Origin of the sequence: Bradyrhizobium sp. (assembly GCF_035935975.1) — a bacterium.
Classification (GTDB): Bacteria; Pseudomonadota; Alphaproteobacteria; order Rhizobiales; family Xanthobacteraceae; genus Bradyrhizobium.
The window spans coordinates 1-57,045 of sequence record NZ_DASYWN010000064.1 but is presented as its reverse complement, the minus strand read 5'-3'; the positions used below and the strand labels follow the sequence as shown (position 1 = coordinate 57,045).

The 57,045-nt window shown below is 59.8% G+C and carries 52 protein-coding genes and 2 pseudogenes (1 of these 54 only partly in view); 26 read left to right on the top strand and 28 right to left on the bottom strand.

From position 1 onward, the window contains the following. The 7 genes from VGR99_RS39425 to VGR99_RS39395 all read left to right on the top strand — a co-directional run. Positions 1-120, top strand: the 3' portion of a protein-coding gene (locus tag VGR99_RS39425) for a hypothetical protein (protein WP_326905343.1). It extends 99 nt beyond the left edge of the window; the window shows 120 of its 219 coding nt (coding positions 100-219); its start codon lies beyond the left edge, outside the window; it ends in the stop codon at positions 118-120. 235 nt (positions 121-355) lie between these two features. Beyond that, complete coding sequence (locus VGR99_RS39420; protein ID WP_326905342.1) at positions 356-550, top strand: hypothetical protein; 195 nt, start codon at positions 356-358, stop codon at positions 548-550. Between the two features lie 229 nt (positions 551-779). After that, a complete protein-coding gene (locus tag VGR99_RS39415; protein WP_326905341.1) occupies positions 780-1,778 on the top strand; it encodes a fumarylacetoacetate hydrolase family protein in 999 nt (332 codons plus the stop codon). 40 nt (positions 1,779-1,818) lie between these two features. Next, positions 1,819-2,661 carry an enoyl-CoA hydratase/isomerase family protein gene (locus VGR99_RS39410; protein ID WP_326905340.1) on the top strand — a complete coding sequence of 281 codons (843 nt, stop codon included), beginning with the start codon at positions 1,819-1,821 and terminating at the stop codon, positions 2,659-2,661. 1 nt (position 2,662) lies between these two features. Further along, positions 2,663-3,889 carry a CaiB/BaiF CoA-transferase family protein gene (locus tag VGR99_RS39405; protein WP_326905339.1) on the top strand — a complete coding sequence of 409 codons (1,227 nt, stop codon included), beginning with the start codon at positions 2,663-2,665 and terminating at the stop codon, positions 3,887-3,889. 172 nt (positions 3,890-4,061) lie between these two features. Beyond that, the gene (locus tag VGR99_RS39400) at positions 4,062-5,048 is read left to right on the top strand and encodes a tripartite tricarboxylate transporter substrate binding protein (protein WP_326905338.1); all 987 of its coding nucleotides are present in this window, start codon (positions 4,062-4,064) and stop codon (positions 5,046-5,048) included. Positions 5,049-5,296: 248 nt separating this feature from the next. Continuing rightward, a complete protein-coding gene (locus tag VGR99_RS39395) occupies positions 5,297-5,845 on the top strand; it encodes a helix-turn-helix domain-containing protein (RefSeq protein WP_326905337.1) in 549 nt (182 codons plus the stop codon). Here the strand turns inward: VGR99_RS39395 and VGR99_RS39390 are convergent. Genes VGR99_RS39390 through VGR99_RS39375 form a run of 4 tightly spaced genes read right to left on the bottom strand, consistent with a single transcriptional unit; the run spans position 5,825 to position 10,283 of the window. Then, positions 5,825-6,679: a xanthine dehydrogenase family protein subunit M gene (locus VGR99_RS39390; RefSeq protein WP_326905336.1), complete on the bottom strand. Its 855-nt coding sequence runs from the start codon at positions 6,677-6,679 to the stop codon at positions 5,825-5,827. The genes VGR99_RS39395 and VGR99_RS39390 overlap by 21 nt on opposite strands. Then, positions 6,676-9,048: a xanthine dehydrogenase family protein molybdopterin-binding subunit gene (locus tag VGR99_RS39385; RefSeq protein ID WP_326905335.1), complete on the bottom strand. Its 2,373-nt coding sequence runs from the start codon at positions 9,046-9,048 to the stop codon at positions 6,676-6,678. The genes VGR99_RS39390 and VGR99_RS39385 overlap by 4 nt, the downstream gene beginning before the upstream one ends. After that, positions 9,045-9,536 (bottom strand): (2Fe-2S)-binding protein, encoded by a 492-nt coding sequence (locus tag VGR99_RS39380; RefSeq protein WP_326905334.1) that lies wholly within the window; start codon positions 9,534-9,536, stop codon positions 9,045-9,047. The genes VGR99_RS39385 and VGR99_RS39380 overlap by 4 nt, the downstream gene beginning before the upstream one ends. 9 nt (positions 9,537-9,545) lie before the next feature. After that, on the bottom strand, positions 9,546-10,283 hold the full coding sequence (locus VGR99_RS39375; RefSeq protein WP_326905333.1) for a hypothetical protein: 738 nt from the start codon (positions 10,281-10,283) through the stop codon (positions 9,546-9,548). 108 nt (positions 10,284-10,391) lie between these two features. Between VGR99_RS39375 and VGR99_RS39370 the strand changes: the two genes are divergently transcribed. Beyond that, positions 10,392-10,892 (top strand): helix-turn-helix domain-containing protein, encoded by a 501-nt coding sequence (locus tag VGR99_RS39370; protein WP_326905332.1) that lies wholly within the window; start codon positions 10,392-10,394, stop codon positions 10,890-10,892. Here the strand turns inward: VGR99_RS39370 and VGR99_RS39365 are convergent. Continuing rightward, on the bottom strand, positions 10,863-11,450 hold the full coding sequence (locus VGR99_RS39365; protein ID WP_326905331.1) for a hypothetical protein: 588 nt from the start codon (positions 11,448-11,450) through the stop codon (positions 10,863-10,865). The genes VGR99_RS39370 and VGR99_RS39365 overlap by 30 nt on opposite strands. Positions 11,451-11,928: 478 nt before the next feature. Between VGR99_RS39365 and VGR99_RS39360 the strand changes: the two genes are divergently transcribed. The 5 genes from VGR99_RS39360 (at position 11,929) to VGR99_RS39340 (ending at position 18,386) form a co-directional block, all read left to right on the top strand. Further along, entirely contained in the window at positions 11,929-12,960 is a 1,032-nt protein-coding gene (locus VGR99_RS39360; protein ID WP_326905330.1) for an alpha/beta hydrolase, read from the top strand. Between the two features lie 573 nt (positions 12,961-13,533). Next, the gene (locus VGR99_RS39355) at positions 13,534-14,661 is read left to right on the top strand and encodes a Re/Si-specific NAD(P)(+) transhydrogenase subunit alpha (RefSeq protein WP_326905329.1); all 1,128 of its coding nucleotides are present in this window, start codon (positions 13,534-13,536) and stop codon (positions 14,659-14,661) included. A gap of 11 nt (positions 14,662-14,672) precedes the next feature. Further along, positions 14,673-14,990, top strand: coding sequence for a proton-translocating transhydrogenase family protein (locus VGR99_RS39350; RefSeq protein ID WP_326905328.1), 318 nt, complete (start codon positions 14,673-14,675; stop codon positions 14,988-14,990). Between the two features lie 39 nt (positions 14,991-15,029). After that, entirely contained in the window at positions 15,030-16,430 is a 1,401-nt protein-coding gene (locus tag VGR99_RS39345) for an NAD(P)(+) transhydrogenase (Re/Si-specific) subunit beta (RefSeq protein WP_326905327.1), read from the top strand. 159 nt (positions 16,431-16,589) lie between these two features. Further along, the gene (locus tag VGR99_RS39340; RefSeq protein WP_326905326.1) at positions 16,590-18,386 is read left to right on the top strand and encodes an acyl-CoA dehydrogenase; all 1,797 of its coding nucleotides are present in this window, start codon (positions 16,590-16,592) and stop codon (positions 18,384-18,386) included. 294 nt (positions 18,387-18,680) lie between these two features. On the opposite strand, the pseudogene VGR99_RS39335 reads toward VGR99_RS39340, so the two are convergent. From VGR99_RS39335 to VGR99_RS39320, 4 genes and pseudogenes are all read right to left on the bottom strand, one after another. Further along, positions 18,681-19,082: pseudogene (locus VGR99_RS39335) on the bottom strand (ISNCY family transposase); the annotation flags it as partial. Between the two features lie 222 nt (positions 19,083-19,304). After that, positions 19,305-19,586 (bottom strand): WGR domain-containing protein, encoded by a 282-nt coding sequence (locus VGR99_RS39330; protein ID WP_326905325.1) that lies wholly within the window; start codon positions 19,584-19,586, stop codon positions 19,305-19,307. Positions 19,587-19,798: 212 nt separating this feature from the next. Then, positions 19,799-20,719 (bottom strand): nucleotidyl transferase AbiEii/AbiGii toxin family protein, encoded by a 921-nt coding sequence (locus VGR99_RS39325; RefSeq protein ID WP_326905324.1) that lies wholly within the window; start codon positions 20,717-20,719, stop codon positions 19,799-19,801. After that, positions 20,706-21,503, bottom strand: a complete 798-nt coding sequence (locus tag VGR99_RS39320) for a type IV toxin-antitoxin system AbiEi family antitoxin domain-containing protein (RefSeq protein WP_326905323.1) — start codon at positions 21,501-21,503, stop codon at positions 20,706-20,708. The genes VGR99_RS39325 and VGR99_RS39320 overlap by 14 nt, the downstream gene beginning before the upstream one ends. A gap of 282 nt (positions 21,504-21,785) precedes the next feature. Here VGR99_RS39320 and VGR99_RS39315 point away from each other — a divergent pair, with 282 nt between their 5' ends. After that, the gene (locus tag VGR99_RS39315) at positions 21,786-23,093 is read left to right on the top strand and encodes a DUF2130 domain-containing protein (protein ID WP_326905322.1); all 1,308 of its coding nucleotides are present in this window, start codon (positions 21,786-21,788) and stop codon (positions 23,091-23,093) included. 439 nt (positions 23,094-23,532) lie between these two features. Here the strand turns inward: VGR99_RS39315 and VGR99_RS39310 are convergent, their stop codons facing one another. The 3 genes from VGR99_RS39310 to VGR99_RS39300 form a co-directional block, all read right to left on the bottom strand. Continuing rightward, entirely contained in the window at positions 23,533-25,254 is a 1,722-nt protein-coding gene (locus tag VGR99_RS39310) for a hypothetical protein (protein WP_326905321.1), read from the bottom strand. Then, positions 25,251-28,796 (bottom strand): AAA domain-containing protein, encoded by a 3,546-nt coding sequence (locus VGR99_RS39305; RefSeq protein WP_326905320.1) that lies wholly within the window; start codon positions 28,794-28,796, stop codon positions 25,251-25,253. The genes VGR99_RS39310 and VGR99_RS39305 overlap by 4 nt, the downstream gene beginning before the upstream one ends. A 577-nt stretch (positions 28,797-29,373) precedes the next feature. Beyond that, entirely contained in the window at positions 29,374-30,015 is a 642-nt protein-coding gene (locus VGR99_RS39300; protein WP_326905319.1) for a DUF1353 domain-containing protein, read from the bottom strand. A gap of 128 nt (positions 30,016-30,143) precedes the next feature. Here VGR99_RS39300 and VGR99_RS39295 point away from each other — a divergent pair, with 128 nt between their 5' ends. Next, a complete protein-coding gene (locus VGR99_RS39295) occupies positions 30,144-31,358 on the top strand; it encodes a matrixin family metalloprotease (RefSeq protein ID WP_326905318.1) in 1,215 nt (404 codons plus the stop codon). Between the two features lie 218 nt (positions 31,359-31,576). Continuing rightward, the gene (locus VGR99_RS39290; protein ID WP_326905317.1) at positions 31,577-32,464 is read left to right on the top strand and encodes a hypothetical protein; all 888 of its coding nucleotides are present in this window, start codon (positions 31,577-31,579) and stop codon (positions 32,462-32,464) included. Between the two features lie 45 nt (positions 32,465-32,509). Here VGR99_RS39290 and VGR99_RS39285 read toward each other — a convergent pair whose 3' ends face one another. From VGR99_RS39285 to VGR99_RS39270, 4 genes are read right to left on the bottom strand one after another with little or no spacing between them, the layout of a single operon-like run. Beyond that, positions 32,510-34,039 (bottom strand): SAVED domain-containing protein, encoded by a 1,530-nt coding sequence (locus VGR99_RS39285; protein WP_326905316.1) that lies wholly within the window; start codon positions 34,037-34,039, stop codon positions 32,510-32,512. Between the two features lie 7 nt (positions 34,040-34,046). After that, complete coding sequence (locus tag VGR99_RS39280) at positions 34,047-34,994, bottom strand: AAA family ATPase (RefSeq protein ID WP_326905315.1); 948 nt, start codon at positions 34,992-34,994, stop codon at positions 34,047-34,049. Then, a complete protein-coding gene (locus VGR99_RS39275; protein ID WP_326905314.1) occupies positions 34,994-35,509 on the bottom strand; it encodes a hypothetical protein in 516 nt (171 codons plus the stop codon). Before VGR99_RS39275 ends, VGR99_RS39280 begins: the two co-directional genes overlap by 1 nt. Before the next feature lie 7 nt (positions 35,510-35,516). Beyond that, positions 35,517-36,482 carry a CBASS oligonucleotide cyclase gene (locus tag VGR99_RS39270; RefSeq protein ID WP_326905313.1) on the bottom strand — a complete coding sequence of 322 codons (966 nt, stop codon included), beginning with the start codon at positions 36,480-36,482 and terminating at the stop codon, positions 35,517-35,519. Between the two features lie 155 nt (positions 36,483-36,637). Here VGR99_RS39270 and VGR99_RS39265 point away from each other — a divergent pair, with 155 nt between their 5' ends. The 6 genes from VGR99_RS39265 to VGR99_RS39240 all read left to right on the top strand — a co-directional run bounded on the left by VGR99_RS39265 (position 36,638) and on the right by VGR99_RS39240 (position 41,342). After that, positions 36,638-36,850: a transcriptional regulator gene (locus tag VGR99_RS39265; RefSeq protein WP_326905312.1), complete on the top strand. Its 213-nt coding sequence runs from the start codon at positions 36,638-36,640 to the stop codon at positions 36,848-36,850. Then, positions 36,847-37,476: a GNAT family N-acetyltransferase gene (locus tag VGR99_RS39260; RefSeq protein ID WP_326905311.1), complete on the top strand. Its 630-nt coding sequence runs from the start codon at positions 36,847-36,849 to the stop codon at positions 37,474-37,476. The genes VGR99_RS39265 and VGR99_RS39260 overlap by 4 nt, the downstream gene beginning before the upstream one ends. Continuing rightward, positions 37,473-37,976, top strand: coding sequence for a helix-turn-helix transcriptional regulator (locus VGR99_RS39255; RefSeq protein WP_326905310.1), 504 nt, complete (start codon positions 37,473-37,475; stop codon positions 37,974-37,976). Before VGR99_RS39260 ends, VGR99_RS39255 begins: the two co-directional genes overlap by 4 nt. Next, positions 37,973-38,908, top strand: coding sequence for a DUF955 domain-containing protein (locus tag VGR99_RS39250; protein ID WP_326905309.1), 936 nt, complete (start codon positions 37,973-37,975; stop codon positions 38,906-38,908). Before VGR99_RS39255 ends, VGR99_RS39250 begins: the two co-directional genes overlap by 4 nt. 172 nt (positions 38,909-39,080) lie before the next feature. Beyond that, positions 39,081-39,998 (top strand): DUF4238 domain-containing protein, encoded by a 918-nt coding sequence (locus VGR99_RS39245; protein WP_326905308.1) that lies wholly within the window; start codon positions 39,081-39,083, stop codon positions 39,996-39,998. A gap of 99 nt (positions 39,999-40,097) precedes the next feature. Continuing rightward, positions 40,098-41,342: an SIR2 family protein gene (locus VGR99_RS39240; RefSeq protein WP_326905307.1), complete on the top strand. Its 1,245-nt coding sequence runs from the start codon at positions 40,098-40,100 to the stop codon at positions 41,340-41,342. 24 nt (positions 41,343-41,366) lie between these two features. Here VGR99_RS39240 and VGR99_RS39235 read toward each other — a convergent pair whose 3' ends face one another. The 8 genes from VGR99_RS39235 to VGR99_RS39200 all read right to left on the bottom strand — a co-directional run bounded on the left by VGR99_RS39235 (position 41,367) and on the right by VGR99_RS39200 (position 53,184). Next, entirely contained in the window at positions 41,367-42,347 is a 981-nt protein-coding gene (locus VGR99_RS39235; RefSeq protein ID WP_326905306.1) for a hypothetical protein, read from the bottom strand. A 453-nt stretch (positions 42,348-42,800) separates the two neighbouring features. Beyond that, positions 42,801-45,608, bottom strand: a complete 2,808-nt coding sequence (locus tag VGR99_RS39230; protein ID WP_326905305.1) for an SEC-C metal-binding domain-containing protein — start codon at positions 45,606-45,608, stop codon at positions 42,801-42,803. 93 nt (positions 45,609-45,701) lie between these two features. Further along, positions 45,702-47,111 carry a hypothetical protein gene (locus tag VGR99_RS39225; RefSeq protein WP_326905304.1) on the bottom strand — a complete coding sequence of 470 codons (1,410 nt, stop codon included), beginning with the start codon at positions 47,109-47,111 and terminating at the stop codon, positions 45,702-45,704. Then, positions 47,104-48,831 (bottom strand): ATP-binding protein, encoded by a 1,728-nt coding sequence (locus tag VGR99_RS39220; RefSeq protein ID WP_326905303.1) that lies wholly within the window; start codon positions 48,829-48,831, stop codon positions 47,104-47,106. The genes VGR99_RS39225 and VGR99_RS39220 overlap by 8 nt, the downstream gene beginning before the upstream one ends. Positions 48,832-49,439: 608 nt before the next feature. Further along, on the bottom strand, positions 49,440-50,324 hold the full coding sequence (locus VGR99_RS39215) for a relaxase/mobilization nuclease domain-containing protein (protein WP_326905302.1): 885 nt from the start codon (positions 50,322-50,324) through the stop codon (positions 49,440-49,442). Between the two features lie 185 nt (positions 50,325-50,509). Beyond that, positions 50,510-51,028: a MobC family plasmid mobilization relaxosome protein gene (locus VGR99_RS39210; RefSeq protein WP_326905301.1), complete on the bottom strand. Its 519-nt coding sequence runs from the start codon at positions 51,026-51,028 to the stop codon at positions 50,510-50,512. A gap of 424 nt (positions 51,029-51,452) precedes the next feature. Then, entirely contained in the window at positions 51,453-52,433 is a 981-nt protein-coding gene (locus VGR99_RS39205) for a ParB/RepB/Spo0J family partition protein (protein WP_326905300.1), read from the bottom strand. Continuing rightward, entirely contained in the window at positions 52,423-53,184 is a 762-nt protein-coding gene (locus VGR99_RS39200) for a ParA family protein (RefSeq protein WP_326905299.1), read from the bottom strand. Before VGR99_RS39200 ends, VGR99_RS39205 begins: the two co-directional genes overlap by 11 nt. Before the next feature lie 759 nt (positions 53,185-53,943). Between VGR99_RS39200 and VGR99_RS39195 the strand changes: the two genes are divergently transcribed. The 3 genes and pseudogenes from VGR99_RS39195 to VGR99_RS39185 all read left to right on the top strand — a co-directional run. Next, entirely contained in the window at positions 53,944-54,117 is a 174-nt protein-coding gene (locus tag VGR99_RS39195; RefSeq protein WP_326905298.1) for a hypothetical protein, read from the top strand. Positions 54,118-54,307: 190 nt separating this feature from the next. Then, complete coding sequence (locus VGR99_RS39190) at positions 54,308-54,544, top strand: WGR domain-containing protein (protein WP_326905464.1); 237 nt, start codon at positions 54,308-54,310, stop codon at positions 54,542-54,544. A 40-nt stretch (positions 54,545-54,584) separates the two neighbouring features. After that, positions 54,585-54,860 (top strand): annotated as a pseudogene (locus tag VGR99_RS39185) (HU family DNA-binding protein); the annotation flags it as partial. A 46-nt stretch (positions 54,861-54,906) separates the two neighbouring features. Here VGR99_RS39185 and VGR99_RS39180 read toward each other — a convergent pair. The 3 genes from VGR99_RS39180 to VGR99_RS39170 form a co-directional block, all read right to left on the bottom strand. Further along, positions 54,907-55,050, bottom strand: coding sequence for a hypothetical protein (locus VGR99_RS39180; protein ID WP_326905297.1), 144 nt, complete (start codon positions 55,048-55,050; stop codon positions 54,907-54,909). A 62-nt stretch (positions 55,051-55,112) separates the two neighbouring features. After that, positions 55,113-55,424 (bottom strand): DUF736 domain-containing protein, encoded by a 312-nt coding sequence (locus VGR99_RS39175; RefSeq protein WP_018273795.1) that lies wholly within the window; start codon positions 55,422-55,424, stop codon positions 55,113-55,115. Between the two features lie 707 nt (positions 55,425-56,131). After that, positions 56,132-56,314, bottom strand: coding sequence for a hypothetical protein (locus VGR99_RS39170; RefSeq protein ID WP_326905296.1), 183 nt, complete (start codon positions 56,312-56,314; stop codon positions 56,132-56,134). A 148-nt stretch (positions 56,315-56,462) separates the two neighbouring features. Between VGR99_RS39170 and VGR99_RS39165 the strand changes: the two genes are divergently transcribed. Continuing rightward, on the top strand, positions 56,463-56,663 hold the full coding sequence (locus tag VGR99_RS39165) for a hypothetical protein (RefSeq protein ID WP_326905295.1): 201 nt from the start codon (positions 56,463-56,465) through the stop codon (positions 56,661-56,663). A gap of 210 nt (positions 56,664-56,873) precedes the next feature. On the opposite strand, the gene repC is transcribed toward VGR99_RS39165, so the two are convergent. Further along, positions 56,874-57,032, bottom strand: coding sequence for a replication initiation protein RepC (repC, locus tag VGR99_RS39160; RefSeq protein ID WP_326905463.1), 159 nt, complete (start codon positions 57,030-57,032; stop codon positions 56,874-56,876). Between the last annotated feature and the right edge of the window lie 13 nt (positions 57,033-57,045).

The window sequence follows — 57,045 nt, the reverse complement described above, 5'->3', positions numbered from 1 at the left end:
GTCGACGACGACATGGCCAACCCTACCCACATTGCGGAAACCTATCTGCAACTGCACCGTCAGCATCGGCCGACCTGGGCCTTTGAAATCGTGCTGCGGCCGTTTGTCGAGAAATGGTAATCGCGTTTAGCCGGTTCTCCGAATGATTGATGCATAGAGGTCCAAAGTGGAATGGGGTGTCGTGTATTGAGATCAACCCGTATTTCGCTCATCCGGCATTCAATTGACTCGACAGTTCTATTGTAGAATTCTCTACTCCGCCATCCAATAGGCCGAAGGTGCGGACCTTCCCGGTTGAAGGGGGCCACAACGCTGCCGAGAACAAAGCGGGAGGGAGAACTTCGTTTCGAGCTCGGTGTCGTCAACCATCATCCCGGCCGGACCGGAAAAGGCCGTCGGCATAGTCGCCGCGACAATCACCGAAGATCCAAACGACAAGAAGTGGGCCGACGATCCGGGGATCGAGTGGCACCGCGACCTTTTTGCCAAGTACCTGTCGGGTGCCGATATCGGCGATAACAATTATCTGTTCGGTACCCAGCAGGGATAGCTACTTGAGCAGGTACTCAAGCAATGTGGCGACGATCTCTCGCGCGAGAATATCATCCAGCAATCTCGCAGCATCCGCGACCTGTCGCTTCCCACCGTTATCCCTGGCGTAGTGATCAACACGGGACGCACAGATAACGTACTCGCTCTCCTGCTCAGTCATGACTTGCATATTGCAAGTTACTATCTATACTCTCTCACAACTGAAATAAAAAGTTGGGAGGCGAGGGATGAGATTGGCCACCTACCGATCCGGAGATCAAGACAGGGTCGGCTTGGTACACGCAGGAGGCAGCTTGTTGTTCGACCTCACGTCCGCATCGTTGCGGGCTGGCAGGCCAAATCCGATGCTCAACTCCATGCTAGATCTTATCGATCGCGGCGATGCTGCGCTCGACGAGGCATCGAACCTGTTCGACCGCTATGGACAGGATCAGGACTTGTATTCCGCGGTAGAGGGATCGGAACTCCTTGCCCCATTGCCGGAGCCGCGCCAAATGCGGGACGGCATGTCGTTTCCGGTGCATATCGTCCAAGGACCGATAGGACATCTCAAGCAGAAGGCGCGACAGGCCGGCGATATGGCTGCACTCGCACGCCTACAAGCGGCACCGTTGCCGGCGCTCCCCGAGGTGTATCGCATGCAACCCATCTACTACATCACCAATCGGTTTAGCGTGCAGGGTCAGAACACAATCGTGAAATGGCCACGTTATAGCCAGGTTATGGACTATGAACTGGAATTTGGAGTCGTCACCAAGAATAGAGGGGCGAATATCTCCTCGAGGCAAGCGCGCAATCACATTTTCGGCTACACTATCTTCAACGATTTTTCAGCCCGCGATGCCCAGCGCATAGAGATGGAAGGTCGATTGGGGCCGGCAAAAGGCAAGAGCTTCGATGGCGGGAATGTCCTCGGGCCGTGGATCGTGACGCCGGACGAAATCGGCGACCCTTACAAGCTAAAAATGGAAGCCCGCGTCAACGGCGAGGTTCGTTCGCGGGGTACGAGCGAAGGGATGCTGTTCTCCTTCGAGGAAATCATCGCGCACGTTACCCGAGATGAGACGCTGATGCCCGGCGAGTTCATCGGCTCCGGCACAGTCGGTAATGGCTGCGGCCTCGAACTCGGCTGGTATCTCGAGCACGGAGACAGCGTCGAACTCGAAGTCGAGAACATCGGCGTCTTGAAAAATCAGGTAGAGCGCCAGGACTCTGACGTGCGTTAACTTGCAAAATGCAAGCCGTCGTGTATCTTGGTATTCAGTCATGATCGATGCGGCCGCTAGAGCCGTCGGAAAACAGGAGGAAGTCGTGTCCGAGGATGCATTGGTAACGCGCGAGCAGTGCGGCAACATCTCTGTCCTGACGATGGTTTATCGGCCGTACAACCTGCTCGGCCCGAAGCTCATCAACGCAATCGTTGAGCAGGTGGAGGCTGCGCAGCAGGCGGGCAGCCGGGCCATCGTCATCCGCAGTGGCTTACGGCATTTTTCCGCCGGGGCTGACCTTGATATCTTCGATAAGAGGGCAGAAGCGGGCAGCACGGATCAGGCCAGTGAAAATCGGCGTTTGAACGGCGTCGAATTCCTGCGCTTCATGGAGCTGTTGCCAATTCCGTTGATCGCCAGTGTTCATGGTGTTTGCCTGGGGGGCGGGCTCGAACTTGCGCTGTCCTGCGACTACATCATCGCGGCCTCCTCGGCGAAGATCGGCTCGGTCGAAGCGACGCTCGGGTTACATCCGTTGCTGGGTGGGATTCAACGGCAAGTGCAGCGGATCGGCGCGCAGCGCGCCAAGGAAATGTCCATGCTGGGGCGGCGCTACGATGCTCCGACCCTGGAAAAATGGGGATTGATCAACCTCACGGTCCCAGAGGAGTCGCTGGAGACAGCCACGATGTCAATCGCAGAAGAGTTTGCGCAGGGGCCGACCGTGGCGCACGCGGCGACCAAGCAGCTCGCGCATATCACGGTGAATGAGGGGGTTGCGGCCGCCGATGAGGCGATGGCAAGAGTTCAGGCGCCGATTTGGGCGTCGGAAGATCTGAAGTCCGGTCTGGCCTCGTTCCGCAAGAACGGACCCGGCCTGGCCAAATTCGCGGGGCGCTGACATGAGTGGCCCGTTGAGCGGAATCCGTGTGGTTGATTTTTCCCGAGTGCTCGCCGGTCCGCTGTGCGCCCGGACTTTGCAGGACCTTGGAGCCGAGGTCATCAAGATCGAACCGCCAAGTCCGGACGTCTCGCGCTTTGCATTTCCATCGACCGACGGGATGTCCGGCTACTATGCGCAGCAGAATGCCGGCAAACGCAATGTCAGCATCAATCTGAACCTCCCTGGCGCCTATGAGCTGGCATTGAAGCTCTGCGATACGGCAGACGTGATCGTGGAGAATTTCCGGGCGGGGACGTTAGGATTCTTCGGTCTGGACTACGAGACGTTGTCCAAGCGAAACCCGCGTCTAATCTATGCGTCCATCACCGGCTACGGGCAGGGCGGTCCATGGCGGAGCCGAATGGCCTATGCACCAACTGTGCAGGCCGAGGCCGGATTCACCGAAAACAGCGTGCGTCACTATGGCAGCGCACTCACTGAGCCGCGCACAGACAGCTTGTCGCACGCCGATGTCTATGCCGGCCTTCAGGCCGTCATCGCGATTCTCGCGGCGCTCAACAGCCGGCAGAACTCCGGGCATGGGCAATATATCGATGTTGCGATGGCGGCAACACTGCTCGCCGTCAACGAACGCGCCCATGTCGACCTGTCGGACGACGATATCGGGGCTGAGCCTGCGGTGCTCGGTGCCACTGACTGCTCGTTCTTCACGGGACCGCAAGGCGAGCACTTCACGGTGGCTACGAGCATCATCGGCAGCAGGACTTTCCCGTCGTGGCTACGCGCGATGCGTCGCGTCGACCTTCTGGACGATCCGCGTTTCGCCACCGCGGCAGCGCGGCATCTGCATTTCGGGGTGCTGCACCAGATCATCCAGTCCTGGATCTTGACCTTCCCGGACATGGCGACACTCGACGCCCAGTTTGATGAGGCCAAGATCGCTATGGGTGAGATCCGGTCGATCAAAGAGCTCACCGCATCGGAATGGAGCGATTACTGGGGCGCGGTACAACATGTTCCTGACCGCAGTGGCGGCGAATATCGCCTTCCGGGCCGGCCGTGGCGGTTCTCGGGAGACGAATTGACACCCATCGGAGCACCTGCATTCCAGGGCGAGCACAACAAGGCGGTGTTCGGGGAGCTCGGCATCAGCGAAGCCGAATTGAAACGCCTCAGCGATGCCGGCGTTCTCGTGTCGCACCCGCGGGCCGCACTCTCTTCGTAAGCGTCGGTCCGTCGAGCAGGATGAGCGGGCTGCGTCAGCCAATTGCAAAGTCTGCTGCAGCTTTGAGACGCCGGACGATCGTTTCGACCGATCGAGGCTTGGACTAGCAGGTTCTTGATGGACCCGAGTCCTCTGAGGTTGCGAGAGGCCAGGAAAGAAAGGTCAGATGCCAATGCGATTGCTGAACATTTCTTGCATATTGTGCCAGACATTGCTCCTGCTGTTGACGGCGGAGCCCACAATCGCACAGAGCTACCCCGCGAAGCCCCTCACCATAAAAGTGGCATTTCCAGCCGGCGGTCCAGCCGACGTGGCGGTGCGCGCTGCCAACGTGGTGCTGGAGCGATATCTCGGCAAACCGATCATCACGGAGAACGTCCCCGGGGCGAACGGTTCGATTGCAGTCACCGCCGTGCTGAAGGCCTCGTCGGACGGTTATACGCTCCTCGGTACGACAGGCTCGGATTTCATCACGGCACCTGCCACGATTCCATCGGCGAAATACGAACCCGAGAAGTTCAAGCTGATCGGAATCGTCGGCGATTCTGATTTCGTCCTGTTGTCGAGCAGAGCCCACGCGTTCAAGACGGTCGATGAGCTGATCGACTACGCGCTGAAACCGGGCAACAAGGAATTGACGCTTGCCCATTGGGGCGCCGGATCTTCGCCGCAGGTCGTCGGAGCCGACTTCCAGAGCCGAACTGGGACGAAATTCCTGGAGGTGCCGTACAAAGGCGTGGCGCCGGTGATCGCGGACATGTTGGGCGGACACATCGACCTCGCCTTTGTGCCGATTGGCGGCGGAACGCTCAGTCTCATTCAGACCGGAGAGGTCAACGCGATCGCCATCGCCAGTGCGGAGCGCAATCCGATGCTGCCGACCGTCCCGACTCTCGGCGAGAGTGCAAAAGTCGGTAGATTCGAGTACAGCATCTGGGCGGCGTTATTCGCGCCGCCGGATACTCCCGACGAGGTCGTCGCGCGCTTGAATGATGCGATGAACGTCTGGAGTGCGAGTGACGAGAACCTCGAGAGGATCAAGGCAAACGCGTCGCGAAGTGTCGCGCCCATGGACGTTTCCCGCGCAATGACATTCTTCAAGAGTGAGCGTCAGAAGTATTTGACGGTCCTTGGATCGCTTTCCGTCAAGCCACAGTAAGGGATCGACAGCCCGCTACTGGACGTCTCACCGAGCCGCCGAAGGTCCCGGAGGCGGTCCCGATGGCGGTAGCACCCAGCGGCATCCCCCTCGGGATATCGCACGTTCCAAGGACGATGGCCCGAGGCCACCGGATCCCTGCGCGAGCCGTTTTGACCTCGCACCGAGGTAAGCGCCGATAGTAACGCTGGACAAGCACGAATTCAGCCTCAATATGATAGAGGCAGGTCTCGGAGCAGAAGAGTGTTATGTCCGGTGTTAAGCAAAGTCGTCTCGCAAACAAAGAATGCTCCATGGCCCGCGCTATGGAGATCGTGGGCGATCGCTGGTCGATCCTGATCCTGCGCGAAGCGTATTATGGAGTGAAGCGCTTCGACGAATTCGAATACTACGTCGGCGTTGCTCCCAACATCTTGAGCTCTCGCCTGAAGAAATTCGTCGATGCCGGTATCATGACCCGCGTGCCGCTCCCTGAACATGCTGGACGATTCGAGTACGTCCTGACCGAGAAAGGACGTGATTTCTTCCCGGCCTATCTGGCGCTGAAGAAATGGGGGGACGCGTGGCTGGCGGAGCCCGCCGGGCCCCAGGTCGTATTCCGTGAGCGCGCTGCGGCGCGCCCGATCGATATTCCGGAACTACGGACAAGCAGCGGCAAGCCATTGCGCCTCGAGGACGTCGAGATCGTTGCAGGCTCAGGTGCAGTCGCGTTCAATCGCAAGCGATTTGGCGACGTTGCTGCGGATCGCGTGACGGCTGGGACGAAGTCTCCCGCTTCACGAAGAAAGCGCAAGTAGCGCTCGCTTAAGCTCCACTTGGATCAGATTCGCGCGATAATCCGCCGAAGCGTACCGGTCCGAGAGGCACTTCGTCGCTTGACTGAGCAGTCTTGCCGCCTGGTCTATGTTCTCCTGCGAAAGCGTCTTTCCGATCAGGAAATCGCCGGCGTCCTCGCCGGCGAATGCGTGATTCGCCGCGCCGGTGACACCGACGGTGGCGTCGGTTACCAGGTTTTGCGTTAAGCGGATGGCGATGGCAATTCCCACGACCGCAAAGCCGCTCGCCGGGTGCCGGATCTTGCGGTAGACGCAGCGCGTGCCTGACTTTGGCTGCGGGATATGGATGCCGGTGAGAATTTCGTCCGGTTCCAGCACCGTCGAAAAGATGTCTACGAAGAAGTCGCAGGCGGGTACTCTTCGGAAGCCCTTCGAACCTGCGATTTCGAACTCTGCCTGCAGCGCCAGCATTACCGCGGGCCAGTCGGCCGCGGGATCGGCATTGGCGAGCGAGCCGCCGACCGTTCCGCGGTTGCGCACCTGGGGATCGGCGATGAGGCCGGCCGCTTGGCGAAAGAGCGGCAGGTCCTTGTTCAAGGGCTCCGAAGCAAAGAGCTCGGCATGAGTCGTCAGCGCGCCGATCCTGATGCCGCCATCGCTGATTTCGATGCCCTTGAGCTCAGCGAGGCCGCCGATATCGATGAGGAGCGCGGGCGAGGCCAGTCGCAGCTTCAGCGATGGCAGCAGCGTATGACCACCGGCCAGAAGCTTCGCCCCGTCGGGATCGTCGCGCAGCAGACCGATCGCATGGGCGAGCGAAGTTGCACGGACATAATCGAAGGCTGCGGGGATCATTGATCTGCTCTCGTGCGTGCTTCTTGTAGCGCCGCCCAGATTCGAGGCGGTGTCAGCGGCATGTCGAGATGCGTGATCCCGAATGGCGACAAGGCATCCAGCACGGCATGGACCATGCAGGGTGGAGCGGCAATAGAACCGCTCTCGCCGATACCCTTGACGCCGATCGGATTGGTCGGCGAGGGCGTTTCTTGAAACAGCGAGCGGATGTTCGGCACATGCTCGGCGCGCGGAACTGCGTAGTCGAGCAGCGAGCCGGTCAGAAGCTGCCCATTGTCGGGATCGTAGCTGACCTCTTCGTAGAGCGCCTGGGCGATGCCCTGCACGACACCGCCGTGGATTTGGCCGGCTGCGAGGCGAGGGTTGATCAGCGTCCCCACGTCGTCGACGGCGACATAGTCGAGGATATCAACAATCCCGGTCTCCGGATCGACCTGAACATAGGCGAGATGGACGCCGGAAGGCGAACCCATGCCGGTCGGGTCGTAGAACACCGTTTCATCGAGTCCTGGCTCCAGCCCGGTCGGAAGCTTGTGGCCCACATAGGCCATACGGGCGACTTTCGAGAACGTCACCGGCGCAATATCCGTCCCGGGCACGTTGAATGCGCCCGCCGAATAGGAAATATCCTTTTCGTCGACTTCCAGCATGCCGGCCGCGATCTTCTTGGCCTTCGCGACGATACGCTGCGAGGATACGTGGACGCTTGATCCGCCGACCGCCATCGAGCGCGAATTGAAAGTGCCGTGGCCCGCCTGAACCTGGCGGGTGTCACCTTGCACGATGTCGATATCTTCAATCGGAATTTGCAGCACGTCTGCGGCGATCTGCGATAGCGAGGTGATGTGGCCCTGTCCCTGGCTCATCGAGCCCGAATAGATCGTGGCTCGCCCGCTGGAGTCGATGCTGACGCGCGCGCTTTCCCAGCCGCCGCGGTCAAATCCGCTCATGGCAAGCCGGCGAGATGGCGCCATTCCGCACATATGCGTATAGGCGGCGACGCCAACGCCGCGATAGATGCCGCTGCCGCGCAGGGCCTCGCATTCGCTGCGGCGCCGGTCATAGCCGAAAGCCGCGAGCGCCTTGTCGAGCAGTCCCTGGTAGTTGCCGCTGTCATACATCACGCCCACGCTGCCGTACGGCCGATAGGGAAAATCCGCCGGTTGAACGAAATTCTTCTCCCGCACTTCGACCTGATCGAGCTTGAGATGGCGCGCCACCGCATCGATCGCGCGCTCGGCGATGTAGGCGCCTTCGGGGCGGCCGTAGCCGCGATAGGCATCGACCGGAACGGTGTTGGTGACGACGACGCGGGAGATCGCTTCATAATTGTCGATCTTGTAGGTGCCGGTGCCGAAGTTGACCGTGTTCACGGTTGGACCACCGCTCGCCATGTTCGAGAGATAGGCGCCGACATTGCCCAGCGTCTCGACCTTCAGGCCCAGGATCTTGCCGTCGTTCCTCAGCGCTATCTCGATATTTTCCGTATGGGCACGCCCATGGCTGGTCGATTGATGGCTTTCGGAGCGGCTTTCCCACCATTTGACCGGTGCGCCAAGCTCGCGTGCAAGATAGGGGCAGAGCAGGTCTTCGGGATACAGATGCATCTTGGCGCCGAAGCCGCCGCCGATGTCAGGCGCGACCACCCGCAATTGATGTTCGGGAATGCCGACGGTTTCCGCGATCCAGCGCCGGTGCATATGGGGAACTTGACTGCCGATATAGACCGTCAGCGTGCCATCCGGCTCCGGCGCGGCAACAATCGCGCGCGTTTCCATGCAGGTCGGGATCAAGCGGTTGTTGACGAGGCGCAGTCCGATGACGTGATCGGCCTCGCGATGGGCCTTCTGGTAGTCGCCGCCGCGCACCTTGTAGATCGTCGTGACGTTGCCGGGTACATTGTCGTGGAGCTGCGGCGCGCCATCGCGGATGGCGACTTCTTCGTCGGTCACGGCCGGCAGCACCGCGTAATCGACATTGATCAGGCCGATGGCGTCATAGGCCTCAGCCAGCGTTTCAGCCACCACCAGAGCCACGCACTCGCCGACAAAGCGAACGCGATCGATTGCGATCACGGGACGAATTGGCACCTTGCTGCCGGGAATGATCCAGTTTGGCATGATGGGGCCGATCTTGCCGTCGAGCGCCTGGCCGGACAGAGCTAGGCGCACACCGGGTGCACTCCTGGCGGCCGACAGATCGACGCTTCCGATCTTGGCATGGGCATGGGGGGATCGCAGGACTGCCATGTGCAGCATGTCGGGCAATTTGACATCGTCGACGTAGCGCCCCTTGCCGGCGAGGAGCTTGAAATCCTCTCGCCGCCTGAGCGGTTGACCGACATGGCGGACCGCGGTCGTCTCGTTCATGACTGTTCGCCTTTCGATGCCAGGCTTTCAACGGCGCGGACGATGTTGTGATATCCGGTGCAGCGGCAGATATTGCCGGCAAGACCGTGGCGGATCTCGTGATCGCTCGGATCGGGTTGATCCTTCAGCAGCTGGCGCACGCTCATCACCATGCCCGGCGTGCAGAAACCGCATTGCAGCGCATGATGCTCGTGAAACGCCGCCTGAACCGGGTCGAGCTCGGCGCCTGGGCTGGTCAGGCCTTCGATCGTCGTGATCGACGCACCCTCTGCCGAGACGGCCAGCACGGTACAGGACTTGACCGCACGTCCATCGATCTCCACGGTGCAGGCGCCGCATTGTGAGGTATCGCAGCCGACATGCGTGCCGGTGAGGCCGAGGTCCTCCCGGATCAGATGGACGAGCAATCTTCGTGCTTCCACGGCGACCGTCTTGCGGGCCCCGTTGATTTCGAACGTCACCGTGTGGCGCTTTTCACCCGCGGACATGACACCTCCTCACGAGAACCTCATGTTGCTGATGTCGATGGCCACGACGGCTCCGTCCTGGATCGGAGTCCCATCGATGTTTCGGAGATAGGCGCGGCGTCTGGTCGGAATCATGATCCCTTCGAAGTCGCGATAGTCGGACGGATAGTGCGCGCTGGGAACGCCGCCGCTGATGTCCGCCGAATAGTCGAGCCTCGCAATCAGGCCGCGGTCATCGATGTAGAAGACCTGCTCGGGGGAATGCGTGGCGACTGACTCTGGAAACGAGACTTTCAGCCGGCGCCAGGTTTGATGCCCTTCGACCCAAGGGCCGATCTCTTCGGCTGCAAAGCCCGGTCGCGCGAAGATGAAGGGCGTGTTGAGGTAGTTCCACATCGCGTAGCCGCTGAAGTAGGCGAGGTGGAGGTCGTCCCAAGGCGTTGCCGGTTTATGGCTCGCAAATGCGCTGCGCGGATTGGTCCGCTGCTTCAGGCGCTTGCCATCCAAGGTCTCGATCGCAACCAGGTCGGGACAATAGAAGCTGCGCAGGCCCTCGGCCGTGAAGGGCTCGTAGTTGAGCTGCTGCTCCGTGATCTCGGCGGTGACGCGAACGTTCTTCAGCGCGTCGGGCCATCCCTTCCGCGCCCAAAGGGCGCCGACGATCGACATATCCGCCTCAATTTTTCGGAATCGCTTCCATCGCGCAACGCCATGAGCCTCCAGAACCAGATCGCGCAGGTCGACCACGGACGTTCCCTTCGGTTTCATATTCAGTTACTCTAATTATTGTAGTGACTAAAAGGCAAGCCCTTTTGAAGATTTGCGCGGATAATCGAATTACTCTAATAATCAGAGTGATTTGCGGGGATTGATACGATGCGGTCGAAGAGCTTTGAGGGGATGGCGTGCTCGATTGCCGGCGTGCTCGACGCCGTCGGCGACCGCTGGGCCATGTTGATTCTGCGCGACCTCTCGCTGGGCCTGAGCAAATATGAGGAGCTGAGAAAGTCCACCGGGGTCACGCATGCGACGTTGTCGGACCGGCTCGGACATCTGGAAGAAAGCGAGTTGATCGAGCGTCGGCAGTACCAGACGGGCCCTGACCGCTACGAATACGTCCTCACGCGAAAGGGATGGGACGTCGTCCTAGTGATTCAGGCGCTGGCGCAGATCGGCGACAAATGGGCCGTCGCGGGTGACGCGGGGCCGCCGCTCAAGTTCATCAACAAGAACAGCGGACGTCCGGTGAAGGTCGCGTTGGTTGACGACAAATCAGGTGAGGTGGTCCGCTTGCGAGATGTCCGGCCGCAGGCCGGCCCAGGAGCCGACCATCTCGTGCGGTGGCGACTATCCAAGTTCGGCCAGCGACGGTGTTGAGCTATCGCTGAACAGGCGCCGGCTAGCAAAAGAGTCAATTAGCCACAACATCTCACGCGCCCTTGCAGCATGGCGAGAAGGCCCAACACGGCTTTTAATCGAACTCGGCGCTGGCGCGCGAACTTGCCGCGGTCGGCCCTGCGTGCCAAGTCGAGATAGGGCACTTCTTGGGCTAATAGCAGCTCGCGCATGCGCGGCATCTAGGGTCTTCCGCATACCCGGGCGAGCGCGGCGTGGAAACCGCCATGCGCTACCGTCGAAGCCGACGAGAACCCGCCGTTGACGGCCACGATCGGTGTAGCCCCAAGCCGGCGATACGTCGCTACCACCACCGCCTACCAGGCGAGATCGCCATTGGTGATGGAGCGGCGCAGATACTTGGTCTCGCTCTCGATCCGCATGTCGGTGAGATCGCCCAGTAGCGGATACCGGCGCCACGCGAAAACCGCGCTGCAGAATCGCCGAGACCAGCCCCTCGGCCGTCAGCCGCGCTTGAGCCTCGCGGATCGCCCCGGTATTGACGGCCAAAGCCAATCCGAGCTCGCTGATCTTCAGCATCGCCCGGGGCTGATAGAGGCCGGAGCTGTTCGTAGCAACCCGCAAGGCAGACATGGGGCATCTGTTGCGGCCTTCGTCATGCTCGAAGAGCTGCCACCAGTCATCGCGCTCGTGCGCGCTCCTGCTTTTCCAGGTCCCTGACTGCCCTTAAAGCCCTGCCCGAAAGAGGAGGGCTTCTCAAATCTCCCAATCAACTTTCCATGCAAAGCCAGGCAATACTTCGAAAGTCATGAGAGCTGAGATCGAAGTTAAGCGAGCCTTGCAGAACTTCCTAGCCGTAGTTGGAAGAGCATCACCTGTAGACACCAGGCGGAATATCGCTGTTCAGGTCCGGCCCTCAGCTATTCATACATGAAGAATGCCTGATTAAACATTCGATAGTGGAGTCGCCCGTCAAAGCTTAACTTCGGCCAATTTCACGTCGTAAGAATGGCCGTTGCCTACGTCCGAAAGGCTTCAGCTGGAAAGCAGATATCCGATGACGCTTGCCGTCACAGAGAATACCTTTCGCAGTTCGTGCAACACTACTTTCTATCTGGCAAGCGGTCCCGAGGACGGCGTTCCCGTAATCTTTGTCCACGGTTGGCCAGAGCTAGCGCTAAGTTGGCGTCACCAGTTGCCTGTCCTCGGAGCGTTGGGATTCCGGGCAATCGCGCCCGACTTGAGAGGGCACGGCCGATCGGCTTTGTATGAAACGCATGATGCATTCTCCCAACGCGAGATCGTCTCAGATATGGTTGAGCTACTCGACTCGCTCGGACACGAAAAAGCTATCTGGGTCGGGCATGATTGGGGAGCCGCAACGGTTTGGAACGTTGCCAGCCACCATCCGGATCGCTGCTTCGCCGTCGCAAATCTCTGTGTACCTTACGCCACGCTGGAGTATGGGCTGGACGTACTGGCGAAGTTCGTTAATCGAGACATCTATCCAGAGGCTATTTTTCCGCTCGGAAATTGGGAGTACCAACGATTTTACGAAGAGCATTTTGGTAAAGCGACTGCTGCGATGGAGGCGAACGTCGCTGCCACCTTCAAGACGCTGTTTCGAGCAGGTAATCCTCGGGAAAACGGTAAGCCATCCGCTTTGTCGCAAGTTCGTCGCGATGGCGGTTGGTTTGGTGGGACGGGGGCCGCGCCAGATCTCCCTCGCGATGAACGCATCATAAGCGCCGCGGATCTTCACGCTTACACGTCGGCTTTCGAGAGAACAGGCTTCTTCGGCACCAATTCGCTCTACATGAATCATGCCGGAAACGCGGCTTATGCATCAGAAGCGGTCAATGGTGGCTACCTCGACCTGCCGGTCCTCTTTCTACAAGCTGAGTTCGACTACACTTGCGACTGCATCAACACACATTTGACGAGTCCGATGACGGCATTTTGCCGCGACTTGTCAATCCACAGGATTGAGTCAGGTCATTGGATGGCCCAAGAAAAGCCGCTCGAGGTGAATCGACATCTTGTGCGGTGGCTCGCGATGAAAGCTCCTCAGGCATGGCATCTCGGATGATGCCATTAAGTCAGGCTTTTGTCCCATCACGTATCGAGTTGATCTTTTGGCCATCTAGGCATGACTACGTTAGCAGACAGCTCTCATATAGATCGCATCCGCTGCGATGGGCTGGGCAGCTTGCGAGGTTGCGTTGTGAGAGCTTCTCGCGACATGAAGGATCGAAATTGGAATTCTATTGGGCAAAGACCTTTGAGCAAGATGCTCGCATCTGCTGAAGCAGCAACTAGTCGCATTCTCGAATTGTCAGCGAATTGGACTGGACCGCCGTTCAATGAGTTCGAGGCCTCGTCGGCTCAGCCACACTCGCCCTGCAAGCGTGTCCTACCTGTTTCACACTGACTTTGACGTCCGGGGGAACCGAATTTGAACCGCCGGATCCATATTTCAGAAACGGCGATATACGCGTTCGGCCCCCCGACTGTCATCCCGAACAGCGAGAAGCGGTCGGCTGGCGAATAACGTGATCGATAAAAGTGCTCAGTCGAGTCTGAAACGGACTCGCAGGATAGAGAGCCGTTCGCAACTCAAAACAGCTCGGAAATATGACTTATGATCGCAGCTGGGAGCCCCATGAAGATTGCCGTTGCCAAGGAAATCGATCCGTCGGAGCCGCGTGTCGCGGCTTCGCCCGATACGGTGAAGAAGTTCAAGGCGCTCGGCGCCGAGATCGCCGTCGAGCCCGGCGCAGGCATCAAGTCGGGCCTGCCGGATTCCGAATTCACTGCGGTGGGCGCCACCGTCAGCACTGACGCGCTGAAAGATGCCGACATCATCATCAAGGTGAAGCGTCCTGAGGCGTCCGAGCTCAGCCAATACAAGCGCGGCGCGCTTGTCATCGCGATCATGGATCCCTATGGCAACGAGGCCGCGCTCAAGGCGATGGCCGATGCCGGCGTCTCCGCCTTCGCGATGGAGCTGATGCCGCGCATCACGCGCGCGCAGGTGATGGACGTGCTGTCGTCGCAGGCGAACCTCGCCGGCTACCGTGCCGTGATCGAGGGCGCCGAAGCCTTCGGCCGCGCCTTCCCGATGATGATGACGGCGGCCGGCACCGTGCCCGCCGCCAAGGTGTTCGTGATGGGCGTCGGCGTTGCCGGCCTGCAGGCGATCGCGACCGCGCGCCGTCTCGGCGCCGTCGTCACCGCGACCGACGTGCGGCCCGCCACCAAGGAGCAGGTGGAATCGCTCGGTGCAAAGTTCCTCGCGGTCGAGGACGAGGAGTTCAAGAACGCCCAGACCGCCGGCGGTTACGCCAAGGAAATGTCGAGAGAGTATCAGGCCAAGCAGGCCGCGCTCACCGCCGAGCACATCAAGAAACAAGACATCGTCATCACCACCGCGCTGATCCCGGGCCGGCCCGCGCCGAAGCTCGTCTCCGGCGAGATGGTCAAGTCGATGAAGCCGGGGTCGGTGCTGGTCGATCTCGCGGTCGAGCGTGGCGGCAATGTCGAGGGCGCCAAGGCCGGCGAGGTCGTCGAAACAGATGGCATCAAGATCGTCGGCTACACCAATGTCGCCGGCCGCGTCGCGGCCTCGGCCTCAAGCCTCTATGCCCGCAATCTGTTCTCCTTCATCGAGACCATGGTCGACAAGAAAGAGAAGAAGCTCGCCGTTAACTGGGACGACGAACTCGTCAAGGCCACCGCGCTGACCAAGGACGGCGCCGTGATCCACCCGAACTTCCAGCCGAAGGCTTAAGGGGACCCGCCATGGAGCATGCTGCACAAATCGTCGACCCCTTCATCTTCAGGCTGTCGATTTTCGTCCTCGCCGTCTTCGTCGGTTATTTCGTGGTGTGGTCGGTGACACCGGCCCTGCACACGCCGCTGATGAGCGTGACCAACGCGATCTCCTCGGTGATCGTGATCGGCGCGCTGCTCGCCGGCGGCGTCGCCAACGTCTCGAGCGGTTCCGGCTGGGCGCGCGCCTTCGGCTTCGTCGCGCTGATCTTTGCCTGCATCAACATCTTCGGCGGCTTCCTTGTCACCCAGCGCATGCTGGCGATGTACAAGAAGAAGCAGAAGTAAGCGGCCACCTCGGGCTGATGGGATCAATGGGGACCTGAGATGAGCGCTAATCTCTCTGCATTCTTGTATCTCGTGGCGGGGGTGCTGTTCATCCTGTCGCTGCGTGGACTTTCGAGCCCGGCGTCGTCGCGCCAGGGCAATATGTTCGGCATGATCGGCATGGCGATCGCGGTCGCCACCACGCTGGCGAGCCACCCGCCGGCGGACGGCCTGGCCTGGCTGCTCGTCATCGTCGCGATCGCAATTGGCGGCGGCATCGGGGCGGTCGTCGCCCGCCGCGTGCCGATGACCTCGATGCCGGAACTGGTCGCCGCCTTCCACTCGCTGGTCGGCATGGCGGCGGTGCTGGTGGCGGCCGGCGCGTTCTACGCACCCGAGGCCTTCGACATCGGCACCCCCGGCAACATCCATCCACAAAGCCTGGTCGAGATGTCGCTCGGCGTCGCCATCGGCGCGCTGACCTTCACCGGCTCGGTGATCGCATTCCTGAAACTATCGGCCCGCATGAGCGGCGCGCCGATCATCCTGCCGTTCCGCCACATCATCAACATCGCGCTTGCGATCGCGCTCGTCGTCTTCATCGTCGGGCTGGTGATGTCCGGCAGTGCGCTCGATTTCTGGCTGATTGTCATCATCGCGCTGGCGCTCGGCGTGCTCATGATCATCCCGATCGGCGGCGCCGACATGCCGGTCGTGATCTCGATGCTGAATTCCTATTCCGGATGGGCCGCGGCCGGCATCGGCTTCACGCTGGGCAATTCGGCGCTGATCATCACCGGCGCGCTGGTCGGCTCGTCGGGCGCGATCCTGTCCTACATCATGTGCCACGCGATGAACCGGTCCTTCATTTCGGTCATCCTCGGCGGCTTCGGCGGTGACACTGCTGCTGCCGGCGGCGGAGCAGGCGGCGAGCAGAAGCCCGCCAAGCTCGGCTCGGCTGACGATGCCGCCTTCATCATGAAGAACGCCTCCAAGGTCATCATCGTGCCCGGCTACGGCATGGCGGTGGCGCAGGCCCAGCACGCGCTGCGCGAAATGGGCGACATCCTGAAGAAGGAAGGCGTCGAGGTGAAATACGCCATTCACCCGGTCGCCGGCCGCATGCCCGGCCACATGAACGTGCTGCTCGCCGAGGCCAACGTGCCCTATGACGAGGTGTTCGAGCTCGAGGACATCAACTCCGAATTCGCGCAGGCCGACATCGCCTTCGTGATCGGCGCCAACGACGTCACCAATCCGGCGGCGGAAGAGGACAAGACCTCGCCGATCTACGGCATGCCCGTGCTGCAGGTCTGGAAGGCCGGCACCGTGATGTTCATCAAGCGCTCGCTGGCCTCGGGTTACGCCGGTATCGACAATCCATTGTTCTACCGCGACAACACCATGATGCTGCTCGGCGACGCCAAGAAGGTGACCGAGAACATCGTCAAGGCGATGTGAGGGGCGGTCGGCGTCCGCCAGAGCATTTCGAGCGAGGGTGTGACCAACAGTAGGGCACGATCCTTAGCCGGGAAAGACCATCCTTCTGTGCGGGCAGTAACTCCGCGATGCAGATCGCTCGAGGGCTATGTTGTTATACATATCAACTGGGAGACCATAATGTCCGTGATCGTCGACCGCCGCAACCTTGATTTCATCCTATTTGAGCTTCTTGAAATCGAGCGGTTGCTGGGGCACCCGAGGTATGCCGCCTACGATAGGCCTGCTCTGCAAGCGATACTCGATGTTGCCCAGGGAATTGCCGAAGAGAGCTTTCTTCCGATAGCTGCCGAAGTTGATGCGAACGAGCCGCGCTTTGCCGACGGCAAAGTCGTCATGCCTGATGGAACGGCTCAGGCGCTGAGGGCGTTCGCGGAGGCCGGCTTCTTCGCCCTGCCGTTCAACGAGGATATTGGTGGTCTGCAGGCGCCATGGGTGGTCCATACCGCCGTGGGCGGGCTTTTCACCTGCGCCAATACGTCAGTGACGAATTATGCGTTCCTCACAATCGCCGCGGCGAATCTGCTTAACACTTTCGGCTCAAGTGAGCTGAAGCGACAATTCCTGCCCGCAATGCTTGCAGGGCGATGGTTTGCCACCATGTGTTTGTCCGAGCCGCAGGCGGGCTCATCACTTGCCGACATCACGACAGCGGCCATCCCTCGGGACGATGGAGCCTATCGTATTCGCGGGAACAAGATGTGGATTTCGGGTGGCGAGCAGGACATCTCTGAAAACATCGTACACATGCTGCTGGCAAAAATCCCGGGCGGGCCGAGCGGCACCAAAGGCATATCATTGTTCCTGGTGCCGAAGCGGCTTTGCCTGCCAGATGGTTCGGCAGGCCGACATAACAACATCGCTCTGGCCGGCCTCAATCACAAGATGGGGCAACGCGGAACCACCAATTGTCTCCTCAACTTCGGCGAAGACGGAGAATGCCTGGGCTATCTGATCGGCGAGCCCCATCGGGGAATCGAATACATGTTCCACATGATGAACGAGGCACGGATCGGCGTGGGGCATGCTGCGGTCATGTCCGCTCTAGGCGGCTATCTTTACTCGGCGGAATACGCAAGGACGCGCGCGCAGGGGCGACCGATCGGCCAGAAAGATAAGGCGCAGGTGCCGATCATCGAACACGCCGACATCAGGCGGATGCTGATGGCACAAAAGGCGGCGGTCGAAGGCGCCCAGGCGCTATGTCTATACTGCGCTATGCTCATCGATGCCCTGGTCACAGAGGAAGATCTTGAAGAGGCCAAAGCCCATGCGGCGTTGCTCGGGCTGTTAACACCGGTAGTGAAATCGTGGCCAGCAGAACACTGCCTGGAAGCGAATAAGTGGGCCATCCAGGTTCTCGGAGGCTACGGATATACTCGCGATTATCCGGTTGAGCGACTCTATCGGGACAATCGCCTCAATCACATTCACGAAGGAACATTCGGCATACAGGGGATAGATTTGTTGGGTCGTAAGATCGTCGGCGACAGGGGCGAGGCGCTCAACCGGCTGGATCATCTGATGCGTCGTACGGTGGCGGAGGCTCTGCGGGAGGAATGCCTACGAGAAGAAGCGGAGCGGTTAGTCGAGGGGCTTGAGGCTCTAAGCAGCGCCACGCAGGTCTTGCTCAGTTGCGGCGATCCCGATCGACGGCTGGCGAACGCAACCCTGTATCTCGATGGGTTTGGACACGTGGTCATCGGCTGGATGTGGCTGAAACAGGCAATAGTTGCATCGCGCAAGCTTGCCTTAGGCGAGGTGTCCCAACAGGATAGCAATTTCTATGACGGCAAGATCATGGCCTGTCGATATTTTGCCCGATATGAACTTCCACTGGCGCGCGCCCAGCTTGCCCTGTGCGGCTCGCTGGATACTACGTGTCTCGACGCTCCAATCAGCATTTTCGGCGGCTGAGTCTCAGATTGCGCCGGATAGATCTCTTGCGTATCCGGCGCAAAAAGGAGCGGGCGCTCGGAGCGCTGGACTGCCTGCACAGAGTTATGGAATGCAAACCATATAAGTATTGTTTTCGCAGTAAGATCTTTGTTGGAACTAATAGACAAGTCGCCGATCGCGCTCGTTAGAAATGTCACCATAGGAGCCGGCGAGGAGGGCGCACGGACGCGAAGCTGGCCGGGGTTGCGCAGCGGCCGGGCGCCCGGATGAGAGCCCCAGTGCCAGTGACGGCGACTGGTCGATGCGGGAATTTTAGCCGGCTTTGAACAGGCTCGCACCTTGGCCGCGCCGGCGCGGGGCCTTCTGGCTGCGGCTGACGTCGAGCAGCTTCTGCTGCTCGGCGATGTACGCCAGAACCGGTCCCAACCTCTTGTTCTCGACGGTCGCCGCCTGGTCGACCTGTCGGACCTTATCGAATGTCCGGTAGGGCAACGCCCGGCCACTGTGCTTGATCACAAGCCGCCCATCCGGGTAATCCAACACGGTGACGCGCTGGCGGGCGAGGGAGCTCGTGACCTCGTTCGGCTCGAGGATGAACAGCATCTTGTCGTATTGCAGCGTCAAGCTCTGCGATACCGTGCGCTCCTCCTTCCAGGCAAAGGCATCATCGGCGACGTCGAGCAATCGGACACTTGGCGTCTCGTCACGCCCATCAACTACGCCGCTCACCGTCATCACACCAAAACTCCCAAGCCATCATGGCCGGGACAGTGACATCTGTAATGAGGACAGGTGCGACCTTTCTAACGGTGGTCTACACCAAGTATTCGCATAAGATAGATTATGGAATACTTTTGCAATTCTTGAAAGGCTGCCGAAGATGCCTTCGGATTACTTTGATATACTTTCTTCGGTGCTTCGTCCATCCCGGCCATCTCACGCGGGGTCGCACGTTCGATCCATACATGACGAATGCCGCTGGACGTAACCGCGACGGGTTTTGCGTCTGAGCCAGGACTCGAGAGCCTCGACGGCCTGCACTTGACCATCGAACAGATCGAGCCGCCGTCGGCCGCGGCCACCGAGACGGCCCCATTCACGCACCAATGCCGTATCGCCAAACAGCGTCGGCTCGATCGTAAGCACATAGAACCGCGCCATGTTGCGGGCCGGATCGCGGCGCTCGAGCACGAGATATTGCACGGTGAGTTCGGACATGCGCCAGAATCGCAATTGCCGAATCGGCCGTCCAATTAAATAAATGAATCCATCAGAGCCAACGATTCAGAAATTTTATGCAGGCAACGAGACAGCCGAGGTCAGGCTCACGATAGGCGGCCGAGCTGAAGCCACAAGCTGGCGTACTCCGTGGAGATGTCGTCTGAACAGGTTGGCCCGCGCGCGCTCGACGGAGATCCCCTCCTCCGACCTCAGGCATTGCGCAAGACTTCCTCGAATCGCGCAACGAGCTTCGTCCGGTGCGCGACAGGAAGTTTGTCCAGATTGATCTGCTTCCAGCGCACCGCCGGCAGCTCCGCCGCGCCGGGGACGCCCAGCAGGCTCCAATCCGGCTCGCCGCGCTTGAACCCTATGAGGAAATCCTTGTGAACTTGCGGCATTTTTCCCGCGATTTCGGCGATCAGCGTCTCTCGGGTTTCGAGCAATTCGTCCAGGGTTACTGCATCGGCGGTCATGCCTTCGAAGCCGTGCGTGAATTCGTGCTGGATGTCCTTGCGACGAGGAACCACGACTTCGGAGATTGGCCTGTCATGACTGATGAGATAGACGATGAACGCCTTGCGGAGATCGTCCGTGATGCCTTCGTTGGCGAGCAGATCGCGGACATCGAAGAGGTCGCGCGGATGCTGTCGATCGAGCGCCGCGACGAGCTTGCCGGCATATAGATCGGCGAACGAAACGACCTTCATCTGTGCGAAGCCGAACGCGTCTTCGACGCTCGGCGACACGTCGCGCAGCTCCGGCTCGAAGACGCAGCCCCTGATCACTGGCGTGACCTCGATCTTGATTTGCGCGTCGCCTTTCTGGACGGTCAGCTTGGTGACGATTTTTTCACGAGCGTTGACGACTTCCGTCACCCGCGCGCCCGGCAATCCTTTCCTGATGGCCGCTGCCATGCGCTTCATCGCTGCATCGATCGCGGCAAGAGATTCGGGGCGCGGAGCTACCGGCAGATAGGTCAGGTCAATATCGACCGACAGGCGCGGCATGTTCCGGTGGAAGAGATTGATGGCGGTGCCGCCTTTGAGCGCAAAATGGGGCTCCGCCGCGACGAACGGAATCGTCTCGAGCAACAAGGCTACTTGATGCCGATATTTTTCAGACAGGGGCATTGAGGTCGTCTGGGATGGTTATGAGGTATTTGGTGTCGAGTTTGCCGCCCTTGACGAGCATGCGCTTTCCCGTGCCGAGATTGACTTTCGACCTGTCGATCTGTTTGAGCCAGGCGTGCTGATGTCGCTCCGCGAACCAGAAGAACAGTCGTTTGACCTTGACGCTTTTGCAGTCGTTCAGAAGCGTTTGCAGCCGCCGGGGACTCAGGCTCCTCAAGCCTTCCGCCAGTGCATCAACCTGATGGAAGCTTTCGTGGCGGGGCAATTCGTCGAGCAGTTCGAGGAACGCACGTTCGGGCGTCGATACCGTGAGAGGCCAGTCGAATGGTCCCGGTATTTCCCGCGTCGTCCCCGACTTTGATCCGGGTTTGCTCCCGTGCGTTTTGAATAGACTTTGTGTGCGGTGAACGCGGAATTTCTGTTCGAGCGGGAGTTTGCCGAGCCAGCCGGGAGCGGGCTGCGTTCCATATAGATGTACGGTCGAAGGACCCCTCTGGCTCAAGTAGTGGCCGAGGCCTTGCGCTTCGATGGCGGTACGTCCGCCGACGATGAGATCGGAGCCGAGCAGTCGCTGGAGCGAAACGACGACACCCTGCCAGGAGACTTCGCCGAGCGGGCGCTTGAAGGTTCCCCGCGCCGGCTGAACGAGCCAGCCGGCCGATACGTATTGGCTGCGCAGGCTGGTGGAGTATCCATGCCGTTCCATCCAGGCGGCATCGACGAGAAGCCCCTGCGGGAGGGTTCGTTCGAGTTTGTTTAGCTTTCTGTCGTTTTGCTCAGCCATACTAAGTAAATTAGCATGTTTTCAAACCGCACGCGAGGTTTAAGTTACGTCAATTTTCCGCAGTCGGACTAAGTAAAATCACAAAAACACAAACCCATTCGGATTCAAAATTGACGTTTGTTCCTTTTTTGTTCTAATCTGAGCCCTCCGTGCAAGGACATGTCGGTGGAAAACCCGCCGGCCAAGTCGAAATCGACGACGCGTATGTGGACATTGAGCCGAGCGACATCGCAATCGCGCACAGATCATGTTGAATCCGGTTGCAATGATGGAAGGGAATTCATGAGTTTCAAAGCAACCGGCGCTTCGCACGAGGCGACCCTGCATTGCCCCAACTGCAATCACGAGATTCGGCTGACTGAGTCGCTGGCAGCCCCCCTCCTCGCTGAAACCCGTCAGCGCTTTCAACAGCAGCTGGCCAACAAAGATGCCGAGATGGAGCGCAAGACCGAGGCGCTGCGGCTGGAACGCGAGCAGGTAGCGAAGGACCGCGAGCAAATCGAAGGCCAGGTTGCGAAACGATTGACCGCCGAACGTGCCCAGCTGGTCGCGGCCGAGAGCAAGAAGGCGCGGGAGGCGGCCGCGGCCGAGCTGCAGGCGAAGGAAACGGAAGCCGCGGAGCTGCGCACCACCCTGCTTACCAACAACGCAAAGCTTGCCGAGGCCCAAAAGCAGCAAGCCGAACTGATGCGGCAGCAGCGGGCCGTCGAAGAGGAAAAGCGCGAACTCGACCTGACAATAGAGAGGCGCGTGCAGGCCTCAATCAGTGAAATCCAGATCAAGGCCAGGCAGGAAGCCGACGAGGCTGCGCGCCTGCGCGTTGCCGAGAAAGACCAGACCATCGAGTCGATGACGCGCACGATCGAGGAACTTAAGCGAAAGGCCGAACAGGGATCACAGCAATCTCAAGGGGAAGTACTCGAGCTCGAGCTCGAAGAGCTTCTGCGCGGGCGCTTTCCAACCGATTCAATTGAGCCGGTTGGAAAAGGTGAGCTTGGGGCGGACGTTATTCAACAGGTGAATGGTGCTATTGGCCAATCTGCCGGCATCATCCTTTGGGAAACCAAACGCACCAAGGCATGGAGTGACGTGTGGCTCGCCAAATTACGTGACGACCAGCGCCGTTCCGGCGCCGACGTCGCTCTGATCATCTCACATGCGCTGCCGAAACATATCGAGCAATTTGATCTCGTCGACGGCGTATGGGTGGCTCATCCGCGTTGCGCATTGCCGGTCGCCGTGGCGCTCCGCCAGGGTCTGATCGACGTAAGCAGTTCACGCCTCGTTCAGCAGGGCCAGCAGACCAAGATGGAGCAGGTCTATCACTACCTGACAGGCACAAAGTTCCGCCAGCGCGTCGAAGCGGTGGTCGAGAAGTTCAACGACATGCGTGAGGACCTCGACAAGGAGCGCAAGTTCATGGGCCGTCAATGGGCCAAGCGAGAGACGCAGATCCTGGCCGTCGTGGAGTCGACGGTCGGCATGGTCGGCGACCTACAGGCGATCGCCGGCAAAGCCATGCCTGAGATACCGAGCCTCGAATTGCCCCTACTTGAATCCTCGGCTGAGTCCGAACGGAGAGCGAGCTAGTTGGTCGACCCCGATGGGGAACTAAGTCGCTTCCCTCCCCTTTGGAGGCAGCAGGGGGAACGCGACGATGGCGTCGCCGCGATCCTGAGGGGCCCGACCGCCAGCGCACAGGCGGCATGGATGATATCGATGTTCGCGCGGACCTGGGCGCTAACCACGTCACCGAAGCGACGGAGAAGCAAACGCGTAGTTGCTCACGATCTACTGCGTCGCCAATTTCTGTCACATCGCAAACGAGATCGCAGCCGGCGCGGCATAGCTGAACAGAGAACGGTTTGGAGGCCCACCACGAACGAGGAGCCGGCGGCAAAGGTCATCCTAGGTCCTTTGTCGACATCGCGTAACGAAAAACAACGAAGAGTAGGCGGAGCGCGTCAGTGCCTGGCCGTCAGTCTCGGAGGGCTGGCCCGGAGTTGCCCGGAAGGCCAGTGCGCGACGGCTATTTGTTCAATTGCATCTGGAACGACATGATGAGCTGATCGGCGACGCGCGGCGCATTGATGAAAAGTCCCAACTCCCGTAGGGGCGTGTTGTCGGATGGATCCGCCGACAGCCAATTCTGGCTTGTGATTGCGAGCGCGTCGTCGTCCCAAGCCAGCAGCTTGGCGTGCAGTCGCGGAATGTACACGGGATGCAACTTCACGCCGCTGGGCCCCAGGTCCATCGTTAGTTCTCCTGCCGCCTTCGCCGACAGGGTTTCGGTGCCCTTTCCGAAGTACAGATCGGCGGAAACATCGTTGGCGCGCGCCGCCGCGAGTGCCGGCAGGATGATCATCGGCCGCCCCGCGACGCCGATCCGGTGGCTCGTGACGAACAGCCTCCGCGTCGCCTTGACGCTGGCCTCTAGGGCGAGCGCCGCATGGTCGGAGGCCAGCAGAATTCTCATTGGCACCCTGCGTTCGGACGTTCGCGGCGTCATCTCGATCCGCCGGCCGAGGATGGTGATGTCCGTGGCGAGCTCGTTCCAGATCGTTTCCCGCCCCATCGACATGGTCGCCAGGTGGCGAACAATCCTGCCGCAGAACCCCGGATCTCTGACCTTAACCGAAACTTCGAAGCTTTCGAAAGGCGATCCGAGCCAGTTGCAGGAGCCAATGGCCGCAAACCATCCGCCCCGCCCGTCGTCGCTCGCCACGATCTTGGAATGTGATTCGGTGCTGAACATGTGGACGATGATCGAGTCCGATCTGCCTTTATCGCTGATTGCCGCTTTGAGCTTTTCGGCGTGCGCGCGCGATGTAGCCTGCCTCTTCCGATCTTCGTCCTGCCCCCAGAAGATGTCGATTCGCGCTCCATTTCCCGCGGCGTAAAAGAAGTCGGGCAAGAAGTTAGTGGCGTGTTCGTTCAGGAACGTCGAATGTATGATCACCCGCTCCCGCGCGTTCCTAATGGTTTTCGACAGGAAGTCGCGGTGCGCGGCGCCATCGACGATCAGATCGGTCTGCCTGAAAACGCCCTCGGTAAGCCCGGCGGCGCTCTCGACCGCGGCGGATGCGACGCTCGCAGGCGGCCGGACCCCGCCCGCGCCGCCGTTTCGCGAAGCGCCACGTATGCGCTCCAGGAGAATTTGGGGTGCCCGGGACGGCAGACCGTCAATCTTTTGCGAATCCCTTACGCTCACTACCGCGAAACGCCGGACCAGTCTATCGGGCGACGAGTGCACGCCGACAATGACCTCGTCGTCGCCCTCCAATGCGGCAAACACATCGCCCATGTCCCCCGTAGCTTGTAGATCCGACGCGCCGAGTCGTATCGCCTCCGGAGCAAGGTCGTTCTGATGGACGATCCGTAGTTCGCGTCCACGGAAAACCGTACCCGTCACCTGATCGACGTTGAAGGCGAGCCAGCGATGCTGAACAAGCGGGAACGTCGGGAGATCGTCCAACTTTGCTTGGACGCGACCGAGGGCCGTCGCCTGAAACTCGGTGCCCTGACGAGTGGTCATCATCTCGACCCAGCCAGCGCGCATCAAACGCACGAAGGCTTCGACGATTACGCGTCTCGGAAGGCACGAGGTTTTTTCAAGCGCTTCGGCAGATGCCGGCTGCTCGTTTACAGCCTGTAGAAGCAGATGCTCGACGATGCTCCAGCGGCGCCCCTTTTCGATCTTGAAACGCCTCTTGCCGCGGAGAACAGGAAACGCCACCTGGACGACGCTCATTGTTTTCCCCCGGTCTTGCCGCATTTGATAACGGCCGCGTCACCAGCGTCCTTTGCCTCGCCGAGCGATTTCAGGAAAAGCTTCAGAAATCCCACGTTAATTTTGGGTTGCGTCTCGGCGAACTCGACCACGTGCCCGTAGAAATCGAGGCAACCTACTACGATCATCATCCATTTCGCACGACTGAGCAGCACGTTCATGCGACGATCGTCCTGTAGGAAGCCGAGCGCCTTCATCGGGCTTGAGTGATGATTGTTGCGGACCAGAGAAACCATGACGACGTCTGCCTCATCCCCTTGGAAAGAATCGACTGTCCCGCAATATTCACTGTCCGGAAACGGCGCATCGAATTGCTCAAGATTCTTCAGCGATCCGTCGGCACGGGCCATCTTGTTTCTGATCAGCTTTACCTGTTCGCGATAGGGCGACAGGATTGCCAAGGTAGGCCGTCTTCCGGATTCATTAACCTGCCCTACGACCTGGAGCTTTGACAATGCGGTGATGAGCGCGTCGACCTCTTTCGGATTGTTCCACGGTGGTCGTCGATCTTCACAACCGCATCTTGGTTCATCGCGGACGTACGGCAGGTCGATGAAGGTGATCGGCTTGAATTCCTCGGTGGCCGACCATCTTCCCACGATAGGTTTTTTAGATCGATAAAGCGCTGCCTTTTTCGGGTTGTCCGTCAACTCGCGGCCATAGAAACAATCCGACACGATCTTTGCAATCGCCGGGTGCATCCTGCGCTGCTCCGTGAGTCGCCGCGCGATAGGCATGCCCTTCTTCGCATTCTTTTGGCGCTCGAATTCCTTCTCGACGAACGTTTCGAACATCGTCAACAACCGAAGCGCGTCCGCACACAGGGCGCCGAAGTCGGTGTTGGTGTCCACTTCCTCGAACAAGTCTTCGATAGCCTCGTCCCTGAGATGTCGCGAGATCGACTCCTCGATCAGGTTCAAGGCTTCCTTGACGTCCTTCACTTCGCTCAGCAGAGGAATGATCTTGTCCACCCCATAAGGAGGCAGCTGTTTGTGATCTCCGATCATCAGACGCCGATTCGACAGCAACAACGGCGATACGAGCTCTCCGCCCGTCGCCTTTCCGGCCTCCTCTATGATGCTCCAATCGAACAGCGAGCCCTCGTCAATCAGACGCTCGACGGCCGACGAGTTGGTCGTAGCGAACACCAGATTGGCCGCTCGCAGAATCATCGCATGGAATGCGCGCGTTTCGGCACTCGTGCGGGAGTTCTGCGGTGTCGTCTTTCCATCCGGGGCCACGGTCTTCGTCAATCGATCCAGACGCGTTTTCAAGGCCACCGGGGCCTTGGCCGCCAGTGGGCTCGATGCCAGCGCCTTCAGAAGCTTTTCCGCCTGCTCGTCCAGTCCGAGGCCGTCGTCCTGAGCGTCGTCGTCGGCGGCTCGTGCGCGGATCATCAAGGGTTCATTCGCGAAGACTCCCCGCACTTCGTCCATCAGATGGTCGATGGCCGAATTGCTTTGCGCGGACAGGAGCATGCGCGATGTGGAATCTTCTTCGAACCGGCGCCGGACAACGTCGCCCACTACGTATGTTTTGCCGACGCCAGGGGGCCCCTGAAGAAGGAAGATCGGAACCGTGGCGAAAATCTCTCGAAGTGCGCGCTGCTTGGATTGATCCATTTCTTGGAACTGGTCGTCCCCGTCGTCGAGATGATCTTGGCTTTCCTGCAACCGCAGCCTCCGGTCCACGATCATCCCTAGAAGTTCGGAATGGTCCCTTAGGGCTTTGAGAGCCTTCATCCGGCGCTTGAATTGCGAGGTGCGACCGGTCATTCCGGCCGGCGTCAAGTAAGCAGGGCCGCTAACCTGCTGCGGCGCGGAGCCTTCGAACCAGAACGTCTCCTGTCCGTTCTCCGAGGTGATGCGATCAAACCGCCACTCTGTCTCGTTTACGCGCTCGCCGAGAGCGCCACTGTCCGATAACGACCAGGAACCCGCCTCGCTCAGCCCTTCCGCATCGAGAAGCTCCTTGAGCCTGACCGCGGGCTGCCGAAGCCCTAGAATCTCGGAAAGCTCACCACGGCTTTTGTCGGCTCGCATTCTCACGGCCAAGAGGTAACCGTCCCCAGCGTAGACGGGACGCGGCGGCTCCGCCTCTACGGCGAATACGTCGGCCACGGCGTAGGCCATCTCGAGCACCAACAGCAATGCCAGAGCTTGATGGACCTGATCACGCGACGTGCGCTTCGCGACCGCCGGCATCGCCTTCCGGATCAGATCGTTCCAATGCGACACTCGTCCGCGCCTTCGCGCGAAGATCTTCGACGCTTCGTTCGATATCTGTGCGTCGAGCGTGGCTGCATCGAGCCGGACGCTCCCTTTGATGTATCCTCCCGGCGGCCGACTGCGGTCCGCCCGTTCGCACCACGCGAACTCCCATGTGGCCTCATCAGTGCTCCCCGCTGCGCGGAACGGCTCCAGGCGGTAGGTTAGCTCTCTGCCCAGCAGCGCATATTTGACGGAAGAAGCCTCGGATTCCTGGATTGACGCGAAGTATGGTTCCTCGGCAATGTCGTTGATCACGAAACGCATCTGCTCTTCGGAATCGTTCGCCTCGATGTCCGGCGACTTGGACCGTATCGCCTCGGCGATCGGAGAACCGCGTCCGAGACGGATGGCCAGGCAGTGCTTCGATTCCTTTTCCGCCGCTTCGGATGAAACCGAAGACACGATCTCGTCGATGCGACGGCGCAGATGATCCGGGTCTATCCGCTCAGACGATTGGAGCCCCAGCATCGTGCGCAACAACGTTGCCTCGGCTGCCAAGAAGTTCTCCGCAACATCCGACGGAGCGAAAGTCAGGTCCAGCACGCGGGATTCGGTGATGCCGAACAGACGGGTGAACAGCAGTCCGAGCTTTTGCCAGTCTCTGGCGAACGACGCGTAGCCGTTGTTGTCGGGGGGCAGCCGGAGTCTCGAGGGGGTTGATTCCTTCATCGAGCTGATGCGTATCGACCATTCGAAGCCGGTCAGCCTGAAGTCGGGCTCATCGTCAAGCGCCGTGACGACCGACCACCCGTCGATATTTCGATGCACAGTTCCTTGCGAATGCAGTAGCTCCAACGCGGTCACCAACCGTCGCGCGTTCATCCAATTTCGCCGCCGATTTCGCGCGGATCGCGGCTGGTTGAGCACGGGATGCCGATTTTTCGTCTGAAGAAACGTCTCCAGAGGGCCACCTCTGCCGGGGTCGAGAATCAGATAGAATCCTTCACCGTCCCTTCCGCTGCTCACCATCGGAATCAGCAAGTCTTCGCCACTCGGCAGCGCGGCCAGCCGTTGAAGCTGGCGTATTTCGCTCCTCCAGATTTCCAACAGGTCGGCATCGGAATCCGGGTGTTCCAAGGGCCAGAACTTCACGAGGACGTCGCGCCCTTCCGGATCGCGGGCGCGAAAGATCCCCGGCCGGCCGTTCTTCTTGTCGGGCCGCACGAGATAATTCCCGTCGTCGGTGAAGCTTGAGAGGAAGCCCGCTTTCTTCGAACTACGTCTGGAGGCCATGAATTACCTCGGAGGGGTTCTGTTCGGACGAAATCACCAGTTCGCAGGAGCCGTTCGTTGATGAATGATCTCCTGCGCGAATGCATAAAGTTGGAGTGAGTGTCGACCCTAGCGATGACGAGCATCGTGGGACCTGCTCGATCGAGATACGTTCGGCAGGTTCGGCGCATCGGAACGGATCGCTTTGGCGCGCGCGGTGCCCCCCTGATTCTCAGCCAAGAATCAGCAGAAGTGCAGGAGACTGCACGTGGAGGCGGCGGATTTCCACGTTCAAGAATCCGACCGCGCCTCTCATTGTCGGCTACAGACCGCAACCTCGCCTTGAGCGGAGCATTTGAAAGGCGCCGGGGTCGACTTCTGATCCGACGCGTCGATCGTGAAGCTCTGGAGACGCCCTCGTCCGCCCAAGGCGCGCGATAGCTTCGTCGCCTTCGCTTCCGATTTCAGACCGACGCAGCTACAGTCGCAACACCCGTACGAGCAGCAGGTGGCCTCACTGGCCGTCGCGCCGAGCAACAGGAAAGTGGCTGCGACGAGCACAGCATCTCCGAAACGCCTCATTTGTTTCTCCCTTGCGTCAGCGGATAAAAACCGGCTTCCCGATTTCCTGGGTCTTAATCTGCTCGTTGAAGGAGGCGTCGGACTCCTTGCGCGCCTCGTCGAGCGAGAGCTCTCCGCTCTCGATCCGAGCCTTCAAGGAATCGAATTCCTTCTGGTCGAACGGCGGGGTGAAGGAGTCGACGTGATAGGGCACCGTCAGGCAGTTGGGACACACGGGCCTGTAGTCGAAGTCCCAACGCGGGCCGAACCTGTAGACGGCAACGTACATGATCTTGGCCTGGATTTCGTCCACGCCGTTCGCCAACATCGCCGTGTAGAACGTCCAATGGACGGTTGCCCAAGGCACTTTCTTGGTGTCGCACAGGTAGTCGTGGATGACCGAGGCCTCGCGGTACTTGCCGGTCCAGGGACTGCCGATGATGGACCAGAGCGGCCATGGGATCGAAGCACCGTCGACTTTCCAGCCAGCCGGCGTCTCGAATTTCCTCCTGTCCGGATCGATGTAGGCGAAGGGCGCGAGCAGGATCGCGGTGCGGCCGTCATTGTTCATCCGCAGGTCCAGCGTCCCCACGAAAGAGCCGAACTTGGCTCTTGGGTCGTCGGCTTGGGCGCTCCCTGCCATGAAAATAATGCCGGCAAGTATCAATAAAATTCGCACGGCCGCTCTCTGAAAGGTAGTATTCACGATCAAATGCAATCTATTCTACGACCGAACTACGGTAGGCCGTCAAGGCTTATGTTGAACAATCGAGGGATGCGGTGCGGGACTCGTGTCTAGCGACGGCCTTGTCGCTGCTCGCCTTCGTCGTTACGGCTTCAATCGGCCGCGCGGACGTCCTGCGCGGCAGCAGCGGCGCGGCTTACGTCAGCATCCTCGCTATGGACAGGATCGCCATCCGTTATTTCGAAGGCTGTAGCGGAGCGGAGGAACGGTCAATACCCTGGAGCGAAGTCGAGAGCGTGACCTTCGAGCCTTCCTGCGGGTCGGCCATCGCCGAGGCCACGCTGGCAGCTCCGGATTGTCCGGACGGATCGCTGGACGTGTTCGTCGTCGATCTCGGCGGACAGGCGACGCCCGTCGTCGCCGAGAGCGTGGCGATAACCGCCGACCGCACCGTCCATCTCGACACATTCCACCCTTGGGAGCAGGCTCATGGACCGGTCTCCACGGTCAGAAGCATCGCGAGACGAAAGATCTGTCGAAACCGGATTCCGGAGAGCTACGAGTTGCCGAGCTCCTTCTGCCACGAAGGTCGGCAGGTCGCCGTCGCGTTCGACTATAGGGCACCGCTGAGCAACAAGATCCTGACGAATGGCTTCTCGTTCATTTTGCAACCCGTTGGGCCAATTCCCGACGGCTTCGATGTCGACGCTTTCGGGGCAGAGGTACGCAACGCCTTCCAATCCGGCATTTCATTGTGGATGTCTTCGGTGAAGGACATGGAAGCGCGGCTGAGTCCGGACCTTCGCAAGTTCCTGGACGGAAGGACCAGCCGCAGCCCCAACGGCTACCAGCTATTCATTCCGCCACAGGTCATCCGCCTCGCCTGTCCGCAGAGCGCCACGTTCGTCGTCGAGCTCGGCTTCGACGATCTGGAGCTCTTTCCAAAATTCCCGCTCGTGCTGGCCAGAGCCAAGATCGAAGGTCGGACAATCGCGCTCAACATGCGGGCGTTCAAATGCTTTAGGTCGCAACTGAAGTTCGGTCCTGACAAGCGGCTCAGCTTCGAGCTCGACGATGGCTGCATCAATCTCGTCCCGATCATGGCTCACGAACTGGGGCACGCGTTCGGGCTCAACCATGTCGACAACGAGACGACGCACGCGTTGATGGACAGCCAGTTCTCCCGCGACGCGCTGGTGCCTACCGAGCGCGACACTCTCGCGCTTGCTACGATCCTCGAGGAATCGATCGTCGGCGCGGCGCCTGGAGTTCTGAAGTTCGTGTCCAGCTCGGGCGTGAGACCGCCCGCCGATTGGAAGGATAGCCCACCGAACTGACGTTTCCGACTAGCGAGACGGCAAGACTACCCAAAGTCGGATTTAGGTTCGTCGTCTTTCCGCGCCGGGATCGAGTAATCGAGCGCGACCAACCGGTTTTCGAGCCATCCCCAGTCGGATGCCCTTGGTTGGAAGGGACACAAGCGGCCGCGAATCGTGCATCATCCGCGGTTGGACCGGCGCGGGATGTCCGGCGTCGGCCTCTGGGGGCCGAGGTTATGACCGGTGAAGTGTGCTCTGGCCCGGACGGGATGGTCGAGCGTATCAGTAAAATTGCGGTCGAGGGACTTTGTCATCCAGACGCCGGCAGCCTGCTGCACGCCTATATCGCCTGCCTCTCCATACCGGACCTCTGCCTGGCGATCACAAAAACACTCGCCGCTCCCTCGAAGCTCCGCCTGGCGCTGCGGCGCAGGCTGCTGCGTCTGCTGGGTGACGGCAACCTCCAACACCACGATCGCCAGCACTTGCACGACTTGATCGAGCGAAGCCGGGCGGCCGGCCAAGACAACCCGGCCGTGCGGCCCGTCGTCGAGGCGCTTCTTTCGGCAGCTTTCGAATTCCTTCCGCCACCCCAGCAGCAATCGATCATCGAGGCCTGGATCGATCGTGGTACACGCGGGGCCGCAGCGCGCTGGCTGAAGGCCGTGACGCAGGTCCCCGCCTTGTTCGACGAAAAGGTGGTCATGGCCTACTTTAGGTCTACCGACGACGAACGGGCGGCGAAGCGGCTGGCGAGCCAAGCCAGCTCCGCCTTCCTAACGGAAATCCTCTCCGAACTCGCCGATCGCTGTGAGGAGGGCTGGATCGTCAGTCGGGCAGCGATGCGCGCGGATGCCGTCGCCGAAGCCGTCTGGCCGATCATACGCTCCAAACACCCGGCGACCTATCTCTATCTTTGTGCGCGGCTCCGCCGCCGCATCTCTGAGGCGGACGCGCTGGAGCTCGTCATGACCTGCCCGAATTCCATCATGAACCAGACGAGAGGTCTAGCGATCTGGGCCGTCGGCCAGATGGGAATGATCCGCGTGCTCGACGAAGTCGTCGCAAGGGGCGAGGAGCTTCATCGACGTGACGTCGAGGAATTTCAGCGCTTCCCTGGTTGACCCGCTGCAATCGTCCCTTCTGTTCTGTTTCGTCGCAGACTCGTCTCAAGCGCGCGCCTTGTCCAGGGGCAACGTTAATGCGGCAGTGTAGGATCGACCGCGACCTCCGTCGAAATCGAACTCGTAGAGTCGGATCTTACCGAGCGCGCTCTGACGCTGGCCGAGAAAGAAGGTGAAGGCGTTCGGCGCCGCGACGAACAGATGCGTGAGGTCGCCCCCGTCCGTCTTGGTGGTGCGGATCGCGTCGGTCGCCACGTCGGCGAGCTCGAAAGCATGACGGCCACACGTGACCGATTGCGCGCCCGAACCGCAACCCGGCTTCAGGATCAGGATTTTCCCGACGTCCGGAAGAGCCGCTTCGCAATATTTGCGCACGTCCGCCGATACGTCGTGCGTCAGGCCGATCGCGACCGCGAGCTCCGTCCGATCGGATCGAAGCTCGACGGTCTCGGCCACGAGGACGGGCCAAGTCGGATCGGAGATCACGTCGTCGGCGGACCAGAGCCGCCGGCCCGTGCTTCGCTGTTCGAGCTCCACTTGGCGCCCGGACTTGATGTTGACGACGGAGCCAGCCGCGAAGGCGAGCGTGACGTGGGCGTCGAGCGCAAGCCGTAACCGCGGCTGATCTTTTGCGGCCGCGAGGAGAAAGCCCCGCAGCGCGGGATAGAGCTTGGATTCCCAATCCGCGTCGCTGCGGATGTAGCGTTCGTCGAAGGACGGGATCAGGTCGAGGACCGCGTGACACCGCTCCTCTAGCCGATCGAAGGCGTGTTCGAAGGACTTCACGCCGTAGACCCTAGGCCCGCCCTGGGCTGCCCCGAGCAGATCCTCCCGCGCGCATACGGCGCGGAAACCGGCGCGATCGAACTCGAGGCGTCCCTGCGCCATCCATTGGAAGACGACGTCGTCGTAGGGAAAGGCATTCCGATTGGCCGGAATGCGGCACAGGCCGACGTAGGCGAAGAGCAGGTCGAGCTGATCGCGAAGCCCGTCGAGTGTATCGGTCGCCTCGCCGAAGGCGAGCGTGCGCGCCAGCAGCCGGAGTTCGGCCTCGTCGATCCCGAGGTGCTCCCGCCAGGCCTTGCGGACGGCGCCCGCTTTGCTGTTGTCGGTCACGGAACCATAGAGCCGTTCGAGCCGCATCGCGCCGGAGCGGGTGCCGACCATCTCGCGCAGCGGATCGTTGCGGTCGAGGCGCCAGTTCGTCACCAGCTTGAACCGCACGCCGTTGCCTTGCGGTGCATGAGCGACTTGGGCCTCGCGCGCCCGCTGCAGCAGCGAGCGGGCATTGGCGTTGATGAACTTCGGATCGACGAGATGAGAATAGCCGTAGCTGTCGGGCGTGACATGCCATTTGCACTGCATGTGCTCGCGCCGCAGCGGATCGCCGTACTGATCGACCGCGCTGCGCGCCGGATCGTATTCGACCCAGATGTCGTCGAAGCTCTTCGGACCGGTCTCGAAGCCCACGCGGACGACGGGGCTTTCGGGATCGAGCAGACGAGCCGCGTGATACCAGAACAGGCGCGCCTGGAAGGTGTCTCCGTCCCGCCGGACCGTTACCGCCTGGGTCATGGCATCCTCACCTAGGCATCTCATCATCCCGGAAGGGAGGCGTGGGAATCATCGACTTGGCGATCTCGACTGCGCGCGCGCCGTCTACCGCCCGGGTCGGATAGGCGTCGAGGACGATGGTCGGCAGCAGCCGCTGCGTCAGGTCCGAGAAGGTGAAGCCGTGCTCGCGGCCGCCGCGCTGGGGCCCCGTCGCCGAGACTAGTGCATCGATGTGATGGCGACCGAAGCCGATGGGCTCGAGCCGGCTGGACAACACGAAGCGTCGCTGTTCGTCCCCGGGGCGCGCGAAAGTAAGCACGTCCGCTGCGCGGCGTCGCACGGCCGGATCGAGCGCGTTGAGGCGGTTGGTGCACATCAGGACGGCCGCCGGCAGTTTCGCGTTGGCTATCCGGTCGATGCCGCGGATGAAGGCGTTCACGCCCGCGCGGTCCTCGTGATGCATCTGCGCCGCCTCGCGCGATTGCGCCAAGGCGTCCGCCTCGTCGACCAGAAGAATCACGGCCCCGCGCGCGCGTCCCGACGCAGACTTGAGTTTGGTCGCCTCCGCCACAGTGTAGTCGAACGCCGCCGACAGCAGTTGCGTCATCTCGCCGACGCGCCCCTGACCGCGCGTCGACAGACTGAGCGGGAAGACCGTGATGTCGATCTTCTCCTGTCGCGCGACCGCGTCGCCGATCGTCTCGGCGAGCTCGGTCTTTCCAGAGCCGACGTCGCCGGCGAGGACCACCAACGGAGGCCGCCGCAGCACCGTATCCACCAAGGCTTGGGCGCCCGGGTGGTGCTTCTTCGCCCAGTCGGCGAGGCCGCCTGGATTGATGAGCAGGCCGAGGATCTTGGCGAGGCGGTTCTTCTGCTCGTCGAGACCGACGAGCCGGGCGAGCCGCGCCTGCGGATCGATGTCGGGATAGGTTATGCGGCGCTCGAAGAGCTCGTCGAGGGTCGGCTTGGTGTTCATCAGAAGCTCCTGACGGTGGCCCGGTCGAGGGCCCTGCCCCCGGACGAATAGGTGCGATCTTTGGATAGGTAACCCGAGACCCCCGGCTCGGCGGCGCCGTTGCGCGTGAACGGCAAGGTGGCCTTGAAGGTGTCGCGCTCGGCCTGGCTGAGTCGGTTCCACGCCGGCGTGTAGGACATGTAGCTGTAGAAGGAAGCGCCGCTGATGTCGGCGCCTGGACGGATTCTGCCGGGGTCGTCATCATTGGCCGACGCGCCGGCGAGGTCGCGGGCGGTGTAGCGCAGGGTCGGCTCGATCCACTTGCCGTCCCTCTTGAAGCCGTAGGTGACGGTGTCGAGATAGCCCGCGCGGAGCATCTCGGTCGCCTCGGTCTCGTAGTCGACTATGCTCTCGTCGGACGGCATGCCATAGAACCGCTGCATGCGCTTCAGGTCGGTCGCGACCTTGGCAGCCATGTGGCGGGCGTTCGTGACCGTGAACGCCCTGCTTTCGGTGTAGCTGTAGCTGTCGGACATGGTGACCTCACGCCTGGAAGGAGGAGCCGAAGACCTTCTGCCAGTAGGCAACGGTCAGTTGCTTGTTGGGAGCGGCCAGCGCCGCGTCGATCGCGTCGCCGGCGTCGAGCGCGGCGTCGACGATCGCCTCGGCGTTCGCTTTCGTATAGAGCCGCGCGACGTTGTTGACGGCGTTCACCGGGTCGATGATCTGCACCGCGTCGGTGAAGGCGCCGACCGACGACGCCGGATAGTAGTCGCCGAACACGATCTTCGACCGCATTCCGCTGCGCGCGACGTAGGTGAAGAAGTGCTGGAGCGCCTCCGGGTAGTCCGAGAAATCCAGCCCGTCGTCGCACAGCTTGGCGAGGATCATCTCGATCATGAACGACTTGAAGCGAAAGCCATCCCGCTCCTGCTTCATGCGCCGCGCCCAGTACTTCACCAGCCGGACGACCTGCGCGAAGTTCTTCTCCTGCGCGCGCTTGCGCTTGGCGGCGAACTCCAGATGCAGCGGAATGCTCGTCTTGAGGAACGAGCCGTCGTCCTGGCTGACGAGATTGCCGTACCACTTGGGGTCGCCGTCGTAGAGGATCGGGACGACGTCGACGTCGAGCCCGGTGCCGCGGAAAGAGACGGTGACAGAATAGGTCTGCGGCTTGACCTGGTCGGGGTTGAAGTTGGGGAAGGCCTTGCGTAGCCGCTCGGCCAGATAGTCGAGCAGCGCCCGCACATCCTTCGGCGCATCGGCGCCGCCGATGTAGCAGGCGACATCGATGTCGTTGAGGGAGCGAAGTGCCGTACCTTTCGCCAGGCTCCCCGAGAGCAACATCTTCTTCAGCGTGAAGTCCGGATGCTCCGACAGATACCCTTCTAGCTTCTCGCGAAGCCGCCGGGCCTGCGCCCGATACTCATCCGCCGTGTCCTTGGGCAGGTTCACCTTATCCTGCGCAAAGGCGGCGATCTCGTCATGGCCGACGTGCTGCCGTCCCATATCCTGCTCCTGTTGGCCGGCCGCCCCGGGGGCGACGGCGTTGAGATCAGGATATAATAGCTAAATTTTAGCTATTCAAGATAGTAATAACAGCTATTTTATGTTGACAAATTACATTGCGCCTCTATATGTTGGCCACAACGACGGAGGATGAGATGACGGCGAAGCGAACCATGACGCTGAACCTCACCGACGCCGAGATGCGGGTTCTGGACGAACTGTCGACCCGGAAGGACATCACCAAGACTGCCGTGCTCCGGCAGGCCTTGCGCCTCTATCAGACGATCGATGCTCGGGTCGAAAAGGGCGAAAAGCTCTTGTTCGAGAACGACGCGACGAAGGAGAAGGCGGAGTTGATGCTTCTATGACTGTCGACGTTTCGAAAATCTATCTTCTCGATGTCGCGGCGGGTGCAAGCGTCGAAGCCGAGCTGCGCGATGCGATCGAGCAGTCGCAGCTCGACGACTGGCAAACGAAGTGGCGGCCAGCCCTACTGGCCGTACTTCAGGAGCTCGCGCGGAAAGGCGTCCCAATAGACCAATGGCCGCAAAGCTGGCACTGGGATTGGGCACAGAAGACGACCCGCGTGCAAGGGCTCTTGGCCTTCCGCGGGTTCAGCGTTGTCGCTCTCGGCGAGACGCAAGGCCTGGCTCAAGTCGATCTGACCAAGACCTGCCGGGAAGCAAACCAGCGCGGCAAGCCGCTCGTGTACCTCGACTACCTCGAGGTTGCGCCATGGAACCGGCCGGAGCTCGGTGCCGCTCCGCGCCTCCGCGGGGTTGGATCGGCCCTAATCACGGCGGCAATCGCGCTCAGCGAAGATGAAGGCTTCAAAGGGCGGATGGGACTTCATTCCCTGCCTCAAGCCGATGATTTCTATCGCAAGATCGGAATGACCGATCTGGGCCAGGATGCGGCGTACCAGAATTTAAGATACTTCGAGATGACCAGCGAGCAGGCTCGCGCGTTCTTCGGACAGGAGGGAGAACGATGAAAATTGAACGGAGTAAGGAATGGTGGATGGCCCGAGCACGTCGTGAAGGCGACGCCGCTGTCGGCGCCGGCTTGCTGGCGTTCGATCCGGCACCGGACGAGCGTCCGGCCACAATTGCGCAGACCGCTGCGGCTGAGGAAACCCGAATCGCTTTCGGCAAGTTCGTGAATCTGATGCGGCGCCGTCGCGGTCTCTCCATGGAGAGACTGGCCGAGGTCGCCGAGCTCGACGCGAGCGAGTTGCTCGTGATCGAGAACGAAGTCCATTATGTTCCGGAGCCGCGAACGATCTTCAAACTGGCGCAGACGTTTGAGGTATCTCAACGGCGCTTGATGCAGCTTGCCGGACTGGCCGCCGCGAACGACGCTGGATTGCGGCAGGAGGCCGTCCGATTCGCCGCCCGCTCCGAGGCCATGCATAAGCTGACGCCAGAAGAAAACTCGGCTCTCGAGGCGTTCGTCGCCGTCTTGAGCGAACAGGATCCCAAGCGAGCCAAGTGAAGAACGTCAGCCTCGGACATCGCACGATCGCCGATATCGACGGACAGGTCGACAAGGTCCTTCGGGGCCTTGGCAACCCGGAGCCGCCCATCGATCTGCGTGTCGTCCGGGACCTGCTAAAGCTCGACCGCGGCTACTACTCGACCACCGACGACGGCCTCTTGCGCGAGACTTTCTCGCGCCTAAAGGTCGCCGGCCTTCAAGTTCTGCTTCGTCCGACGATTCTGCGTGACGCGGTCCAGAGCCTCAGCCTAAAGGCACTATATCTACCCGACCAGAAGCGGATCCTGCTCGATCAGGATCTGCCCGTCCTCAAGCACCGATGGAACGAGGCCCACGAGATTGGCCACGACATAATCCCCTGGCACACCGGAATGATGTTGGGCGATACGGATCAGACACTCACGCCCACCTGTCACCAGATCATGGAAGCCGAAGCGAACTACGCCGCCGGCCAGATTCTTTTTCTCGCCGATCGCTTCGTGTCGGAAGCGATCTCCTCGAGCCCGAGCCTTACGTTCGTCAAAAGCCTGAGCAAGGGATTCGGTAACACGATGACTTCCACGCTCTGGCGCTTCGTCGAGCAAGGCCATGGTGGCCGACCGATCGTCGCTATGGTCACGGGCCATCCACATCCGGCGCGGCGCAAGACCGATTTCGATCCTGCTAACCCGTGCCGCTATTGCGTGGAATCTCCTCCGTTCCGCCAACGTTTTGGCTCGCTACCCGAGACCGATCTGTTCACGAAGATCGTCGGCTATTGCGGCGCTCAAAGAGGCGGCAGCCTCGGTCGAAGCGAGGTGCTCTTGGCAGACCTTAATGGTGACCGGCACGTCTTCGATTTCGAAACGTTCTTTAATCGCCACGAGGCTTTGACGCTCGGTCATTGGCTGCGCTTGCATAGCGCGCAGGTCCCCGTGCAGGCCCTCTGAAAACGGTTCGCGAGGAGAGAGCTAGCTTTGGTCCTGCGCTCGGCTCCAGGATCGTGAGCGGCGAGCCCTTTGCGTGAGTGCCTCCGGCGAGCGACACCGGATAGAACGTGCAGCCTCGCTGCGCCAATGGCATAATTTCCGGCCCGAATCAGCCTCGCACCGCAGACCGATCGTGACCAAGCAGCAAAAGAAAAAGCGAAATCATTGGGTGCCGCAGTCGTACCTTCGCCATTTCGCGGCCGATGACGATCGACGCAAGATCTGGATGTTGAAACGGGACAGCGACGACGAACCGGAACTGAAGCCAATCAAGAAGGTCGCGACCGAATTCTATCTTTACGCGCCAAGTGGCCCGAACGGACGTGATTATTCATTCGAAGACAAAATGGCATCGCTTGAGCAAATGTTCGGCGAACCCTTCTGGCATTCTCTGGCCACCGATTATGTCGACCTTTGCGACAACTCGGTGCGCAAAGGACTATCGTTACTTGTTGCCGTAATGCACCTGCGGAATCCCCAGCAGCTTCAGCAGACGCACGTGCTTTATAGGCAAATGGTCGAATTCTATTCGCAGCTTCCGGAACTGCCGGATGCTGTTGAGATCGGCGGCAAGACTTACGAATTGAACAAGGATAGCTGGCCCTCTTATCGCGATGCCAGCGACGATGATATCAAGCGCATGTGGTTGAACAATGTGGGATCGGCAGTGTGGTTAGCCAAGATGCTCATGGACATGCGCTGGGCCATCCTTCTTTCGGAAGAGCCGGTGTTTATCACGACCGATAATCCCGTCATCACGGTCCATCCATCGCTTGCGTTTAAGGGAATCAAGAATTCTGAGACGAGTGTAATGTTCCCGCTCAGCCCTACGCGGTTGCTACACATCGACAACCGGATGGCCGAACCGGATGGGCAGTATTATCCGCTCAAGGCTAATCCCGGCGCCATGAACGGGCTGCTTTGGCGATATGCTATCAATGCAATGTATTCGTCGCGTCATCCCGATCATGTCTGCGCGGAGATATGCGCCGATGCCGAAGAACAAGGATTCGTCTCTGCAGACGAAGAGTCTTGCGGCTCGCCAAGCTAAAGCACAGCGTCGGCGTGACTCGCGGCCTAGGAGGCAGTTCATCGATACTGAGCTAATGCGCTACTTCTATTTGAAACGCACACATCAGGACGCTACGCCTTGAAAAGACTTCTCATTATTCTTGGCGCAGGCAGCAGCATTCCAGTTGGGATGCCGTCCGTTTCAGATCTCGACAGGAAGATGTTCGAATGGAGCGATGACTGGTCTCCAGCTCCAGGGCTGGAGAACTATTACCGCGCCGTCTGGAAGGGAGTGGAGCAGTATTATTTCGCAAGCCCAGACAGCATCAAGCCATCGCCTAACTTCGAGAAGGTCTTGGGGGAAATGGTGGGGCTTGCACATTGGATGACGCCTCCGCCATTCGGAAATGCGCTGCGGCAACTGATCTCTCCAACCGGCGCGCCAATCGGAATGGCCTTCCACGAAGGACGCTATGCCGCGACCGTTGGTATAAACGATCAGCTCACGCATCAACTTGTGAAGCTGGCACAGCACATGCGCGAGCTGTGCAAGGGCGGACCCGTCACACGGCATTGTCGGTTTAGCGAATACGAGGCTCTGTTTAGCGGGCTGCGAAAGCGTTTTGAACTTGGTGTATTTAACCTGAACTACGACAATGCTGCGCTAACCGCACTGCCCGGCGCATTCGCAGGCTTTGATTCCAATGGCCGGTTTTCTGCCGCCGAGGTGCATGAAAGAACAACATGGGATTTTGTGTATCATCTGCACGGCAGCGTACATCATAAGCTGGAGCAGCCCTTTGGGAATCGGATCGACTGGTTTGCCGAGCTCAACGGGACGTTTTTCGATGGTCACGTCGGCAACAGCACGGACACTCGGTCTGACAACAGAGCTTTTCCAAAAACCAGCCTCATCGCTGGTGGGTTCAAGCTCGACCAGCTTTTGGCCGAACCGTTTCTGTCATTCTACGCAGCGCTAATCCGCCGGGTTTATGAAGCGGATGCGATCTTGATTGGCGGCTACGGATTTGGCGACATGCACGTGAACCGTGCGCTGCAAAATCGGCTTGAAGCCAAAGAGTCCCGTCCTCCAGTCGCGGTGCTTACATGGTCTCCCGGCGCAGACCCCATGGAATTCCGGTCCGATGAATGGGGACGGAAGCTAGCTGTTACCCTCCATGCTCCAACACCCTATCGGGAGCCAGGCCATACCTCCCCGCCGCACATTGCAGATTTGATAAGCAGGGGTGGCTTTGAAGTATGTTCGCCCCATCGCGTAGCGATCTGGCATGCTGGGTTTTTGGAGGCAACTCGTCGGCTGGACGCTATCGCAGATTGGCTCGATGGCGCCGCCCAAGATGCCGTTTTGGCGGGTACGTCCTGACTTCAGGTCACCCTCATAATAAGTTCAGCTAGCAGCAACCGGCGACCGTTCCGGGCCGGAGGTTCCAGCGAAAAGCTTCTCCAGAGAACGAATATCCGTTGAGATCGCGGTATTATATTTCTTTCCCAACCTTGCTTGCATAGCAAGGTTCGAAAACTGGTTCTCGGCGACAACGTAGTCGGCGTAGGGCATGACTGCCCCAAACGCCTGCATATCCCGGAAATCATTTTCATCAATCGGGCGGTTCTGGCTTTCGAGCCGCAGCGTTATCTCTCGCTCAACATAATAGGCGGGAACGTCAACAATCATACGGCGCGCAAGCGAACTACCCATGTCCGAGATAGAACGCCACGGAGCCCCAGCCGCCAGCCCGCATGACAGGATGAAATCCATATCGTCGACCATCATGATCGCGCTATAAATCCGTCGGCGCATGGCGAGGCTCTCATTCCCGTCTCGCGCGCGACGAGCTTCAATTCGCTGCCTCAGACGCTCTGCGCCCTCCGAAAACTGAACGACAGCATAGCGCCGGACATCCTCAGGAGTATTCATGAGATAGTCGTAGAGCAGTGCGGCAGGACGGCGCTTGATGAGCGAAACAACTCTTTCAGGGACAGAGAGAATTCGACTGTCACCAGCTTCGGCGACTGCCTCGAAGAAAATATCGGATAAGAACCAGCTCGTTACACGAACTTCGGCAGGCAGCCCATACGCAGAGCGTACAAAATCGCTCAGCTCAATCTCAAGGCGCTTAAACCTGCCGCGAAACACTAACCCCTTGCTCAAAGACGCCTGCAAGAAGGCAAGTTCGTGCCGCTGTCGGCTATCATTGATCTTTTGGGTCTCGTACATATTGGCAAAAGTCAATGGAACTGTAATCGTGCCAGCTGCCACCCCATCGAATAGCCGGGTAAGAATTTCCGACGCTATTGGATGCTGCGCCGGATACTTCGCGGCGCGCGCCAGCTCTATCCATTTGTTTTGGTCGAGATAAACAATCGACATGCCAATTCTCTACCCTCCGGGGTAAGCTAGGGCCGATTCGCGGTTAGTTTACGCTGCCCACCGGATTTTGCCGATGTTTCGAAGGCTCGAACGTCAATGACGTGGAATCCGCGCGCAAAGCCTCCCAAGGAAACCGGCGAGTACATAAGGTGGCTCGGTGAAGACATTGCCCTCTTCCAACAAGAGCGGCCTGACCTACCACAGGGTCGCAACCTCAACGCAAAGACGAGAAGGAAGCTCTTAACCGCCTGGAACAAGGCGCGCGAAGCGGCCGAGCTGGAGGATGCGGGAAAGGTTAGCCCCGAATGGCTAGAGACCGTGAGAAGGTTTCACCGCACCCGAACGCTTACCTCCGCTTCGCCTGGAAAAGCGGTACGGAAAACAGAAAAGAAGTAAAATCACGCCGTGTCGCTGCTCAGCAGACGAGAGCTTCAGCAGGCCTGCGTATACGTATTAGGTCCGTCGGCCATGGCATTTCTTGTACTTCTTCCCAGACCCACAGAAGCATGCCGCATTTACGGGATATTTCTTGCGCGGATGAGGGATCTGCCATTGCGGCGGCGGTGCTTCGAGCCTCATACGCGCAATATGGCGTCGCTGCCGCTGCATTTCCGTTCGCCCTTCCTCGGTTAGCCCGCTTTCATACGGCGCCAACCGCGCCATTTCGGCCTCGGCGGCTTCAAACCTTCCGCTATAGGCAAGTACCACGGCGTATTGGCTGCGCACCGGAATGATGTGGCTCGCCATCTTCATACGAAGAATAGTCGGAAGCAGATTCCTTTCGAAGACATCCAGGGCTCCGATGTAGTCCGCCCGTTCCACAAACTCGTCGACAAGGTCTTGGCCCACCCGGACGTAAGAATCGAGGGCGTGAGCCATCGAATAGAACTTCATCGCGTGAATACGTTCCAAGCGAGACGGACTGCCAAGACGATTGGTGGCCATGGCCTGCAAATCGAGCGTATCAGCGAGATGCTTCAGGTCATCGGTGAGGTCTTCGCTCTGCTTTAGAAGCGGAAAGATTTTATCAGGATTATTGCCTATGACCTGGGCCGGCGTGAGTCCAAGAAGTGTGTAATACTCCGAGATAAGCTGACCGGTGATTTCAAGGCACAGTCTGTAGGCGCCGAGCGAGAAAAGTGCGCGGGCATAATTGTATCGCGCGATGCGGAGATACTCTGGTCGATCAGGAAGCGCTGCCATGACCGTATCCATCGCGGCCTGTGCTCCGGCAACGTCTCCCTGCTGCGCAAGGAAGTTCATGCGCTTCATCGAGACGGCCAGCCTTTCAGATGCGCCCAGGTCATGATCCGCGACCAGCCGCTCCATCAGCGTCAACCTGTCATTCAGAAGTTCGCGATCACCCTTTTTGAACTGCGCGAAGACAAGGCCATCCAGCGCCCAAAACCGGTCTTCGGCACTTACTTCCTCTGAGGCAGCAAAGCGCTCCAGGAAGGCCGTGATCTCCGTCATATACCCGAGTTCATGAAATATCTCGTCCGTTGCCATTTGGACCAGCGGCTTGACCTCATTGATGGCAACGAACATGCGCAGAAGGAGCGAAACGCGTTCAGGACTTCGGTGTTTTGGAAGCTGCGTTAGCAGAATGTCCTTAATTGCGCGCTGGACAACAAGCAGCGCGTCGGAACCAAGACTTTCAAGGTGCGCTCGCCCCAAAAGCCGCATGGCGTCGTGCACCTTAAAGCGATCAACGCCGAAAACCTGCAATATTCCCGCAAGACGAAGTTTGCGGAAGAGCGCCGCAACGCCCCGATCGTCGAGGTGGCAGGAAGAACTAAGGACGGCTACCGCCTCTGCCTGACTGATTGGGATGTCAACCAAGCTCAGCGCGCCGACTGCGCGCTTATCGCCCTCGCCGTACGCATCAAAGATGCGGGCTAGGATTAGCTCTTGCGCGGTCGATACCGTATGCGTTTGTTGCTCCAGCTCGCGGCAGAAGCGCGCAACGCCTCCTTCGTAGCCCACTGCTGCGATCTGGAGTGCGTTTTGGGCATAGAGAGGGAGGCCGCCGGTCAGCTTTATGATTTTGTCGTACGCAGCATAGTCGCCGTGACAGCCAAGGGCGGCCCCCTCGGCCGCGACGGTCTCATTGGTCCATCCGCGCAGGGGCTCCGCCGAGATGCCAAGCGTGGCTTCGAGCGCCGCGATTGCCGGTCCCGGCTGCGCAAGTAGAATAAAGTGAAGATGAGGCGACGGCTCTATAAGGGCGCGGATGTCTGTGTCGGAAATGCGATGGGCATTATCAATCACGACCGTCGCCCGGACATGATCGGCGGCCAAACGTCTGCCGATCGCAAAAAGGATCTGGGGGCCGGTGATGCCCGGCAGAAGGATTTCGCCGAGCTGTACGCCAGCCTTGCCAAAAAGCCTCGCCGCCAATTCGCGGGCGACCGACGAAACAAGGGCGGTACTTGGAACCTCGCTGACGTTGAAGTAAGCGAGGGCGTCGCTTGTATGCAGGGCGGATTGTGACACCCAGGACGTTTTGCCAGCGCCGGAAAAGCCCACTATCAGGCGAATACGTTGATCAGAGACGAGTTCCGGCTCATGATCCTGGGGGCGATAACGGACAGGCGGCGCCGGGAAATCTTGGAGCTGTATGACTAGTTGCTCAAAGGCTTCGGACAATACCGCTACTTTGAATGTATGATCAGTATGTGGCTCTATGCCGGCCGATGCCGACATGACGCGCCCAGCCAGCTTCCAAACCAGAGTTTCCGGTGCCAGCAGGGCGAAAGGCAGCGTGCGGGCCAAATCGCAGCAGGCGGCGAAGGCCTCACCGAGGTTTCGCCATTGGCCCGGTAGCGCCGCTTCGGTTACGGCTGGGCCGCCGGGCCACTGAACCGCGACATCGCTCGGCCATGTCTTTTCGGCCAAGCGCTTTGAAAGCGAAGGGCTTAGCTCAGCATTCGTGGCAATGAAGAATGAAGCGCCGCCCTTGCGAGCGCCGGAGTCATGTTCTTTCCGCAGCGCATCGAAGCGCAGTACAGCTCCTTCGATGTCGCTATACACCAAGGGCTCCCGGCGGGTCTTAACCTGAACATAGAGGCGCCGACCAGGCAGAACAATTTCTACGTCCTCATCGCGCTCAACGATGATATCGGTTGCACCCGCACCGCTGGCGAGAAATAAGCATGCCACCGCGTAGAGATGCTGAAACAGGAAACCGCGATGGACGGCTTCGATCCGCTCTAACTGCTGACTATCTAAAACGGAAGACGTTGGTGAACTTTGGGTCATCTGCGCAGTTGCGATGTGGCGGTGGATCGGTCAGTCAAGATGATAGACAACGGATAGGCCGCTGGCTCCATACAACGGAAACTGCCGGTACGCTCAACCTCTAGCTCCATCGCCATCCATGAGATCGACTAACATCGTGCTTTTCGCTCCTCGAGTTAGCGCGACGTAGAGGTCTTTGTGGGTCCCCCAACTTTTTTGCCAGGCCGGCGAGCGGAGGACGATGGCGTGGTCGAATTCCAGTCCCTTCACCAACAGCGTGCTGCCAATACAACGATGGACATGGTCGCGGCTATGGTATTTTCGTTGAGCAATCTCTTGTGCGTAAAGCGCCTTAAGGCTGGCGCCGTTCTCAAGATGGCCTTCGAGAACGCATTTCAATGCGCTGATGGATTCACTAAGTTTGGGAGGTTTTTTCAGAGTATTGGTTACGTAGTCCAGCAGATCAATGAGGAGCTGCGCGGTCACGCCTTCTTTGTGCTTTGCGCAGAGAGCTTGCCGGTCTACACGCCTGGGGCGTTGGGCCTTGTTTGCGAGGAGCGCTGCGAGAAATCTCTTCTCGTCGGAATCAAGCCCGCCAAACGCCGATTCCAGGAATTCCAAGGCGGCACCAGATTTATCGGCAGCACTCGCATCACTCAGTGCCTGCACTAGGACCTGGAGTACGGTGAGATCATTGGGTTCCAGTACATGAAACCTGTGATTCACAAGAGCGGTTTCGACGGTCGCCGGAAGCCGCCTTGCCTTTGGCCCAATCACACATATCCGGCCCGGCTTTCCATGCGCAATACCGATAAGCTGCCGGCTGAGTTCTGCATAATTGATGGACCGATATTCAACCGGGGAGGCGCGGTATGACGGCTCACGGCCGGCACGGAAATCGCCTCGTGCATTCTGAAGCCACTTACCCAGATTTTCATTCCCGGCCCTGATCCATCGATGTGGCGTGTCGAGTGTTCCCAAATTTATCCCGAACGCGCCCCGAACGTCGGACCATCCCACCAGCTCATCTCGAAAGCCGAAGATGCCTTGAAGATCATCACCAAGCACCCTGCATGGCAGCAAGTTCCTAAGTTCTAGTATCAGTGCATGCATCGACGCTGTGCAGTCCTGATACTCGTCAACGATAACACCTGTGTAAGAGTTTAGAATGCCGTATCGAACAAAGCCCTTCTGCAAGAGATTGCACATGGCGGCATAAACACTTGTCCATTCTGCTACATCTATCGATCCGCGATAGCCGCCGTTGCCGGGATACAAGCGCACCCAACCCCAAGCCCAACCAGCGATCGTATCCACATGGTATTTTGAGCGCTTCACCCCGAGCGAACGGAAGCGCTGACGCAAAGCGTCTACTCCCGCGTGGGTATGCGTCAGGACTAGCTGGCATCCGTCGCAGTAGGTGCCCACCGTACGGACGATGGCCTCCGTCTTTCCACATCCGGCGGCTGCCTCGACAAAGCCTGATCGCGCTCGTGCGATCGCTTGAAAGACGGGATCACTCATTTTGCTGAACCCAGTCCCACAGCAAGGAGAGTCTTGCCTTGAGGATACCGTTGTCAGGAAGCAGCGGGAGCGCAAACTCAAATGCCTTCCGGGCATAGTCGATACGCTTAATCCACTTACCCTTATGCGCCAGATCGCCCAATACCTTCCTAATCACGGAATCTTCTGGCCAGGTGGCAGGATCGCTGGCCAGTTTCAGGGGCTTGACGCGCGGCTCTTTGACGATCGCATCGATCATCGAATCTAGTTGCATTTCGTCATGATTTTCGGCGATTTTTGTGAGCAGGGTCGGCATCGACGTCCACGGCATCTCTGCAAACAGTTGATGCTCTGTCGCATTGCCGGTCTGCCAGTGAGCGACGTGGATACCACGCGCCTGTAGGCTGATAATATCGTCGTCACTCAAATGCTCTGGCGCATCATTGTCGCAAAGAACGGCCGTGCGATAACCAAGTGCTGCGAGGCTTTCGGCATCGGGCTTGATGTTCGATGCACCGTTACTGTTAAAATAAGCTGTGGCCAGGCTCCACACGGGCGCGCTATTTGCGTCGAACCGGTAGACATCATAGGCCCGAAGCAGCCCAATCTCTGTCAGGCCTTCGCACGCAACGATACGATTGCCAAGGAAAGCTTCGGCATTGGTGCGCACCGGCCCCTGAATGCCCGATACTGTGTTGAGACTCTTCACGATAACAGCGCCGGTGCTGTCGCGCCGGCAAACCCATAGCTCCTGCTTGGTCACGTCGAGTTCGCGGATGACCGCAGCTGAGTGGGTGGTAGCAAAAACCTGCTGTTGAGACGCTTTAAGCTTATGCAACAGGCCGCGGATGCGGTAGGGCTCAAGGCCAAGCTCGATTTCGTCGATGACCGCGATGTTCTTGCCGTTGTGCAGTTTCATCTGCATTGCGGCGCCCACGAGCCGCTTTGATCCGCTTCCTTTGTTGCGAAGCGGGACTTGTCCTTCATGCAACGAGATAACGCCGACCCCGATCGAATGACGCTGCACATCGATCTTTGGCGCGAGTTCGCCCAGGTTGACACCGGCATTCCGTGCTTCAACACGAACTGTATCAGCAACGGACTTGCATTGCGCAATGCTCTGTTGGCCGGAGATGTCGCTCTGACGCATTTCGCGCGCCAGCTCAGAGACGACGCCGGTCAGGCTACCCTTCGTACCTTCGCTGAGGCGGGTCAGTATCGTGTTTCGTCCCCAAGTAAACTGGGCGTCGGAGAATAGGTCTAATCGGCTGAGCCCGATTAGTGCCCGCTCAGCCGCATAGATTGGCTTGCGCTCGGTTTCATCGCCGGTATCGCGACCCTTTACGGCAAACCATTTCGGCTCAAGGCTCTTGTCCACACGAAGGCTGACAGAGAATGCAGTCATCCCGTTTGGCTCTACCTCGGGACCATCCGCACCGAGGCCGCATTGGTATCGTGCGAACGTACTTTCTTGAAAGAAGGCTCTGATGTGGGGTTGAGTCTCGTCCCAATCCCCGAGCGTCACTTGAATAACGATATCGTCGTCGACGGCCTGATTAAAGAAATCGGCATCGTCGAAGGCCAATGCCGTGCGCGGAGACAACGCATAATCGAGTGCGGTCAGGATCGTGGTCTTGCACGCATCTCCCGATCCGATGATGCAATTTAGATCTCCCACGATGCGCCACTTGAGAGATTTGATGCCGCGAAAATTGCGAACTTCGAGATGCCTGATCCTCAAGGAAACCGCCTCTGCAATACGATGCCACAATCGGCGACGGCCGAATCCGGCGCGAGAGCTATTCGCGTTCGATCATTTTAGGGATCCGAAGCGAATGGAAACGAGAGAGGACAAACTCGTCTGCGCGGAAAGCGTGACGAATGCGCGCTCGGGTGGAATCGGACCGCTCACCACAATCGTACAGCACTTGAAGGGACTTCGCGCGCTTGAGCTGCGCTGCCCGCTACGGATGGCAACAGGTTTTCATGTGCCATCTAGCAAATTGCAACGCGGCAATGGTTGGAGATGCAGGGTAATATGCTGATAATAAAAGGAAATCTGCTGCAATTCGTAGCAGCGTGTGAGAAGCCCTTGCAATTGAAAAACCCGCCAGAGATAGCCCCTAACTCTCTCATTTCATTTGGAAAATCTTGGTTCTGTCATAGGTTCAAACTTCGAAAGGATCACTGTCAGGCTCATAATCTGAATGTAGGTGGATGGCCTTGAGCGAAGCGACTTCGAAGCTGGATTCCGCTCGCCTAAGTTTACCCAGGATGTCCTCGAGGCGTTCCGATAGCTGTGGGTAATCCGGTCCAGCTCAAAAATATTGGTCCAAACCCTCCGTGCCCTTATCTGCTTCGCTCATCGCCTCTTGTTTCTTCACGCCGCTCCGCATCAACGTCCTGCTCCGCGCCGCGGCGCCGCGTATCGGCAAGTTTCGAAAGCTCGTTCTTCAGCGCATGCCGGCGGGTTTCGACAGCGGGCATATCGTTGACGAATTGCCGAACTTGGCGAGCTAACTCGTGATCTGCTGGCGCTCCAGAGCGCTGTAGCTCGGCGGCATAATCGAGATATCGCTGCCTGATCGCCTCCTGACGGGACTTAATCTGTTCGTCCCAAGGATGTTTGGCAGCCCTGCCACCCCTCACCTCCGAAAGCACCTTCTCCCGGGCAAGCCGATCGACCTCGGGCGTGATCTTACGCTTGCGCATCGCGAGGACCGCCCCGCGATCGGCCTTTCGAACCCGTCCGCGGGTTCGCCGCGGCGTTGCCTCCGCCGCGATCCCGCGAAGCCGGAGTTCGCCAGCAAACCGCTCGCGCCAAGCCTGAAGATCCGCCTTGCGGGGGTTGAGGCGCTTGCCGTCACGGCCGAGTGAGCGGACGGTCAAGTGCACGTGGGGATGCTTGTCGTCGAGGTGCTGCACAAAGACATAGTCGTGCTTGTCCCCGAACGTCTCGATGGCAAACGCCCTGGCCGCTTCCTTGACAGCGACAGCATCGGTACCAGCCGGCATCGACAGAATGATATTGATCGAAAACGATCCATCACGGCGGCGCTTGTCGTCGAGACCGGCATCATCCTCCCAGCGTTGCTGCAGATCTTTCAATCCGGAACGACCCGCCAGCGTCGCGCCCTGCTCTGTTTCCCCATCGAGCTCGCCGTTTCGCGTGATGTATGCAAGATGTGACTTGAGATGCGCCACGTCTTTTGTGCGGCCGGTGATCTTGACCATCACCTCTGGTGCGCGACGAACAATGCGTTCGAGTTTCGCACGCATCGCCGGCGTAAGGCGCCCGGGAGCCGCCGGATCAGGGATATCCCACTCGGCCCGCCGCGGGCGCCGATTGGGCGTTTCCCAGACGTACGAGATCGGCGGAAGATCGGAGGCCAGCCCGGTCGGCCGCGGTGAGCGTCGGCTCATCGCCGTCCATCCCAATAATCTGCGTTGCCGTGTAGGGCATTACGCAATTGCGCCAGCTCTCTTTCGATGACCAGCTTGGCCTCTTGAATGGCGGACAGATCGGGCTCAACCACCCTGCCCTGCAGCACACTGGCGTTTGCGGCGCGCGCGATCTGGTTAATGTTGCCACCGATCCGGTTTAGTTCGCGAACGATCGCGCGAAGCGCCTCGTGCTCGCTCGGAGAATGCTGCACCGGTGACGCCAGTCGCGAGCGCACCAGGGCGACGATCCAGCCTGTTCGGGTCATGCCACGCTGATGTGACACTTCAGCGAGCTGCAGCATCTCGCTCTCGCGAAACCTCACTGTCACCTTCTCCGGCCGTCCGACCGGCAACGCCAAGATGCGCGGCGCTGGCGCAGCTAGTGCCTCAGCAATGAGGCGCCGCAGCAGCGCGGATTTGCCGCCCTGGGTAGCCGCAAACGCGGAGAACTCCGCCGCGACGTCGTCAGAGACGCGAAGCGAGATCAGGGCCATGCAGTCCAATCCCAATCGCGATGTAATACATCGCTGGCGCGAAGCCTATCCTGCACTAGAAAGTGCGAGTCCCTCCACCCCCTCAATGTTGGGTCAAACCAACGAGCGCGGCACTCAAAGCTCGGGAGTTGCTGCAGGTGATATCCAACCCAGGCGACGATCGATGCACAGAATTCCTCCGGGAACGACGCAGCCGTCACCTCAAGTGCTTCTGCTCCACGAACGTCGCCCGTTGAGATCGGCAACACTGGCACCGAGCATGTGGACCGCGGCTTTCCAGCAGCCTCCGGCCTCTCTACAGCGCTGTGGGAGGCGCGTTCGGCCTCCGGCTGCTGCGCTGACGCGCCATCCTTCGGATGGGAAATCCGCTCCGCCGGCGTGCCAAGCGCAGCAGTCTTTCTGGGGAGACAGTCTAAGGCCAGCTTCATGCGAAAATGATCTCTTCGATCGTGATGGTCGATGCCGGCACCTCTTCCGCTTCTTCTGCGCCATCGACTAATAGCACGGCATAGCGTGAGCCTTGAGACGCGAGCCGATCGACGAGAAGGCAGCCGGCGCGCTCTTGGTGGCGCACTCTGATCGTCACTGATGAACTTATTCGCTCATTTCGATGGACCGAAGACTTGGAGCATTTCTCCGCGGCCGCCTTTGCACGGTCTCTCTCTATGGGTCGCAATGCGACTTGCGGTGCGATCGGCCCTCGTGCCGATTGAGATCCAGCGGCACTTTCGCCATCAGCGTGGGAGCCGCCAACTTCGCTGCGAATTTTGCGAGCCAGCTGGCGGGCGTGGGCGTCGGTGAAGCTCTCCTGTGCTGCACATACGGTCTCGACGGCGTTGGGCTGCTCACGCCAAGCCTGGTAGAGCTCATACACAGCACGGATTGACGAGCCGGCAAGCTTCGACCGGAGAAATTCCGGCATACTTTGGACCGACGCGTAGCGAGACACCCAGTCCCTGGACTTGCCGAGCTTGCGCGAGATGTCAGCCTGGTTATCACCCTGCTCCAAGCGGTCCGCGACGAATGCCGCAATTTCGGGGGCGTTGAGGTCATCCCGCTGGATGTTTTCAATCATCTGAACATAGCGATCCGCAGAACCAGCGGCATGAACGAAAGCCGGCATTTCACGGAGTCCGGCGCGCTTGGCAGCGCGATACCGCCTCGCACCCATGACGATCATGTACCGGCCTTCGTCGGTCCCCTGCCGGAGCACGATCGGTTGCAACACGCCATGCTGAAGGACCGATTCCGCAAGCTCATCGAGCTTCTGCTCGTCGAAGCTGCGACGGGGCTGGCCTGGATCTTCGTCAATGCGATCGATGGAGATGGAAGTCGGTCGCCCGGTTGCGGCGACACCATCTTCCGAGGCGTCGATGAGCTGCTTAAAGCTGAGATCAAGCGCCATGTGCCGTCTCGTTCATCTGCGCGACGATCTTGGCGAGAACATCACGGATTTCGCGACCAGCCTCCTGCGCAGAGCGGCGCTTGAGCTTCCAGACCGGCAGGCGTTCCGCAACAGCCTCAGCGTAGCCATCCCTTGCAACGATCTGGCCGGGGAAGACATATTTACCGGCCTCGCGCAGCAATTGCTCAAGATGCGTCCTTTGACGAGGCGATTTCGTATTGAAGTTCGAAGGCAGCAACCCGAGGAACTTCGTGTCCTGGCAACCATAACGCCTCTGGACGCCGATCACGGTCTGCATCAGACCTTTGACGCCCTTGATCGAATAGTCCTCCAGATAGATGGGGGCCAGCACATGCGACGCCGCAACCAAACAGCCGACACTGCGCAGTCCAAGTGATGGCGGCGTATCGATGACGCAGGCATCGAATTGATCCGACGCGATAGCGAGGTTCTCTTGTAGTGTGGTTATGGCGGCGGCAGTGCTGCGATCGAGATCAGTCAGCGAGCTATCGGCCGGTGCAAGCGTTAGGCCTTCGTCTTCCCGAGGTACGATCCGTATCCCCGGCTTGAACAAATCCGCGGCTAACGTTGAACCGGCGTATTGTCTCAATGTATCGGACGCATTGCTCTGCGCATCGACGTCGATCACGAGAACGCGGAGATTTGCTTCCGCCATAAACCAGGCCAAATGCACGGCAAGTGTTGTCTTGCCGACCCCGCCCTTTTGATTGTTGATGACAATTGTCTTCATCTCAAAATCCGGAATGGGTCTGGCGGCGCTGGGTTCATGTCCTCGTCCATCGTTTCGTGAAGGTGTTGGTTTGAACCAACAGCGATTGCGAATCCGATCACCGGAACGATCCCGAAATTCAGCCGGCGAATCCCCTGCCAGAAGAGTCAGGTCAGTAGATCGCCAACGGAAGGAACAATTTCCAGCAAGCGCGGCTGGGACCGTGCTCGTTGCTGGACCACGGCTTTCGACCCGCTCGCGAGAGGATCGTCACGCGAATGCGCGGAGACCGCTTGCGGGCTCCGGGAGCGCCGCCGCGGCGGCGCGAGTAGAGCCGTCCCCGGAGGGGCTCGCCCAAGCGGACACTGCTGCAAGAATGGGCCGCCGGATGCCCGACCTATCCTCCGAGATCGGCGTTCAGCAGCGCATAATCCTCGCTCCGGCAACTGCCGCCTCCGCCGACGGGACGCCAGAACCGGTACGATTGGATGGAGACATGATCTTCACAAGCGTGCTCTGAGCAGGCGTTACCGCTCGCGGCGAAAGGGCCTCTCCCTTAACTCTGAGCCTGGACCGCGTTGAATTGGTGAGTCTTTGCAAGGCTTCCGAGGCGGTCCTATTTGTTGAATGGACCGTTCAATCGCGAATTGGCTGCGATCTCTTGGCGTAGCTTTAGCTTGTCCAAAGCAAATGCATTGTCGCAAATGACGCAATGCGTTAGACTTAAAGCTCAAAATGTCGCCGCTGATGGGACAGCAGCGCTAGTGTCGAGGTTGTCTGATGGACCACCGAACAAACCACGCCACCTGGAAGATCACGCATATTTCGGACGAGCTCGGGTTCGTCGAGGAAGTCGTTCCCGTTGCGAAGCTGGACGCACGTCTTTCGGAGCTGCGCAGCACGTTGACGACCCGCCGCGTCATGGCGGAACCGATATCCGCAGACATGCAATAGCACCCGGATCTAGGGAAGCGGTGCATCGCTTTAGATTGATACCGCTGTCGATATCGTAGACCTACTTGTGCACTTGTGAAAAACGACAAGAACTACTCGTGACTTGGCCTGGTTCGCGAATCCAGTTCGTTAATTCTAGAGCCGTTTCGCGAAACCTTGCACCAGTTCGCGAAACCGCGCGCACCGATAGCTGTCCACGCAGCCGACTAGCAATGTCACTGATCCGCATTCGAGCCGGATCGGCACGAATGTCCAGACCATGGGGCAAACCTTCGATGGCAGCGCAGAGGCAGTCAAAGCGTTCAGACGGCTGGAACGCGCCAAGCGGAGGCGCGGTCATGATGCAGCGGACGGGGAACGGTCATGCAGTCTTTCGGGGATTGTGGCTCTCTCCGTAATGCCGGCTCTATCTGTTCCACGACCTTGATGTCAGACGAGCAAAATCGAAACAAGACGGAGCTCGTCCAATGACGACTGCCAATGAGATCGCCGAAAAGATTGCAGCCGAGAACGACCTGATAAAAGCTCAAGCGAAATCCATAGTCGATAGCGTGTTCAAGGCCATCGCTGATGCGGCCGTCAGCGGAGCCGAGACGAGCCTTCCCGGGTTCGGCAAGTTCAAGGTCAAGGATAGCCCCGCCCGCGAGGGCCGCAATCCGTCAACCGGCGCAACGATTGCGATCGCAGCTTCCAGAAAGATGACGTTTACACCTGCCAAAGCGATGAAAGATGTTCTGAACGGAGGAGCGGCCCCAAGCGACGGCGTCGCAAGACGCAAGACGAGGGGGCTTATGCCCCCTCCCCGGCTGCAAGCGCTTCGTCGCGTTGGCGGATGAGCTCGGCCAATTCGAGTTCGAGCGCCTTGCGCTCCGCTGGCGTGAATACGCAGTCGCGCAGCTCGGCTCGCAATTCTTCAATGATGTCGATGGTCATGATTGCATCTCCGGTCGAAGGGAAGCAGGCCCCGCCTTGCGGCGGAGCCCACTGACTGAGCTTCAGTCCCGGTTCGGACGAGACCAGATCAGTTGGAGACCTTCCGCACCTTCGACCTCGGTCAGGGTGGCGTAGATCGGAGCGGGGAAGCTCGGATCGTCCAGCTTGACGGAGAGGTAGTCGCGCTCGGTGTCCTTGGCGGTCTTCTGCCAGGCAGCACCCAGCTCGACGTTGCCTGAGTAGATGCGGAAGTGCGGTCCCTTGTCGGAAGGGTTCTCGACGCGGATCAGCTTGGCCTTGACGTTAAGGTTGAGCGTCTTGATCGCGCCGGAGAAGCCGTTGCCCGTGGAGGTGAAGGTGCCGATGGTGGCCATTGTCTCATTCCCTTGGTTTTCTCGGGCCGCGCCTATCGCGACCTCGATGGCGGTCGTGAGACCGAAGGCGATCGACCTGCACCCGGAGGGCCGAAATGAAATGGAGGGCGGCCGGCAGCGACTTTCTTGGACCGCGAGGAATGGCGCGCAGCGCCAGGGGAAGAAAGTCGAGGACGGGCGTTGCAGGGACAAGATCGAGAGGCCGCGAAGCGGGATCGGCCTTCGGTCAGACCAGCCTCTATCGAGGACGCAGATGGGTGCGCCCGTCGCGAAAACACATGGAATGAAGACGGACGGCCCTATGTGCCATTCGGATCTCAGGGCAACGAGCGTCGCAGCGAAACGTCGTTCACCATAAGCAGGCCACCCAAGCGCCGGGTCATCGCCTACGAGGGAAACTATCGCTGCCAGCAACGTCGGCGCACCTGTCGAAGTGGCTATCGCAAGATCGATAACGAGGATGCCGCCGCTCTCGCCATACGGATGCAACCCGGTCCTCCGCATCCATGCGACCGACACGCCCTGCGAGGCGTGAAACGGATGCTAGCGTCACTGCACGTGCCGGCCGCCGAGTCGACGATTCCGCCGGCACGCGCGATGGAACGTAGCTTGGCGTGCGGGTTGCAACGCCACAGCATTGGTGCGGGTTGTGAGCACGATCGAAGTCGACAGCGATCCGGCTGCCGGGCTCGATTTCGGTTCGAACGTTACTTGGCCGGCGGTCGCAGCGGGCTTTCCGCCCATTTCCGGGCGGCGGGATCGCGCAGCGGGTCGTCTTCGCAGGCCAGGCAGACGTAGCGTGGCCGGCCCGGCGCGACGTCGTCGGGCACAGCCGTCATCGGCTTCCCGCACTTCGGGCACACCTTCCGGCTCAGGTAGAGCGGAGTCATGGTTTTTCCCTGCCGCGACCAGCCTAGTTCCCGGTGCACCGCGAGCACAAGTGGATCGCCGAAAATTGCCTTCATTCATCAGACCGCTTGACGTTAAGGGCGTCTCGCTTTGAAATCCGGTTTTCAGTGATGTTGCGGGGGTGGCGTCGTGGAAGATTTTTACAGGGGCTTCGCGCAGCGGGCTCGCGATCTGGCCGAGAACGCGGACCCGTTCACCAAGCGGCGGCTACTCGACCTGGCCCAACGATACGACCTGAAGAGCAGACCAGGATCACCCGGCGGACGATCCATCCCGCCCCCGCGTGCAACGCCACCGACCGTGCTGTTCTCCGGCTCCGGCGAGGCCTGACGAAAAGCTCGCAGTGCAGATCGTGGGCGCGCTGTTAGTCGATGTTCTGCCGCTCCCCGTCTCCTTCCTTCACATCGCGCCACGGTGCCGCCCGCGCCCTCCGGCGGCATCGCTTCTATCGAACCATCGAACACTTCAATCGCGCCCGCAGTGCAGTTCGCGTCCCGCGGTTCCGGAGACGCAGTCGCAGGGCGTCGGAACCGCTCGCTGCTAGGAAACCTGTTTATCATTCGCAGTCTTTTGCTTCTTCCAGAGCGCCATGATCTGCGGTCCGATGGAATAATTGCCGGCCCTAGCTTTCGCCGTAAGACCCCGCAGGTATCCGCCCGGGCTTTTGACCTCCGCCGAGCGTTGCAGGATCGCGGCGATCGTAACCGCTGCA

Bases quoted from the DNA above. Each gene is read 5' to 3' on its own strand.
- VGR99_RS39195 (WP_326905298.1), top strand. From the start codon at position 53,944: ATGGACCACCGAACAAACCACGCCACCTGGAAGATCACGCATATTTCG.
- VGR99_RS39285 (WP_326905316.1), bottom strand. From the start codon at position 34,039: ATGACCCAGGCGGTAACGGTCCGGCGGGACGGAGACACCTTCCAGGCG.
- VGR99_RS39205 (WP_326905300.1), bottom strand. From the start codon at position 52,433: ATGGCGCTTGATCTCAGCTTTAAGCAGCTCATCGACGCCTCGGAAGAT.
- VGR99_RS39415 (WP_326905341.1), top strand. From the start codon at position 780: ATGAGATTGGCCACCTACCGATCCGGAGATCAAGACAGGGTCGGCTTG.
- VGR99_RS39305 (WP_326905320.1), bottom strand. From the start codon at position 28,796: ATGGCCTCCAGACGTAGTTCGAAGAAAGCGGGCTTCCTCTCAAGCTTC.
- VGR99_RS39315 (WP_326905322.1), top strand. From the start codon at position 21,786: ATGAGTTTCAAAGCAACCGGCGCTTCGCACGAGGCGACCCTGCATTGC.
- VGR99_RS39355 (WP_326905329.1), top strand. From the start codon at position 13,534: ATGAAGATTGCCGTTGCCAAGGAAATCGATCCGTCGGAGCCGCGTGTC.
- VGR99_RS39175 (WP_018273795.1), bottom strand. From the start codon at position 55,424: ATGGCCACCATCGGCACCTTCACCTCCACGGGCAACGGCTTCTCCGGC.
- VGR99_RS39215 (WP_326905302.1), bottom strand. From the start codon at position 50,324: ATGGTCAAGATCACCGGCCGCACAAAAGACGTGGCGCATCTCAAGTCA.
- VGR99_RS39405 (WP_326905339.1), top strand. From the start codon at position 2,663: ATGAGTGGCCCGTTGAGCGGAATCCGTGTGGTTGATTTTTCCCGAGTG.
- VGR99_RS39180 (WP_326905297.1), bottom strand. From the start codon at position 55,050: ATGACCATCGACATCATTGAAGAATTGCGAGCCGAGCTGCGCGACTGC.
- VGR99_RS39275 (WP_326905314.1), bottom strand. From the start codon at position 35,509: ATGTCCGACAGCTACAGCTACACCGAAAGCAGGGCGTTCACGGTCACG.
- VGR99_RS39225 (WP_326905304.1), bottom strand. From the start codon at position 47,111: ATGAGTGATCCCGTCTTTCAAGCGATCGCACGAGCGCGATCAGGCTTT.
- VGR99_RS39395 (WP_326905337.1), top strand. From the start codon at position 5,297: ATGTCCGGTGTTAAGCAAAGTCGTCTCGCAAACAAAGAATGCTCCATG.
- VGR99_RS39290 (WP_326905317.1), top strand. From the start codon at position 31,577: ATGACCGGTGAAGTGTGCTCTGGCCCGGACGGGATGGTCGAGCGTATC.
- VGR99_RS39310 (WP_326905321.1), bottom strand. From the start codon at position 25,254: ATGAGCGTCGTCCAGGTGGCGTTTCCTGTTCTCCGCGGCAAGAGGCGT.
- VGR99_RS39255 (WP_326905310.1), top strand. From the start codon at position 37,473: ATGAAAATTGAACGGAGTAAGGAATGGTGGATGGCCCGAGCACGTCGT.
- VGR99_RS39370 (WP_326905332.1), top strand. From the start codon at position 10,392: ATGCGGTCGAAGAGCTTTGAGGGGATGGCGTGCTCGATTGCCGGCGTG.
- VGR99_RS39410 (WP_326905340.1), top strand. From the start codon at position 1,819: ATGATCGATGCGGCCGCTAGAGCCGTCGGAAAACAGGAGGAAGTCGTG.
- VGR99_RS39270 (WP_326905313.1), bottom strand. From the start codon at position 36,482: ATGGGACGGCAGCACGTCGGCCATGACGAGATCGCCGCCTTTGCGCAG.
- VGR99_RS39320 (WP_326905323.1), bottom strand. From the start codon at position 21,503: ATGGCTGAGCAAAACGACAGAAAGCTAAACAAACTCGAACGAACCCTC.
- VGR99_RS39375 (WP_326905333.1), bottom strand. From the start codon at position 10,283: ATGAAACCGAAGGGAACGTCCGTGGTCGACCTGCGCGATCTGGTTCTG.
- VGR99_RS39340 (WP_326905326.1), top strand. From the start codon at position 16,590: ATGTCCGTGATCGTCGACCGCCGCAACCTTGATTTCATCCTATTTGAG.
- VGR99_RS39330 (WP_326905325.1), bottom strand. From the start codon at position 19,586: ATGTCCGAACTCACCGTGCAATATCTCGTGCTCGAGCGCCGCGATCCG.
- VGR99_RS39230 (WP_326905305.1), bottom strand. From the start codon at position 45,608: ATGACCCAAAGTTCACCAACGTCTTCCGTTTTAGATAGTCAGCAGTTA.
- VGR99_RS39265 (WP_326905312.1), top strand. From the start codon at position 36,638: ATGACGGCGAAGCGAACCATGACGCTGAACCTCACCGACGCCGAGATG.
- VGR99_RS39280 (WP_326905315.1), bottom strand. From the start codon at position 34,994: ATGAACACCAAGCCGACCCTCGACGAGCTCTTCGAGCGCCGCATAACC.
- VGR99_RS39345 (WP_326905327.1), top strand. From the start codon at position 15,030: ATGAGCGCTAATCTCTCTGCATTCTTGTATCTCGTGGCGGGGGTGCTG.
- VGR99_RS39400 (WP_326905338.1), top strand. From the start codon at position 4,062: ATGCGATTGCTGAACATTTCTTGCATATTGTGCCAGACATTGCTCCTG.
- VGR99_RS39390 (WP_326905336.1), bottom strand. From the start codon at position 6,679: ATGATCCCCGCAGCCTTCGATTATGTCCGTGCAACTTCGCTCGCCCAT.
- VGR99_RS39170 (WP_326905296.1), bottom strand. From the start codon at position 56,314: ATGACTCCGCTCTACCTGAGCCGGAAGGTGTGCCCGAAGTGCGGGAAG.
- VGR99_RS39350 (WP_326905328.1), top strand. From the start codon at position 14,673: ATGGAGCATGCTGCACAAATCGTCGACCCCTTCATCTTCAGGCTGTCG.
- VGR99_RS39325 (WP_326905324.1), bottom strand. From the start codon at position 20,719: ATGCCCCTGTCTGAAAAATATCGGCATCAAGTAGCCTTGTTGCTCGAG.
- VGR99_RS39380 (WP_326905334.1), bottom strand. From the start codon at position 9,536: ATGTCCGCGGGTGAAAAGCGCCACACGGTGACGTTCGAAATCAACGGG.
- VGR99_RS39385 (WP_326905335.1), bottom strand. From the start codon at position 9,048: ATGAACGAGACGACCGCGGTCCGCCATGTCGGTCAACCGCTCAGGCGG.
- VGR99_RS39235 (WP_326905306.1), bottom strand. From the start codon at position 42,347: ATGTCGATTGTTTATCTCGACCAAAACAAATGGATAGAGCTGGCGCGC.
- VGR99_RS39365 (WP_326905331.1), bottom strand. From the start codon at position 11,450: ATGCTGAAGATCAGCGAGCTCGGATTGGCTTTGGCCGTCAATACCGGG.
- VGR99_RS39360 (WP_326905330.1), top strand. From the start codon at position 11,929: ATGACGCTTGCCGTCACAGAGAATACCTTTCGCAGTTCGTGCAACACT.
- VGR99_RS39260 (WP_326905311.1), top strand. From the start codon at position 36,847: ATGACTGTCGACGTTTCGAAAATCTATCTTCTCGATGTCGCGGCGGGT.
- VGR99_RS39200 (WP_326905299.1), bottom strand. From the start codon at position 53,184: ATGAAGACAATTGTCATCAACAATCAAAAGGGCGGGGTCGGCAAGACA.
- VGR99_RS39210 (WP_326905301.1), bottom strand. From the start codon at position 51,028: ATGGCCCTGATCTCGCTTCGCGTCTCTGACGACGTCGCGGCGGAGTTC.